Raw genomic sequence first — 47,228 nt, 5'->3', positions numbered from 1 at the left:
TCGGGAAATTCCGCGGCGCGCTCGATGATGAACTCGCCCTTGCCCGAGCCGATCTCGACTTCGACCGGCGCGCGCCGGCCGAACATCGCCGGCGGATCGATCGTGAAAACGGAGTCGTCAGGCGTGAACAGTACGCGCTCGCCTATCTCGCGCGCCTTGGGATTCCCCCAGATGCGCGCCGCCTTTCGAAGTCTCGCCATGAATGAGCATGACGATACCGCTCGCCGCCCTACTCCGCCATCAGTCGGGGCGCTTCAGGAAGGCGCGCACTCGATCGGACAGCGGCTTCAGGTCGGTGTTGTCGACCAGCGCGCTCGCCATCCGGACCGGATCGCCGAAGAAGAAGCGCTCGTAGAGAACCTGCCGGCCGCCGAATGCGCTGCACGCGACCTCCCACGCCAATCGATAAAGCGCGACGCGCTCTTTCGCGCCAGCATCGGCGGCGCCGAAGTAGCGCTCGATATCGGGCAGCTCGGCGGGATTTGCGAAGTCGGCGGCGGACGGTGTCGCCATCAGCGAGCTCGAACTGTTGAGCTGGATAATCTCGACCATGCGCGGATACAGCCGCGGGAAGAGATTGCGCGCGGTGTCGAGCGGCGCTCGCGCCGGCGTGAACACGCCCCACTTGTCGGGCGCGGCGTCAGCTTCCGCCGCGCGCAGGCACGCGCGCATCGTCTCGGTGGTCATGATCATCTCGGCTAATCGCTCGCGAACGTGCGGCAACGGCATCGCGTCACTGGCCTCGGCGATTCGCGCCGCCAATCCGAGTATGAACTCGCTCTTAGCGACATTCTTCACCGCCACCTGGTGCATCATGTGGACGACCGCGCCGGTTCCCGCGTACAGCGCGTTGCATCGCGCAACATCGCCGCACAGGAACACGCGCTCCCACGGGATGAGCACGTTGTCAAACACGACCACCGCGTCCATTTCGTCGAAGCGCGACGCGAGCGGATTGTCGAAGCGCGAACGGCCCACGTCATACGTGTCGCGGCACAGGAACTTGAGGCCCTTCGCGTTGCACTGGATCGCGAACGACAGAGCGAACGGCTCTGCCGCCGGCTCGGCCTTCAACACAGTCGAAGGGAACACGAGCAACTCTTCCGACAGCGGAGCCAGCGTCGCGAGCATCCTGCATCCGCTCACGATTATGCCTTCTTTTGTTTTCTCGACGAGCTTTAGCGCGAGATCGGCGTCGGTGTGTCCTGCCCATCCGGCGGCGCGGCTCGCGCGCGGGTTGACGAGAGTATGCGTCGCGCACCAATCGTGATGGCGCGCCTCCATATAGTAGTTCCAGATATTGTCACCGTGGCGCGGATCGCTCTCGGCAAAAAACTCGCGCGCGGCGGCCATCGCCGCGAGACTCACATTGAGGTAATCCGGCGTGCGCCCGAGCATCCCGCAGCCGAAGTCCGCCCACGTCTTCATCATCCGGGTGCGCTTGCGCAGGTCGTCGGCGCTTTTCGGGATTATGAACGACATCCCCGCGCGACCGCCGTCGTCGGTGCGAAACGTCATCGTCTCGGGATGCTCCATCTGCATGTCGTAGAGCGACGCGACCGAGCGCGCGCAATTCGCAAACGCCGGATGAGCGGTAACGTCGCCGGCGCGCGCGCCGCCGATCCAGATTTCCGCGCCGAGCTTTTTCAGCGACGACAGGTAATTGTTGCCCGAGCGCGCGCCCATCTCAGATGACCTCGTTGAGCAGCGGCAGCCGCTTGCGGATTCGTTCGGCGGCGTCGGCGGGCGCCATGTACGGCGGCCGCGCCGGACCCATTTCGATTCCCGTCGCGACCGACGCGGTGACCTTGGTGGTGCCGAGATGGCCGAGTGTTTCCTCGCCACCGCGCGGGAAGCATCGATTGAGGCGGCGCTGAATTTCCTCGGCGCGCTTGTAGTCGCCGGACTTGTACGCCTTGAGCAGCGCGACCGCTGCGGGCACCGCGAAAATATTGATGAAGCCGCCGGCCGCCCCGAGCATCAACCCCGCCAGCATCGCGCGAAACGTATTGTAGATGTCCGCGCGCCCGTCCACCTCGTCGTACAGCGCCTCAAGATACTGCAAATCCGTCAGCACTTCCTTGAACGCCACGACGCCGGGAATCGTCGCGAGCTTGCCCGCGAACTTCGGCGAGATGTTGAACTTGCTGAGCGCGGGATTGTGGTAGATCACGACGGGCAGGTCGCCGGCCTCTGCGATCATGCGGTAATGGCGCTCGACTTCGGCCTCGCCGCATCGCCAGTAGAACGGCGGGATCACCTGCTGCGCGTCGTAACCGAGGCGCGCCGCGATTTTCGCATAGCGCAGAGTTTCGAGCGTGGTCGCGCCCGAAGTCATCGCAACTGCCGACAGGCCGGCACGTTTGCGCGTTTCTTCGATCACGATTTCGAACACTCGCGTGCGCTCGGCTTCGTCCATGTGCAGAAATTCGCCGATACTCGGCGCGGCGACGACGCCCTGTGCACCCGCGGCAATCGCCCACTGAACTTCGCGCCGCAGCGCGTCCTCGTTGAGCCGGTAGTCGTCGCGAAACGGCGTCACCAGCATCGCCAAAATTCCGTGTGCAAGTTTCAAACGCGCACCTCCGGCTCAAGTCGCGCTAGGCAGCGGCGCGCTCGGCTCCGCTGATAGACGGTTGAAAGAAAAAGATCGCCTGCCCGGTTCCGATCGCGGCCTCGTATTTTCCAAACTGCTCGCCGCGCCAGGTCCACGCGTCGCCGCCCATCGCGCCGGCCATCGTGATGTAATGCGAGAAGCGGCCCTCCGGCGAACAATGCGCGCGGTAATCGTCGGCGGCGGCGAGGACAGCGTCATGCCGCCCGGCTTTGAACCATTCCATGATGCGTTCGTCGTATAGGCGATTGGCGGTTGACGAGATGTCGTCGGGCGACGCTGATGCGCGGTCGAGAATATGATCGTAGTCCCAGAACCTGTGTGACATCCCGCCGGACGCGACGATTACGACGCGGCGATTTGATTTCCAGATAGCCTGTCCGATCGCGGCACCGTAGGCCAAATCGTTTTTGACCGACGCCGTTTGGCACACGCTCACCGACAGCACGCGGCGACGTGCCTCATGATTGAAATAGTGCATCACGTTCAGCGTGGGATAGTGAATTGGCAAGTTGGTATGCACCGACGCGATCGCACGAATCCCCCGCTCCCGCGCCTCTATCTCAACTCCGCGCGCAAGCTCCGGGTCGCCCCGATAGTCATAGTCGAGGTCATGCAGCATCGCCGGCAGCTCTTCCGAGGTATATACACCCGACAAGCGCTCGTGAGCATTGAGTAAGTACTCCAAAGTAGAGAACCAGTGTGTATCGATTAGTAAGAAGGTATCGAAGTCGAGATGGCGGATGCGCTCGCGCTCGAGCTTTGGCATGGCGTCGTAAAATGTCGTCACGCTGCGGCCCATGTAGGCGCGGCGCGCGATCGGATCGGCGATCATCAGCCGCGGTACGTGGGTGGTGAACACGGTCGCAACGACCTTACCCATCGTGCTCCTCCTCGACGGCGGCAATGCGCACGGGGCCGGCGATGAATAATCTGGTTTCCATTTCGCTGTTAGATGAAGTCTCGCGGATTCGCTGAAACATAGCAAAACCGCGCGGCAGTGGTATCTCCGCGCCGCTCTACCTTGACGCCCGATCGTAACGGCCCTAACCTGCGAACAGGCGCCGGCGTGGCTGCATTACCCAGTATCATTCCAATCTTTCCGCTGCCCAACCTTGTGCTGTTTCCGGGCTTGAGCGTGCCGCTGCATATTTTCGAGCCGCGCTATCGCGAGATGATCGCCGACGTCGCCAACGCGCACGGCATGATAGGGATGGCGCTGCTCAAGGGCGACTGGCAGGCCGACTACCACGCGTTCCCCGACATTTTTGAAGTCGGATGCGCGGGTAAAATTGGCGGCCTCGTCCGGCTTGCCGACGGGCGCTACAACCTGGTCCTCGAGGGCGTCGGCGAGTTTCGCATCGTACGCGAGATTCGCGATCGCTCGTATCGCCAGGCGCAAGTGACCTGGTGCCCGGTGCGGCCCGACGCGCTTGATTGCGACGCCGAGACAATGGACGCCCTGCGCGAGATGCTCTTCAGCTATCTCGGCGAAGCGGCGCACGAGGCGTGGCGCACAATAGTCGAGCAGCGCGGACTGCGCGGTACCGCGCTGATCAACTTCCTGTGCTTTCATCTCGACATCACGCCGCTAGAGAAGCAGACGCTGCTCGAGGCACTCGCGGATCGGGTCGATTGCCTGCTCGACGTGCTGACCTTCAAGCTCGAAGAGCGCAAGCGCGGCCCTGCGGGCACCAGCGGTCCCGATACGGTCCAGTAGCGGTATTCCACGGGACCGAATTGCGCGTATCCGCTCGGCGGGTTGCGAATCCACTTTCGATAATCTCGCGTAGCGCCTTAAAATCTGTCATGAAGCGCAGCCTGACTATGGCACCCGAGCGACACATTGCGGACGGTATGTGGCCGAATCGTAACGCGTGTCGCAAATGAGTCAGCGTTCGCACAAGGTTGCGGATTCGCAAATTGCGGAACTATTTGCGAAAGAATGGTCGATATTCAGAATTTCTCAACAGTTCGCGACCCGAGTTGGTATTCATGATGCCTTAACATACTGGCTAAATCGCATTAGGGCAGTTGCCGAAAAATTCGGCACGATCATTGCGTACTTTTGGGTCGAACGACGAAAAGTCGGATTCCCGGCACTGATGGCTTGACCCGGCTTTATCCGGCGCAGGCACGGTGGGGTGAGGACAAAGTACAATGGAATGGGAAAATAGCGCTCTCGGAAATCTCTTCGTACCAGACGTTCTAACACCTGAGCAGTTTTACGACAGTCGGCGCGACGACAGCACCATCCGTCCAGTCAAGAAGCTGATGATGGCTATCCTGGAGGACGCGCTCCGATGCTTCCAGAATAACGCCGACGCCAAGGGCGGCCCGCGCAAGCGCCTGTTCAGCGAGGCCGAGCAGTGGCTGATCGGCGAAGGCGGAGAGGGGCCGTTCTCGTTCGAGGCGGTGTGCGAAACGCTGGGAATCGAGCCGCAATTTCTGCGTAGGGGTCTGCGCGACTGGCGGACTCAGCAGCTTGCGGGCGTTTCCACGCGGCGCTTGGCAAGGCGCTCGCCGGTGGTTCGCAGCGGCCGCATCAGTGCTCCGGCCCGTCGCGATGCAAAACGCGCGGCGACGGCCCACGCTCGCTAGAAATGCCTATTCGGCGCGAATCGCGCCGGAGTGAAATTCAGCACAATACAAAGGCGGCGCGGCATCTCTCACGAGATGCCGCGCCGCCTCAATTTATTACCCTGCCCGCCGATTTAGCCCGGCGCCATTGGTGCGGGCCAGCCCTACGCTCTCAGACTTTTCACTGCGGGGCCGGAGCGGGAGCACCACCTGCCGGAGCCGTCGGACCTTTCGCGGCTACTGTTCCTCCGGGCGGAGGAGGCACATAGCCCTTGGGCTGTGCCTGCACCCATTGCTCGCAAGCGGGAATGTCGTCTGCCTCGAGCGATTCCTGCTGCATAATCTGCTGATCAGACCAACCGTGCGTCTTCTCCCAGTGCACTCCGGGACACTTGACTGCCAGGTTGAAATTTCTGGCAGTTGACGAGACTGCGGCTGGGGGGGCCGCTGCGGGACCACCGCCTCCCGCGCTGCCGCCGCCACCTTGACTCGCGCAACCGGCGACCAACAATGCCAGCCCCGTAGCCAGCGCCAATCCGATCTTCCGTTTCATGGCATCCTCCTTCAATCTAGGAACCCCTCCACTAATCGAGCTAACATAGTCCATCCGCCGTTCGTTTAAGCAGGGCCAAAATACACCGTCTGGAAAAATTAGCAAACCCCCCTGTAACTCCCTCATAACGCCTGGAACACAGTTCGTTCACCCCGCTCCGACCGCCGCGCCCGGCCTTCGAAACAGGCAAGTTCCAGGTGCGCGAGCGTTTCGAAAGTCGCCGCCATCACGTGGAATATCGGCCGTTCTTCGCCGCCAAACACTTGTTGCGCAATTTCGAACGCAGTCTGCGGCGCCTTGCGCGTCAAATCGAGCATTTCCGCCTCTCGATACCGATGATGCTCGATTAACTGATTCGCGCGATGACGATGGTCGTGATACACACCACCGTGCGCCGGCAAAACCAGCTCAACGTCGAACTTCTGCACCTTCAACTGCGAATTGATGAAGTCGCCGAGCGGGTTGGTTCCCTCGGCGTCGGGATAAATTCCCACGTGTGGCGTAATTTTGGGCAGCAGGTGATCGCCGACGATCATCACTTTTTCCTTGCGCAGGTAAATCACGTTGTGACCCGGTGAATGCCCCGGCGTCCAGATAACTTCGAGCTCGCGGTCGCCGATTTTGATCACGTCGCGATCGTCGATGTATTTGTCGGGCCGCGTGACGGGGCCGTACATCGACGTCCCCATCCACGCCGGGCGCATCCCGGTCGTCGAGAATTGTTCGATCGGAAATCCGTGCTTGGCGAAAAACGCGCGCGACTCGGGCCGGTCGTGCGGCGCCATTTTTCCGAACTCGATCATCCTGCCTGCGCGCTCGGCTTCGAGGCGATGAATGTGCGTCGTCGCATGACTTCTGCGTCGAATCTCGCCCGATGCGCCAAAGTGATCGATGTGATGATGCGTCGCGACGATCGCGTGGAGATCTTCGATCTTGATTCCGACTTCCGCCAACGCTTCCTCGAGCGCCGCGATGCTCTCGGGCGAGTTCATTCCCGTGTCAACGAGCGTCCATGCGCCGTGACAATCGAGCAGATAAACGTTGATGATGGTCGGCCGCATCGGCAGCGGGAGAAAAATCTCGTAGATGCCGGGATGGACCTCAACTATTTTCGCCATCGATTGCTCTCAGTGGCTGGTTTCGCATGACTTGGAAGTCCTTGCGCTCCGCCGCCTTCCGGATCCTCGCTCGCGATCACTCGTGCAGCTCGTCTTTCACCTGGAAGGTCACCTTGACCCGCACCTTCCATCGCGCGACCTTGTTCGCCTCGACCAGCGCCGTGATGTCCTCGACATGAGCGGTGTGGATGCCGTTGATCGTGACGCCGGCGCGCGAGATTGCCAATTGCACGGCGTCTTCGACCGAGTTGGCCGAGATGCCCGTGAGCTCGATCGTTTTTTCAACCATGACGCTCAAACGCTCCTGGGGACGCAATGCGCTCGCGATTGTTTGACGCTCGCACTCACGCGGCGCTACGCTCGCCCCTGCACAGTGGTTAGCGCACGGCGAGAGCCGAAACAAGGTGACATCGCGCAAGCCCGCTCTGCGGCAGCCTGAATAGAAGCGCGCGATTAGTCAGCGCGTGCGGGAGAATCTGTAGTTGTCAGTCAAAATCGAATCGCCCGCGGGCGAAGAAGCGCTCACCAAGTTCGTACTTTTTCAACATCGGGTCTACGAATACCGCAGCGCGCGATGGGCCGCGATGGTTGCGGTGCAGTTGCCGATCCTGATGGGCGAAGGACCGTTCGCGGCGGGCCGCATGACTCGGCCGTTCGCGGCGCGCGTCGACGGCAACCTCGTCGCGCGCGCCGTCGCGATAATCGACGGCCATTATCAGCGTCACTGGAAGGAAACGCTCGGGCATGTCGTGATGTTCGAGGCGATGCCAGGGACGCGCGACGCCGTGATTCAGATGATGGACGCGGCGTCGGACTGGATGAAAGCGAATGGCGCGACGGCGGCGCGCGCCGGTTACGGCTTGCTCGAATTTCCGTTCGTCATCGACGACTACGAAACTCTGCCGCCCGACATCGCGCGCCAGAATCCCGCGTACTATCACGCGCTGCTCAAGGACGCCGGATTCGAAACCGAGCGCGGATGGGTTGACTACAAGATTGAGGTGACGCCGGAACTGATCGCGCGCTACGAAAGCGCACTCGAAGCAAGCCGCCGCGCTGGTTTCCAAATCGTTGCGCTGAAGGACATACCCGTCGCGCGCCGCATCCGCGATTTCGAGCACACCTGGAATACCGCGTTCGCGCGTCATTGGGGCGCGACTCCCTTCACTATCGACGAACTCTCATTCCTGTTCGACTTCTTCGCGATGTCCGGCGCGCTCGACACCTCGGTGCTCGCCTATTACGACGGCAAGCCGGTCGGCGCGCTGATGGTTACGCCGGCAAATCCCGACGGCACAATTCTCAAGCCCGGCCGCAAACTGGCCGACAACGAAAAATTAAACTTTCTAGGCATCGGAGTGCTCGAAGAAGCGCGTGGCCGCGGCGTCAACCTCGCGATGGCCTCGTATTCGTACTTGCACCTGATCCGCAATGGCTCGAAGTATCTGAGCTACACGCTGGTGCTCGACGACAACTGGCCGTCGCGCCGCACCGCGGAAAAACTCGGCGCCAAAGTCTGCGCGAACTACGTCACGTACCGCCGCAACTTCTGAGCGATTCGTCTCGTTTGCCCAGACGGCCCGCGATGCTGTAAGACGAAACCAGCAGCGCGACCGCTCGCCAACCTTGTCTTCGAAGGAGGGATCTTTCGATGGCCGATTTCGATCTTCACATCAAAGGTGGAACCGTTGTTGACGGAACTCGCGTGCCGCGATACCGCGCCGACGTCTGGATCAAGGACGGCAAAATCGGGCAGGTTGGCGGCCGCGCCCCCGGCTTCGCGAAAAAAACCATCGACGCCGATGGCATGATCGTCGCCCCCGGCTTCGTCGATTTGCACACTCACTACGACGCGCAAATTCGATGGGACCCCTATTGCACCATCTCGGGATGGCACGGTGTCACGTCGGTCGTGCTCGGCAACTGTGGCTTCGGCTTCGTGCCCGTCAAGCCGGAATTCCGCGAGCGCTCGATGCTCACGATGACGCGCACTGAGGCGATTCCTTACGAGTCGATGAAGGCCGGGATGAAGTGGGATTGGGAGACGATTCCGCAGTACCTCGACTCGCTCGATCGCGCGCCGAAAGGCGTCAACGCGATTCAGTACCTGCCGACCTCGTCGCTGCTGACCTACGTGATGGGACTCGAGGCCGCGAAGACCCGCGCCGCGACGGAAGACGAACGCGCCGAGATGCGCCGCCTGCTCGCCGAAGGAATGGACGCCGGCCTCGGCGGCTTCTCGGTGCAGCGGCTCGGGCCCGATTCCACGCAGGCCGACTTCGACGGTTCGCCGATGGTCACCGACACGATGTGCGACGAAGACATCCTGAATCTCGCGCGCGTTCTCCGCGAGCGCGACGAGGGCTTCATCCAGATCACGCAAGCGACCGGCCACATCAAGGAGGACCTCGCGTTCCTCGAGCGCCTCGCAGCCGAGGCGAATCGCCCGATCCTTCACAACGCGATAGCGCCCGCGCGCCGCAATCCCCAAGTTCATCAGCGCAGCCTCGCATGGCTCAAGCGATGCCGCGAGAAGGGCCTGCCGATCTTCGGGCAGACCGCCACTCTGCGCACCGGCTTCGCGTTCACGCTCGAGCATTGGAACCTTTACGACGCGAGCCCCGCGTGGCGCACCGTCACCACCGGCAGCAACGCCGAGAAAATTTCCAAGATGAAAGATCCTGCGCTGCGCGAAGCGATCAAGCGCGAGCACGACCAGGCCAATCGCAAGCTCGAGGCAATCCAGGCCGGCGTCGGCGGTCCGATTCGTGATCTGATCGTGACGTGGGCGGCCGGCAAGCCTGAACTCGAGAAGTACGTCGGCAAATCGGTAGGCCTTATCGCCGCCGAGGAAAACAAGCATGAGATCGACGCGATGCTCGATCTCTCGATCGCCGGCGATCTCAAGGTCGAGTTCCTTGGCCCCAACCGCGGCTTCAACGCAGAGTTCTACGCCGAGATGATCAACGACTCGCCCTACACGATTCCCGGCGTGTCGGACGGGGGTGCGCACACCAAGTTCTTCACCGGCGGCGCGTACACGACCGACTTTCTCGGCTGGCTCGTTCGCGACGAACAGCGCATCACGCTCGAGGAGGCGCACTACCGCCTGTCCGCGCTACCCGCGCACGCGGCCGGCTTCCGCGATCGCGGCGTAATCCGCGAAGGGCTGGCGGCGGACGTCGTCGTCTACGATCTCGATCGGCTCGGCGTCGAGCCGGATTGGGTCGGCGATATCGCGCACGACTTTCCCGGCGGCGAATGGCGTCGCGTGCAGCATGCGCGCGGCTACCGCGCGATCATCGTCAACGGCGAGATGACGTGGGATGATGGGCGCTGCACCGGCGCGACGCCCGGCAAGCTGCTGCGCGGCGGCCGCGGCTAAATCCGCCGATGGCCGTCCAAATCTACAGCATGACATCGGTGCCCGACGCCATCGCGACTGCCGAAGCCGGCGCCGATCTGATAGGCCTCGTCATTGCCGAGCCCGGCGTAGTGCCCGAAGCAATCGGCCCGGACCTGGCACGCGAGATTCTCGCAGCGATTCGCCCGCGCTCGCGCGGTGTCGCGTTGTCGTTGTCCGACGATCGCGACGAGATTTGTGCGATGGTCGACGCGGTGCGCCCCGACGTCCTGCACGTGGCCGCGCGCGAGATCGAACCCGAAGACTGCGCCTGGATTCGCAAGCGCATCGCGCCCGTCATGCTTCTACGCGCGATTGCCGTGCGCGCCGGCGAAACCCTCACCGAAGCCGACGCGCATCAGGAATGCGTCGACTACCTGATGCTCGATTCAGGCGCCAAGGGCCGCCCGTTTGCCGGCGCGACCGGCGAGACTCACGATTGGACTATCAGCCGCACCGTGGTCGAGCGCTCGCGCATCCCGGTAATCCTCGCGGGCGGACTTTCCGCCGACAACGTGGCAGACGCGATCGCCACCGTCAGGCCCTGGGGCGTCGATTCCTTCACGCACACCGACGTTCCCGGCCATCGCGGGAAAAAAGATCCGGTGCGCGTGCGCTCATTCATCGCCGCGGCAAAACGCGCGTTCGCGCAAACTTCGAAAGGCTGAATCCGGAGGACGCGATGAATCGCAAGCAGTTCGTACTGTCCGCGGTCATGATCGCCTTCCTCGCGCAGGAGTCTTACGCCATCGTTCTCTACGGCTATATCGGCTTCTTCCGCATGATGTTCGCGAACTTCGCTAGCTTCACTGCGCTGGTCGATCTCATCATCGCGCTGGTTCTCATCCTGGCCTGGATGCGCGACGACGCGCAGCAACGCAAAGTCTCCGCCATCCCTTATCTCATCCTCACCCTCGCGCTAGGCAGTGTTGGCCCGCTGCTCTACCTGATTCGCCGTTTCGCCGAGCCAGCCCAGAGCACCGCAACTGTGACGCCGCACGCAGTCGGCAACTAAACGCTCTTACGCGCCAGCAGCGCGGCGGCTTCCTGCTCGACGCGCGTGCCTTTGAAAAAATTCGGGTTCGCCTCGCCCCAGAAGCGCACCGGGTTGACGAACATGAAATCGCGGAAGTCATCCGCCGTGATCAGCTCGTGCTCAACCAACTCGTACGCCTCGGGCACGACGTCCTTCATATCCGGCACGTCGAAATGCCCGATGTCCGAGCCGAACAGCACATTCATCTTGGCGCCGTACGGATTCGCCTTGCGGTTGAACGCGTAAGCATTGATCGGGTCGTCGGCTTCGCATCCGAAATAAAAATTCTCGACGAACAAATCGCGGATGTCCTCGGCCCGCTTGATCTTGCACGCGGCGAAATCGTCGAGCTCGCGAATCCCGCCAGTGGCGCCGCTTTGATCCCGCTCGAGAATCGCCTCGACCCCGCTGCTCTTCGGAGAAATCTTGCCCTCGACCCATTTCCCACCATATTCGCGAATGAGCTGCGTCAGTATCTCACGATTCAGGTTGGCCGGATTCGTATCCTCGAGTGCCTCGCGATTGCGCTTCTTCCAATGACCGATCAGATCGCAGTAAAGCCCGCACGCCCATCCGACCCCGCCTTCCAGGAACCCCATCTTGAGTTGCGGGAACCGGCGCGTCACGCCCCCTAAGAAAATCGCCTTGCAAACCGCCTCGCTCGCGGCGGCGAAGTGCCCGATGTGGTTGTACACGAAATTGGTCGGCGAATTGCGCAGTCCAACCCCGCGCGAACCCGAATGAAACGTCGGCGAGATTCCCAGCTCGACGCATTTCGTCCACACCGGATCGTAGTTGTACTCGCTGTCGAGCCCGAGCATGTCGAACCACGTCGCGAATCGCGCCGCGTCGGGCGTCTTCGCCGCGACCGCCGGTATCTGCCGCCGCACCATGCTCGCCATCATCACGACCTTCAGTCCGAGTTCCTTAGTCACGTAGTCGAGTTCCGCACACGCCTCCTCGGGAGTATGCATTGGGATCACCGCTGCGGGCGTCATGCGGTCGGAAAACTCCCCGAAAAATTCTGCGATGAACTGGTTGAACTCGCGGCACGTAACGCGCCGCGTTTCTTGGTCGGGATGAAATGGAACGCCGAGCCCGGCCGTCGGATACAGCACGGTGAAATCCATTCCGAATTCGTCGAGCCGTTCGTAAAGCAGGCGCGGCAAAATCTCCGTCGCGCGATCGCGAGTGTTCTTCGTCGGCAGCGCCCAGAATGCTTCCTGCGCGCGACGCTTGCGCTTGCGTTCTTCCTCGGACGCCGTCAGTTGCTTCGACACCCGTCCGTTGAACGCGCGAAATCCCTCGACCGCGCGGCTGCCGCCGAATTTTTCCAACTGCTCGACTATGATCGGCCCGAACTCCAGCCAATGCCCGTCGGCGTCGATCACCGGATGCTTGAGACTCGCGCGAATCCGCTGCGCCTCTGACTTGCTCCCGCTGGACATCGCTTCGCCTCCAAAGTTTTATTCTCGGAGCTTAGTATTGAAGCCGCGCCGCCGCCAACCATGACGCGACGACCTCCAGGAGCGGTTGCGGCGACAGTTGAGCCTGGCGCGCCAATTGAAATCCGCGCAGGCTGCTGCTATCGGTCTGCGTATCTCAAGTCAGGAGAGTTTCCGATGCGGGGGGCACATTCTCGCGATAGCATTTCTCGCAGCCGCGCTAACGCCGGCGATTGTCTTGGCCGGACCTCGGGCAAGCGGCGCCCCGCAGGTTTCGGTTCCGGACAAGAAGAGCAATGCGGGTGCAAAGTGGACCGTCAACATCACCACGCAGGAACCGAACGGTTCTAGCACTTCAGGTCCCTGCACCGGCGGCGCCGGACTGGCCGACTTTTGTCCTGTCGGCCCCTGTGACTGCTACACATCGAGCGGCTCGGCATCGGGCTCTGTCGGACACGGCTCCGCCACGGTCTACGAAACCATCGATTTTGGCCAGGAATTCGGCGTCGAGGGCGATTGCACTACGGCTTATCTCGACATCGAGATCACCGGCGCGACCAAGGACAACGAAAGCATCGGTGCCGACGCGGGTGACTGTTACAATGAAAACGTCACGTCGACTGAGTATGTGAGCGGCGGCTGCGAGCTCGGAACCTCCTCGACCCTGTTTTCGGACGCCGAGGGTCAATGCTCCGGCTCTTATGGCGCGCTCAAGCACGCCGGTTTCCCCTGAAAATTTCGATCAGGGGCAGGGCGATCAAGAACTAGTAAGCAAGCGACGGACTACGAGCCCACGCCGGCGACATCGGCGGCATTGTCGCAACGGGTTTGCGCTCTCCCCGCGACGCTTGGCGCGGGGACCCGCAATTCCTCCTGCGGCCCCCTAGGATCGCGGGCGCCGACAGTCTACAATCGCTGCCTTTCCACGTAGCGCAAACGCCCGATCCGCCCCGGCGCGATTTCCCGGGAGGCAAAGTGATCCCGATTCGCTACAACTTGCGCAGCATCATGGTTCGCCGCGCCACCGCCGCGATGACCGCGTCGGTCGTCGCTCTGGTCGTGATGCTGCTGTTCATCTTGTCGGGCTTCGTCGCTGGTCTGCGCGCGACCGTGATGCAAAACGCGCTGCCCGACAACTGGATCGTGCTCAGCCGCGGCACCACCGACGAAGGCGGCAGCTTCATCACGCACGAGCAATACGAGATCATCAAAAGCCGCCCGCAAATCAGTACGACTCCCGACGGCAATGCGCTCGTCTCGCCCGAGGTGATCACCGGATTCAATCCTGACCCCGCCGCACCGGTAACCTCCGGTGTGATGTTCACGCTCCTTCGCGGCGTCTATCCGATCGCCTACCAGGTTCATCGCGGGATGCGTATTGAGAGCGGTCGCTGGCCAAATAGCAGCGCGTCCGAGATGGTCGTCGGCCGCAAGCTCGCCGCGCGTTATCCCAACCTCGCTGTCGGAAGCGATTTCAAATTCGGACCGCGCACTTTCAAAATTGTCGGCGTCTTTTCCGATCAGGACAGCGCGCGCGAGTCTGAAATGCTGACCGATCTCGGCGTCCTGATCCAGGATATCCACGTCAACAATGGCTTCCAGGTGCTTCACGTCGTGCTCAAACCCGGCACGCACGACGACTTTGCCAAATCGCTAACGACCGATTCGCGCGTCAAGCTCGATGCGATATCGGAGCAGGACTTTTACGCGAAGCAAACCGGCTTCGTCGATCAGCTGCGCGCACTCGGCCTGATCGTCGCTCTTATTCTCGCCGTCGGCTCAGTCTTCGGCGCGATGAACACGATGTATTCCGCAGTCGCGCGACGCACCAGCGAAATCGGCGTGCTACGAGTGCTCGGCTTCACGCGCTTCAACGTGCTCGCGAGTTTCGTCATCGAAAGCATCGTGCTCGCGCTCGCGGGCGGCGTGCTTGGCGAAATACTCGGCGTGCTGGTCGCGTATTCGACCGGGCTCAGCAGCCAGCTCATGAATGTCGGCGAATTCATCTTCAGGTTTCGCCTGACTCTCGGCGCGTTCGTGTCGGGAATCGTCGCCGCAATCCTAATCGGCGCGCTCGGCGGTTTCCTGCCCGCATGGCGCGCCTCGCGCATTCGTCTCGTCGAATCGCTGCGCTCGGTCTGAACGGAAGCCGACGTGTTTAACTGGATTAAATTGATCGAACGCAACATGCGCCGGAATTTGCGCCGCACGATTCTGACCATCCTCACCATCGCGCTCGCCACCTTCATCTACACCGTCTTGGTCTCCGTGCCGGCCTCGATGGATCGCGTGGTCAAGGATGCGTCCAGTACGCTCCGCCTGATCATCGTCAACAAGACCGCGCCGTGGGAGGATCTGCCTGCGCGTTACTGCGACGACATCAACAAAATGCCCGGCGTCGCCGCGTGCGTCGCTATCACGGGATGGCCCGCGACGTGGCGCGACATCAGCGACCCCGTCTTCGCCGTCGGCGCCGGCCCGGAAATAGCCGACGTGTTCCCCGACTACGCCCTGACCGGCCAGCAGCGCGCCGCGGCCGCGAAAGATAAGCGCGCCGCCGTCGTCGGCGAAATTCTCATGCGCAAATACGGCTGGAAACTCGGCGACACCATCACGCTGCGCAGCACCGACGCCGACCACATGGAAATGACCTTCGTCATCGTCGGCCAGATGACATCCAAGCACTATCCCAACATCTTTCTCATTCGCCGCGACTATATGATGGCGGCGCGCAAAGCGCACGGGCTGCCCGACGAAGACATTGCCTGGAACATAATTGTGCGCGCCACCAGCAACGACGCGATGGGCTCGCTCGCCAAGATGATCGACGAGCACTTCGCCAACTCCGACGCCGAAACGCGCACCATGACCGAAAGCGATGCGCTATCCTCCGGCCTCTCCGCCATCGGCAACATCCGGGCAATCGTGTTCGCGCTATGCCTCGTAGTGTTGCTGACAGTCCTGCTCATAGCAGCCAATTCCACAGTCATGATGGTCCGCGAACAAATCAGCGACGTCGCGGTGATGCGCGCTCTAGGCTTCAGCCGCAGCGCAGTAGCCTTCCTGCTGTTCGGCGAATGCAGCGCTATAGGACTGTTAGGCGGAATCATAGGAGCGGGCGCCGCCCTATGGATGTTCTCCGGCGGCATAACTCTGGGCGCCGCTCTAGGAGGCAACGGCGCCCTATGGGTAACTCCCGCCCAAACCCTTAACGCACTAATCGCGGCGCTAGCCGTAAGTCTTATAAGCGGCATAGTTCCAATCCTGGAAGCAGTCCGCCTTCCCCCAGCCCTGGCCTTCCACAAAGTCGTCTAGAAGATCGGAGCCGGACTATAGTTCAGAGATCGGCATGACGCGCTCGGCACGGCGAGTCCAGGCTGGCATGGCTAAGAGCAAGGCGGGAGAGTCAGATGGCGACGCAGACCTTCCGATTCGTACTCATCTTCATAGTGGTCGGTGTTCAGGTGGGCCTAGCCGTCCTCGGTATGGGCGGGCTTGCCTTCTTCTTCTCTCACCCGCCGCTTGAGGCGCTTGCGATCGTTGGCTGTGTGCTGCTGGTCGCGTCGATGTTCTCCGAGGGAAATCTAAACCCCGGTGAGCGCGAGGATCGCGCCAATCGATGGGTCCTCGTGGCCTTTGGCTCGATCTTGCTGCTGATCTCCTATCTTCCTCCTTACACGGACCGGATGGAGTTCTGGACGATTGACGGCGAAATCACTCGATGGATTGGCGTCACGCTCTTCGCCATCGGCGGCGCGCTGCGCTTGTGGCCGGTCTTCGTGCTCGGCCGCCGATTCAGCGGCCTAGTCGCGATCCAGCCCAATCACAAACTCGTCACCAGCGGAATCTACAGCGTCGTTCGCAATCCGAGCTATCTCGGGTTGCTCATTACAACGCTGGGATGGGTACTGGCCTTTCGCTCGTCGGTAGGAGTGCTCATCACCGCCTGCCTCATACCACCGCTTCTCGCACGCATCCACGCGGAAGAGGCGATGCTGCGCTCGCAGTTCGGCAGCGAATTCGATTCGTACTGTGCCCACACCTCGCGCCTGATCCCGGGCCTCTACTAAAACCAGTCGTACGCCGAGCTGGTTCGGATCAAATCGTGTCGGACACGCCAGGGATGAACAGGGGTTCCATCGCGTACCGCTCGACGTCGGCATCCATCTCCGCGCGCGCCGGCGCGGTAGCCTTCACGCTCGCCGCGTCGAGGACATCGCGCAGAAGCGTCGCGTCGCTCGACGTATTCAGGAACAGTCCCGGCCGGCTCAGCACGAAATGCACACCGCGGCGGATCGCCTCGCGATCGCGCAATGGCTCGTACCAGCTGAATTTTCGGCTGTCGCCATTCTGCCATCGCCGCCGCGCGACCGACTTGATCGTCTGTGTCGCCACGCCGCGGTTGCGGCAGACTTTCAGCAGCGCCTCGACATCTTCCTCATACGACTTGATATCCAGCATCGTGAAATTGTACGGAAACAGCACCGTGTCGAACGCGAACCGCTCCAGGCTTCTGCGATGCATCGCGGCGACCTGCGAGCCGTGCCCGGTGACTCCGATAAACCGCACCAGCCCCTGGGTCCGCGCCTCGATGAGAGCCTCCAGCGCACCGCCCGCTCCGAGAGCCGTCGTCCATTCATTCTCGGCGACGAGGTTGTGCATCTGGATCAGATCGATCTGATCGACCCGCAGCCGCTCCAGCGAACGATGGAGACTGTCGCGCGCGCCTTGATATGTGCGGTCGCCGGTCTTGCTGGCGAGGAAAAACCGTTTGCGATGCTCCCGCATCCACGGCCCGATCCGCAATTCCGACTCGCCGTACGATGCCGCCGTGTCGATATGATTGATGCCGTATTCGAGCAGCACCTCGAGCACGCCGTCGGCCTTGTCCTGTTTCATCCCGCCCAGCGCGGCGGCGCCGAAAAGAATGCGCGTGCTCTGATGCCCGGTTTTCCCAAACGGACTCGTCTCGATCACGATGTCACCTCGCCAAATTTCTTTGAGCCGCTATCTTACCGCGTCGCCGAGCATTATTCACGAACCGATAATCGGCGCGTAACCTCACAAAACTCTTGCGCTTGCTCTATGTAAATGACGAGATCGAGTCGAGGAATAAAAAATAGATGGGGCCAACAGGCAAAGGCATTTTTCTGACCAAGGGCGTCGGCAGGCATCGCGAGAAGCTCACCTCGTTCGAGCTCGCGCTGCGCGACGCGCGAATCGCAGAGTTCAATCTCGTTCGAGTCAGTTCGATTTTCCCTCCCGGCTGCAAAGTCGTCTCGATCCAGGACGGACTGAAGACATTGACTCCCGGCCAGATCGTTTACACCGTCATGTACGACAACTCGACCGACGAGCCGCATCGCCTGATCGCGGCGTCGGTCGGCCTCGCGATTCCCGCCGACAAGGATCAGTACGGCTATCTCTCCGAGCACAAGAGTTTCGGGCAGACCGACGAGAAGGCCGGAGACTACGCGGAAGATCTCGCTGCGACGATGCTCGCGACGGCGCTCGGCGTGGACTTCGACCCCAATGTCAGCTACGACGAACGCAAGGACGTGTGGAAGCTGTCGGATAAAATCGTGCAGACGCGAAACATCACGCAATCCGCAATCGGCGATCGCGACGGTCTGTGGACAACGGTCGTTACCGCCGCGGTATTCGTGAATCTACCAACGGACAAACAGCCGGGATGAATCTCAGCGATCTCGAAAAGCGCATCGCGGTCCTCGAAGATATCGAGGCGATCAAGAAGCTCAAGGCCCGCTACTGCGCGATCTGCGACGAGGATCACAATCCGGCGAAAATCACCGCGCTGTTCGCCCCCGACGGCATCTGGGAGGGCGCCGGCGTCGGGCGGCATCAAGGGCACGACGCGATTCGCAAACTCTTCCAGGGCTTCCAGGAACGGATCAGCTTCTCGCAGCACAACGTCATGAATCCGATCATCGACGTCGACGGCGACCGCGCCACCGGCATCTGGGTACTTCATCGGCCCGTTCACGATGCGCAGTGGAAATCGCGCGATGTGGCTCGGCGCACGCTACGAAGACGACTACGTCAAGCTAAACGGCGAGTGGAAGTTCATGCACCTGCGCGCGATCGGCCGGATGTCGGCGCCGTACGAAAAAGGCTGGGCCAAGTAGGCCGCTATCTCGAACTGAACAGCTCGAGCCTCGATCTGACCACGTCTTTCACCGCCTCGACCGCGGGTTTCAGGATCTTGTAGGGCGCCACTTCGTTAGGGTCCGCGGCCAGCCCCGCTTCGACTCCGCGTCGCCATGCGATCCGGATTTCGGTGTTGACGTGGACGATCGTCATGCCGGCCTTGATCGCGCGCCTGAAATCGTCATCGTTGGTGCCCGACCCGCCATGCAACGTCATGAGGATCTTCGCTGCCGCTTTGATCTCGGCGATCCGCTCGATATTCAGCCGCTTCTGAACGTCGCCGTGAACCATGCTCGCGAGCATTCCGTGCATGTTGCCCACCGCCGGCGCCAGCACGTCGACTTTGGTGGCCTCGACGAATTGTTTCGCCTCGTCCGGAGTCGTCAAGACTCCGACACCTTCCGGAACCTTGTCGATCACGGCCGACGACGCGCCGATCCAGCCGATCTCGCCCTCGACAAGAACCGCAGGGTTGATCGATTTGATCGCCTCAATCGCTTTCTTCGTCTGCTTGATGTTTTCCTCGAAGGAGAGCGCAGAGCCGTCGAAGATGATTTCGTCGAAGCCGGCCTTCGCCGCCGCCTCGGCTTTGGCAATCGAGTGAGTGTGGTCGGCATTCAAAAAAATCGGGTAGTCGTACTCGTCGCGAACCGCCTTCACCAGCGCTGCCGCCTGGCGCACGCCGGTGAACTCGCGCTCGCCCTCGGACACGCCAACCATCACGGGCAGTTTCTTGTCGCGCGCGGCGGCAATGATCGCGTTGAAGCCCACCAAATCCGAAAAATTAAAATGACCGACGGCGACTTTTTCCGCCTCCGCCCGCTTCAACACTTCACGCAGCGATATCATGCTCAGATGTCTCTCCATTTGCGGCCGTCACGTTTGAGCAGCTCGGCGGCGGCGCGCGGTCCCGATGAACCGGCTGCGTAGTTGGGAAAATCGGCCGCCGGCGTCGCTTTCCATGCGTCCAGAATCGGATCGACGACACGCCATCCCGCGTCCACCGTGTCGGCGCGCTGGAATAGCGCCGGGTCGCCGAGCATGCAATCCAGCAGCAGCGTCTCGTAGCCCGTGCTCGGCGGCGAGCCGAAGTAGTCGGCGTATTTGAAGTTCATATCGACGTCGCCGAGCTTCACCACGGGCCCGGGAATCTTGGCACTGAAGCTCAGCGAGATACCCTCCTCGGGTTGAATGCGCAAGATCAGCTCGTTCTGCTCGAGCATCTTCACGCCGGTCTGCTGGAACAGCAGCGCGGGTGGCGCTTTGAACTTGATTGCGATTTCGGTGACGCGTTTCGCCATTCGCTTTCCCGTGCGCAGATAGAAGGGCACGCCCGACCATCGCCAGTTGTCGATCGCGAGTTTCAGCGCGACGTAAGTCTCGGTGCCGGATTTGGGACCTACTTGCGGCTCCGCGCGATAGCCAGGCACCGGCTTACCCTCCATCGTGCCGGGTCCGTACTGGCCGCGCACCGCCCAGCTCGCGACCTCGTCGGGCTTGAGCGGACGGATCGCGCGCAGCACCTTGGTCTTCTCGTCGCGCACCGGCTCGGAGTCGAACGAATTCGGCGGCTCCATCGCGGTAAGAGAGACGAGCGCCATAATATGATTCGGCACCATGTCTCGCAGCGCTCCGGTCGCTTCATAGAATGCGCCGCGATGCTCGACGCCGACCGTTTCCGCGTCCGTGATTTGCACGTGGTCGATGTAACTGTTGTTCCACAGCGGTTCGAAGAAGCCGTTGCCGAAGCGAAACGCCATGATGTTCTGGACCGTCTCTTTGCCGAGATAGTGATCGATGCGAAACGTCTGATTCTCGTCGATGCATGCGCCGATTTCGCGATTGAGCGCGTTTGCGGATTCCAAATCGTGGCCGAAAGGCTTCTCGATTATCACTCTTCGCCAATGGCCGTCGGTTTCTTTGGTGAGTCCCGCGCCGGCCAGTTGCTTGACGATCTCGCCGAAAAAACTTGGCGACACCGCGGTGTAGAACAGGTAGTTTCCCGGCGTGCTGTGGAGCTTGTCGGCAGCGTCGAGCTCCGACTTGAGGCGCTGGTACGTCGCCGGATCCTTGAAATCGCCCGACATATAAGAGATGCGCTGGTCGAACCATTTCCACAGCTCGGGGACGACCTCGGTCGTCGCGAATTGACTGATCTCGTCGCCGAGCTGTTTGCGGAAATCCGCGGAGCTCATCTCGACGTTGCTGACGCCAACGATCGCGAACTTGTCGGCCAGCAGTTTGTTGGCGAGCAGATTGTACATCGCCGGCATCAACAGCCGCTTGGTCAAGTCTCCGGTCGCGCCGAAGATAACGAACACGCACGGATCGCCGGGCCGTCCGCGTACCGATGCGTTCTCTGGTTCTGGACTCGGCATCGCAAACGCTTGTTAGGCTTTCTTCTCGACGTGCCCGCCGAATTCGTAACGCATCGCGGACAGCAGCTTGTCGGCAAAGTCGGCCGCGCCGCGCGAGCCGAAGCGCTCATAGAGCGCGGCGGTGAGGACATGCGCGGGGACGCCCTCGTCGATCGCCGCGTCGATCGTCCATCGACCCTCGCCGGAATCCGATACGCGCCCGGCAAAATTCTTCAGCTCCGGATCACCGAGGAGCGCGTTGGCGGTCAGGTCCAGCAGCCACGACGCGATCACACTGCCGCGCCTCCATACCTCGGCCACGTCCGTTAGATTGAAGTCGTACTGGTAGAGCTTGGGATTGCGCAGCGGCGTCGTCTCCGCGTCGACCGCGTGCGTCTGCATCCCGACGTTGGCGTTTTTCAGAATGTTCATGCCCTCGGCATACGCCGCCATGATGCCGTACTCGATTCCGTTGTGAACCATTTTCACGAAGTGCCCGGCGCCATTCGGTCCGCAATGCAGGTAACCGTGCTCGGCGGTGCCGCCCTTGACCTTCTCGCGGCCCGGGGTGCGCGGGGCGGAATCGATCGGCGGGGCGAGCGTCGAAAAAATCGAATCGAGATGCTTCACGACTTGCGGTTCGCCGCCGATCATCTGGCAAAAGCCGCGCTCGAGTCCCCAGACGCCGCCGCTGGTGCCCGAATCGACATAGTGAATGCCCTCGGCCGCGAGCGATTCGGCGCGCCGGATGTCATCGATGTAATACGAGTTGCCGCCGTCAACGATGATGTCGTCGCGCTGGAAACGGCTCGACAAGTCCGCGACCGTCTGCTCGACGATGGCGGCCGGCACCATCATCCAAGCGACGCGCGGCAACTTGAGCTTGGCGGCGAAGTCGTCGAGCGACGACGCACCGATCGCGCCCTCCTTTACCAGTTCCTTGACCGCCGCGGCGCTCACGTCGAACACCACGCACTCGTGACCGCCGCGGATCAGGCGGCGCACCATATTCGCACCCATGCGGCCGAGGCCGACCATTCCCATTTGCATTTTAGTTCGCTCCTTGTTGAACGGGACCCGTATTGAAACACTCTATCGCATCGCGGATGTTATGGCTTCCGCGAGCGTCGCGCGAAAAGGAGCCGGGTTTTGAGCGCCAGGAGTTTGATGGTGATGGGCACGGCGTCGGACGCCGGCAAGAGCGTAGTCGTCACCGCGCTGTGCCGTGCGTTCGCGCGCGCCGGCGTCCGCGTGGCGCCATTCAAATCGCAGAACATGTCGAACAACTCGGCGGTTTGTCGCGGCGGCGGTGAAATAGGACGTGCACAAGCCGTGCAGGCCGAGGCGTGCGGACTCGAACCGAGCCTCGACATGAATCCGGTGCTTTTGAAAACTCAGTCCGACATGAGTTGCCAGGTAGTCATTCGCGGCCGCGCGCGCTTTCAGATGGGCGTGAATGACTACGAGCGATATCGAACTGAGGCATGGCCTGAGATAGTCAGTAGCTATAGCAATCTAGCGCGGAATTTCGAGTTGATAGTCATCGAAGGCGCAGGCAGTGCGGCTGAGATCAATCTGCGGCACCGCGACATCGTCAACTGGAAAGTTGCCGAACTGGCCGACGCGCCCGTGCTGTTGGTCGCCGATATCGACAAGGGCGGAGTGTTTGCCTCGGTCGTCGGCACGATCGAGCTGCTCGCGCCGGAGGAACGGCGCCGCGTCAAGGGAGTGCTGATCAACAAGTTCCGGGGCGATCTGAAGCTGCTGGAGACGGGCCTTCGTGTTCTCGAGCGGCGCACGGGTATCCCGATAATCGGGGTGCTGCCGTGGCAGCAGAACCTGGGCTTGCCGCAAGAAGATGCCGCGATGCTGGCCGGGATCGCAAAGCCTGCCACCAACAAGCCACTTACTATTGGAGTGATACACCTGCCGTGCATCTCTAACTATACGGATTTCGAGGCGCTCGAAGACGAACCGGACGTCGTTCGTTCACTACTTGAGCGATCCGGGCATGGCGCCGCGCCTCGACGTTCTGATCATTCCGGGGACCAAGAGCACGGTCGCCGACTTGAAATGGCTGCGCGCAACCGGCGGGGAGAGTCTCCTCGTGCGGCACCGTCGCGCCGGCGGATGGGTGCTGGGAATCTGCGGCGGCTACCAGATGCTTGGACGGCGCATCATCGACATCGGCGGAGTCGAGAGCGATGCAACTGAAACGATTGGACTCGGCCTGCTCGAAATTGAAACCACCTTTCAGGCAGAAAAAATCACCGATCGACTTCGTGCGATTCATCTGACGACGAACCTGCTGGTGTCCGGCTACGAGATTCACTGCGGGCGAATTACTGGCATCCCGGAATCCCGCGCGTTGTTCAGATTGACTCACAGGGACTTGAGCGCGGTGAACGAATTGGAGGGCGTCCGCTCGGCCGATGGACGAGTGATCGGCACTTCGATTCACGGCTTGTTCGATTCGCCCCGCTTTCGACGAAACTTTCTCGACGAAGTGCGGAATTCGATAGGGCTCGCGCCGCTCGAATCGGCCGGACTGGTTGACACCGACGCCAATCGCCGCACCGCCTTCGATCGAATCGCCGACGCGCTGGGAGCGTGCGTCGATATGTCGCAGATCGCGGCGTTCGCGGGCGTTTCGCTCCGGTCTCGTTAACGGAATCACTTGCGCGGTGGGCGCCAAGGGTGACTCCTTGGAACCCGGTGTTTTGAATACTAGGTGCAGGGGTCACCCCTGCCGCCCGCCGCGTAGGCGTCTGCTCCCAATCGTGTGATAGCTTTCGTGTAACCGACTGGGAGGAAAGCTCACCATGCCCGACAAGAAAGCGTGGAGCGCCGATGACATACCGGATCTTTCCGGCAAGATGATCGTCGTAACCGGCGGCAATAGCGGTATCGGCTACGAAGCGGCGCTCGCGTTCGCGCGCAAGCGAGCCGAGGTCATCCTGGCCTGCCGCGACCTCGGCAAGGCGCGCACCGCGGCCGCGCAGATCACTGCGTCGGCGCCGGGAGCCACGGTCGAGGTGATGGAGCTTGATCTCTCGAACCTCGCGTCGGTGCGCGGCTTCTCAGACGCGTTCCATCTGCGGCATCAGGCGCTGCACGTATTGTGCAACAACGCCGGCGTGATGGCGATCCCGTATCGTCAAACGGCGGACGGCTTCGAGATGCAATTCGGCACCAATCACCTGGGGCACTTCGCGCTGACCGGCCTGCTGCTCGATCGCCTGCTCGCCACTGAGGGCGCGCGAGTCGTCAACGTCAGCAGCGGCGCGCATCGCATGGGCAAAATTCGTTTCGACGATCTGCAATGGCACAATGGCTACCGCAAATGGATGGCTTACGGGCAGAGCAAGCTCGCCAACCTGCTGTTCACTCTGGAGTTGCAGCGCAAAGTGGATGCGGCCGGCAAGAAATTGTTAAGCGTCGCATGCCATCCCGGATATGCGGCGACCAATCTGCAAGCTGCGGGACCGAGGATGTCGGGATCGTCGATGCTCGAATCTATTTTCTCAGTCGCCAACAGCCTGTTCGCGCAGAGCGCCGCGATGGGCGCGCTGCCGACCGAGTATGCGGCCGTGGCGCCCGACGTCCACGGCGGCGACTATTTCGGGCCCGACGGCGTCGCCGAGCTGTGGGGGAATCCGGTGCGTGTCGGCCGTAGTGCTGCTGCGCAGGACGCCGTGGCAGCGTCGCGGCTGTGGGAAGTGTCCGAGCAACTCACGAACGTGCACTACAATCTGTGAGCAGATGACCTCGGGCTGGTTCTCCTACGAGGTGCGCGCGATCACAAATCTCCCGATCTTGTCGATCGCGTGCTGGCCTTCCGGCAGCAGCTTCGCAAACACGTGCCAGACATGGGGCATCTCGTCCCAGACCTCCAGCTCGACTTGCACGCCGGCGGCTTTAGCACGCGCAGCGACCCGCGTCGCGTCGTCGAGCAGAATTTCCGCATCGCCAACGTGAATCAGCATCGGCGGCAGGCCTCGAAAATTGGCGTGCACCGGAGACACGAGCGGATCCTTGGGATCATGCGCGCCGTAATACTGCTTCGCCGACGATGCGAGGTTGTCCTGCGTCACCATCACGTCTTTCGCGGCTCGTGTACGCACCGATTCTCCGCTGCCTTCGAGGTCCGTCCACGGCGATATGGGAACTGCGCCGGCGGGCATCGGCAACCCCGCGTCGCGAATCGCGAGCAACGCCGAAATCGTGAGTCCTCCGCCCGCTGAATCGCCGGCGATAACAATCCTGCCGGGCTTGTAGCCTTGCGCGAGCAGCCAGCGGTATGCGGCGGTCGCGTCCTCGACGGCGGCGGGAAACGGATGCTCGGGCGCCAGCCGATAATCAATCGCCAGCGCCCGCGCATTGGACGCTCGCGCGATTCTGGAGATCATTGCGCGATGCGTGTTGATCGAGCCGAGCACGTAGCCGCCGCCATGCAGATAGAGGATAACTCGATCGGCAGTCGCGCCGGGCGCCGCAATCCATTCCGCGTTGACACCGCCCGCGTTGATCTTCTCGCAAATCACGTCGGCGGGGACACGCTCGCTGATGCGCTCCATCCCCGCGCGCCGTTGCTCGAGCGACGCGTTCGGATTCTGCGGCTGCGACTTGATCCGCTCGATTACCTTGCCCAGTTGTTCGCTCGCCATATTCCCTCCATATTCATGCGCTTCGCTACAGCGACGGCTATATCACGAAACGGGAAAGAATGGTCTGAGCTCGGATCGTTGCGCGCTCGCGAGTGGACGGCGCGGATCTCGATCTTCAGAACAAAAGAGCGGGCGCCGCCTCGTGCGACGCCCGCGCCGGTGCAATCAAACTTACGGGATGATGTCGAAGCAGCCGGAATTGTTCAGTGGCAGGTCGAACGTTCCACTCGTATTGATGAAATCATCCTTTTTCACTGTGCAGCCAGTATACTCATAGGTTCCGACGATGTCGTCTGAGCTCCCCAGGTGTCCGATGAATTTCACTTTGCACTTGCCTTTGAGCGTGCCCATCGTCGTGAATCCGCTTGCACTCGCCTTCCCTTTGAAGGGCCCATACGCCCAGTCATTGCCACTGTCCCAAACAAACTCGTAGAAGCTGCCGTGGGCTCCGCTCTTGATGTTCTTGCCGTTCTGGATGATCCCAATCCAGCCGTATCCGGACCCGAAGCTATTATCCTCCAGGGTGCCGACTGTGCTTGAACCGTCCCAGCATCCCGCGACATCAATCGGTGGCGCCTTGTCCGGTTGCGTCGCGACAGATGCTGCCGAGTGCCCGCCACCGTCACCGGCCGAACCCTGGTCCTGGGCGCGCGCGAAACTCGCGGAGCCGAAAAGGCTTGCGGACAACAAGCCCGCACACGCGACAACTACAAGTGTCTTTGCTACCTTCATCGTGAACTCTCCCCTCATAGATGCTTATAACGCAGCATCAATTGAGAGAAATAACTAACCGTTATGCCTAGTTAAATCAAGTTTTGAAGGATTTGAGACTGTTTTTGCCAGCAAATGCTCGTAATTTTAGGCGAACGCCGGGTTACGTCGCGCGTGGAGGGAGGCCCGCTGCCCGGTAGACGTCGTCGATCACGCGCATGTTGATGATCCCCTCGGCGCCGTCGGTAGGAAATTTGGCTTCGCCGCGCACGGCCTTTGCGAACGCGCGTAACTGGTACGTGAACGTCGTGTCGCCCGGCACCGTTTCGGTCCTTTCGCCCGCTCCCGTCTTCACGCTGAGCTGATGCCCGCGATGGGGTGCGATCGGATTCGTCACGCGCAGCTCCCCGCGTTCCCCGCGTGCCATGAACGAAGCCATCAGCGGCGAATCCTTCTTCATCGCGCAGTTCATCTTCGCCGTCACGCGGCCTGCGAGCTCGAGATCCACGTCCATCGCGATATCGATATTCTTCGGCCCGGTCTCCGCGTTCGCGCGAATCACGCGGAGCGTCAGGCCGGAAAAATAGCGAATCATGTGGAGCGGGTAGCATCCCAAATCCATCGTGGCGCCGCCGGCGAGGGTCCAATCGAAGCGGATGTTCGTTTCCGGAATCGGCACCGAAAACTGTCCCTCGACGTGGACCAGGCGGCCGAGCGTCCCGTCGCTCATAAGCGCGCGCACGCGATCCGCGAGCGGATGATAGCGGTAATGGAACGCCTCACCGAGAAGCTTCCCGCTTTCGTCCGCCGCCCGCGCCATTCGCTCAGCCTCGGCGGCGTTGGAAGCAAGCGGCTTTTCGCATAGCACGTGCTTTCCGGCGCGCAGCGCCGCGATCGTCCACTCGCAATGAAGCGAGTTCGGCAGCGGATTGTAGATCACATCGAGCTCGGGGTCGTTGACGACGTCGTCATAGGTCGCGAGCACGCGCGGGATACCGTGGGCGTCGGCGAACTCGCGCGCCCGCTTCGGATCGCGGGCCGCGACCGCGACGACTTCGGCGTCCGGCACATTCTGCGCCGCCTTGATCAAAGCGTCCGGTGCGATTCGCGCCGCGCCGAGTATTCCAAACCGGAGTGGGCGTTGTTCTGCCATGGTTTTCGCTACCTCTATCGGTCTGATGCCCGGCTGACTGCCGTGGGCGATGCTTTCGCCATCTTGTAACTGTTAGCCGCTTCCATTCGTGCGAGCGCGTAGCGGTATGGCTCATTCGAGATTGTGACGACACCCTGGTAAGGATGCGCCAGTTCCAGAATCGCGAGGATCGTCATGCCAAGCAGGATCGAGAAGAACCCGCACATCAGCACCTGCGCGCGAAAGACGTTACTGCCGAAGAAGTAGCTGAAACCAATCGTCATCAAGCATCCAAGATAGATTACGGTCCACACCACGGATGGGAGGTCTTGTTCATAGTAGTTAAACCGCTCGCTGCGCGAACGGCTGATGAGACTAAGCTGATCGATCGACTTGTCCATCAACATTTGCTCGCGGTTGTCCGTAGGGTGATATGCGAGCACGGTGGCCCAGAGTTCGTGCGCGCCCACTTTCCCACCTTGAAAGGTGTTGTCGGCCATCTGCGGCCATTCTTTTTCTATGACCCGATGCGAGTATTCGAGGACAGCCGAATCGAGCTGGGAGCGCATCGGTTCGGAGAAAGCCGCCCCGAGTTTGTAGAGGCTCTCCAGCGCCGTCGCTTCCTCGATCGCATCGGCATTGGCCTCATTGAACCGCTCCCAGGCCGCCACAATCACGAAGGCGAGGACCAGGCCGTAAAATGCGCCCAGCACTCCGAACGTCACGCCCGCCACCTCGTGGTTCTTCTGCAGCCGGTCCAGAGGAACCAGCCATCTCACGAGGCACAGACCGGCTATACTGCCGCCGCCGAACACCACGATGACGAATACGATCTGAGTGGCGGCTCCACAGTAGAGTAGGAAATTCATTTCTCGAAATCCCTCCCGACCAGCGCAATCGAGGCGCGAATCGCTCCAGCCAGAGTAGCGGTTCAAAGGCGACCCGCGCTATTGGCCCCGCCCCATTTGGCGGCGGCGGCGTTTGTGAAACCAGCGCGAATTCTGCGAGAATCGCGGCAATTCACCGTACCGAGGTTCATCCACATGGGCGCGACTGTCTCCATCCATCAAGGCAAACTCGAAGGCGACGAGCAGGGCGGACTATTCGTTTTCAGAGGAATCCCGTTTGCGGCGCCTCCCGTCGGTGCGCGCCGATGGCTCGCGCCCGAAAAGCCCGCGTCGTGGACGGGCGTCCGCGACGCGCGTCGGTTTGGCGCGGTGGCTCATCAGAACCAGGTGATGCTCAGCGCGCTCTCCGCGATGGTGGTTGACGGTGAACAGTCGGAAGACTGCCTCACGCTCAACGTCTGGACGCCCGCGCTCGACGGCAAGCCCCGGCCCGTGATGGTCTGGATTCACGGCGGCGCCTTTACGATCGGTTCCGGCTCGCAGGCGCTCTACGACGGCTCCCTTCTCGCTCGGCGCGGCGATGTTGTACTCGTCACGGTTAACTATCGCCTCGGACCGCTGGGCTTCCTGCGCCTCGCCGACGTGACTGGCGGCAAGATCCCGTCAACGGGCAGCGAAGGAATGCTCGATCAGGTCGCGGCTCTCGAATGGGTGCGCGACAATATCGCCGAGTTCGGCGGCGACCCCGGCAACGTCACGATCTTCGGCGAGTCGGCCGGCGGCATGAGCGTCGGAACCCTGCTCGCGATGCCCGCGGCGCGCGGCCTGTTCCACAAAGCGATACCGCAAAGCGGCGCATCCCACACCGGCGCTCCCGTCGCGCGCGCGAATCGCACGGCGGAGCGAGTCTTGTCGAAGCTCGGCGTGAATCCCGGAGACGCCGCTGCTATCCGCGCGCTGACTCCCGCGCAATTGCTCACCGGCACGCTGCTCCCCGACGGCAAGACGCCCGACCCCGAACTCGGAATGGCGTATCAACCGTGCATCGACGGTACTCACGTGCCGCGCGCCGCGATCGAGATGGTGGCTGACGGCTCGGCGTCGAGCGTGGCGGTGATGGTCGGCTCGACGCTCGAAGAATGGAAGCTGTTCTCGCTGATGGATCCATCGTTGCACAAGCTCGACCGCGCCGGCCTCGGCGCGCGCATCAGCAGGCGCTTGACGGCTCCGGCAGCCGACGCGCTCATCGACAGTTACGACAAGGCGCGCGCGCAGCGTGGCGAGCCTGCCACGCCCGCTGATCTGTTCACCGCTATCGAGACCGACCGCATTTTCCGCATCCCCGGCGTACGCCTCGCGCAAGTCCAGCGCCGCCACGACGCCCGCGTTTACAGCTATCTCTTCACCTGGCCGTCGCCCGCGATGGGCGGTGTGCTCGGCTCGTGCCACGCACTCGAGCTCGGCTTCGTCTTCGGCACCAATCACTTGCCGGGGATGACCGCATTCGCAGGCACAGGGCCAGGGGCGGAAACCCTCGCAACGCAGATGCAGGACGCGTGGCTCGCGTTCGCGCGCTCAGGCGATCCGAGCAACGAAAGTACCGGCGACTGGGCGGCCTACACGGAGTCGCGCCGTCCAACGATGGTTTTCGGCGCGAATACAAAGCTCGAAGATGCGCCGCGCGACGAAGAGCGCCGCGCCTGGGACGCGGTCCCCGATCGCATCTTCGGCTCGCTCTAGCTGAGGGATCACTCCAGCGATAGATCGACGCGCGTGGTCTTGCCCTGATCCTTGATTCCGGTGGCGTCCAGCTTCGGCGCGATTATGAACATCCGCGCCGCGTCGACCTGTTTCGTGCTCAGGTACGCGCGCACCACATTGGCGCGCGCTTCCGCCAGATGTTGCAAATCCTGATCGGTCACGGGAGTGTTCTCGAAAATTAGTTTCTTCATCACGTCCGGCGGCTGCGTGGTCGCGAATCCGATCGCGTTGCGCGGCTTCTTGAAATCCCCGGCGCTGTAAACCTTCGCCAGGTACTTGTTGTAGTCCTCCGTCGACAGCGGCGCACTCTTCGCATTCGACTCCGCGCTATCCCCCTCGGCCTTGTGCCGGAGCTCCTGGATACTGTGGTCCAGCGCCGCCTGGCGGTAGCCGTCCTTGTCGAATTGCGGATCGACTCGCCCCGAAATGTTGAGCTTCAACCCGGTTCGATCCGCCAACGCCTTCGCGACCGTATCCAGCTTCTGCTGGCTCTCCGTCGTCAGCGTCGCGTAGCCGGGCGCGAATTCGATGTACGCGAGATCCTGTTGCGCCCCGCCGCCGGTGACGCTGCCGAACGCGGCGGCTAGCAGCGAGAATGGCGCCGTTGCGGCCTTGACGATCAGGTTCAGGAACGCGCCCAGGATGACGCTGCCGATGCTGAATTGCGGATCCGACAGCGAGCCCGATATCGGCACTCGCACGTCGATTTCTCCCTTCGAATTTTTGAGCAGCGACACCGCGAGCCGTATCGGCAGATTGGTCGCGTCGGGGCTTTCCACGTGATCGCCGAAAGTCAGTTGATCGATGAAAATGTGGTTCTCTGCGGTCAGCTTGCCGGTGTCCAACAGATAGTGAACATCGACGGTCAGCGTGCCTTTGACGATCGGATAGCCGGTGTACTTCGTCGTATATGGCGAGAGCCCAGTCAGTTCGATCCCGTCCGCCTTCGCCTTGATATCGACGAACGCAGTGGGCGCGAGCGGGTTTATTGATCCGTCGATATTGATCGGCGCGCTGCCGTTGATTTTTCCATCGAGCGAAACGTCCGCCGGCGATGTGGATTTCGTCCCGAACGCCCCGACCTTGCCCTCCATGTCGCTCAGGTTCGCGGTGTAGTTGGGCTTGATGAAGTTGTCGGTGTAATTGACTTTGCCGCCCTTGAGCGTGATCTTGCTCAGCTCGATGTCGGCGTTCATCGGCTGCCCCGCGTAAGGCTGCGCAGGACTCGCCTCCGCCGCCGGACTGGCTCCAGGAGCAGTCTCGGCAGCTGCGCTCGGGGCGGCAGCCGGTGTAGGCGTCGAGGTCGGCGCGACTGGAACCGCGCCCTTCGAACCCGGTTCTCCCGCCGCGCGCGTCAGCGATGTGGGCGCTTCCTGTGGGTTCGCCGTGATGTCCTTCAGGTTCAACTTGCCGTCTTTGTTAAGAATGACCCGCGAATAAAAGTTGTTCAGCGCGATCAACTCCACATGTACTTTCGGCGGACCTTTGCCGATCGCGAAATCGATCTTGTTCACATTGAGCGCGGCCATTCTGAAAAACAGATCGTTGGTCAGCTTGTCGAGCATCCGCACGCTGCCGAGCGACGCGTCGCCTTTGTAGCTGACGAGAAAATCCTTGCGCACCTGCTGCAGCCCGACCGCGCCATCCATTGTCAGGTTCGCGCTCGTTATGGTCGCGTTCAGCCTGCTGCTCACGTATGGATCCGCAAATGTCAGGTCCAGCCGTTTCGTCGCGACGCGCAGATCGGCCTCGAGCGGCGCAATCGCGGCCTTACCGGTGACTTTGAAAGTACCTTTGCGATTGAGCGTGCCGTCGATGTCGATGTCAAAAGGTTTGGTGAAGTCACTCGACACATCTTTCAGATGCAGATTCAGGGGCGCGACGGCCACGGTTACCGGCTTCGGCGCAGTCTCGTCTACGAAGGTGGCGTCGGTCTGATCCAGCGAGACGGAAGCGACCTGGAATTGAAAACTCGGCGACGCTGGCGCCGACGGCGCTGCGAGCTGCACGGGTTTGCGCGCCGCTTGCCTCCGCTCACGAGGCGCTCGCCTCTCGTGCTCGGCTGCTCGCGTGTTGCGTTCCAGCGGAGCTGCGGGACCGCGCATCAGCGACTCGAGGCTCAACTTCCCGTCGCGCCCGCGCCGCACAAACAGATGCATCCCGTCGCTCTTCACCTCGGTGACCGTGGCCTGGCGCGACGCCAGATCGAACTGTCCGATCGCGACGCTGAAATTTTTCCACTGCACCGGCTTTTCTTTTTCGTGCGGCGCATCCACTTCGAAATTCGCAATCGTGACGTTTGCCGGCTCCGCGTGCACGTTGAAGTGATCGCTCGCGAAATTCGTCTGCACGTTGGCCTTCGCGCTGAACTTGCCCGACGCCACCGTCGCCGCAAGAAATTTCTGCGCGAACGGTTGCAGCGCCGGCAGATCGACCTGATCGATCGACACGTCGCTAGTAACATGCGATTGCGAGAGATCCAGCGCGCCCTGGACCGCGAGCGCGCCGCCGCCGTGAATGTTGCTGTTAACGTAGAACGTCGCCGGCGACTTCCCGAGCGTCCGCAGATTCTTTACTCCGACCTCCAGCGCCTCGAGCGTCGCCGTCGCGGGAGTCGCACCGCTGTTGTCCTGCACGTCCATTCCACTCTTCGTGAGAACGAACGACTCCAGCTGAAAATCCATTGGCGCTTTCGCCGTAGATGGACCCGCCACGGGCGCCGCCTGTTGCGCCACGTTGCCCGCCGGCGTTGGCGCGGGCGTTGGAGTGCTCGCCGCGGCGACTTGCGCGGCAGGACCAGGCGGCGCGGCAGCCTTACCGCTCGCCAGCGACGAGAGATTATTGGTGCCGTCGGGATTCAGCCTCACATTCGCGAGCAGTCCATCGATCCAGATCGATCGCAGATAGAACACCGCACCGAGCGGCTCGACGTCAGTCAGCTTCACCTCCGCGTGCTTGAGCGCGACGATCGGTGCATCGGCGTTGTCGCGAACGTCGAACTGATCGAGCGCCACGATCCCGTTTAGTCGAATCAGTGGCTGCGCTTCCGACTGCACGAAGTGCACGTACACATCCGCCGACAGCGCTCCGCTCGGAATCTTCACCGGCAACTTCATCGGCGCGTAGCTGACGTAGCGCGGCAGGTCGAGTCGATGCAGCTTCAAATCAACCACCGAGTCGCGCGTCGCGGTGAACGGCTTGGCCATTCCGGCAATCCGTAACGGGCTGCCGTCGATCACCATCTGCACCAGCGGCTCCACGAACACGTCCAACTTGGACGGCAGGTTCGCGATAAACGGCACGTCGATCTGAATCTTCTCGATCTTATGCCGCTTGCCGAGCAGTTGATCGTCTATCGTTATTTCGCCATCGCGCAGTTGAATGTTCGACACCGCGAATTTCATCGGCGCGCTCGGCGCCGCAGGTTTCGGTTTTTCCGGCGCCGGCGCGCTCTCGAGCAAATCGGAAAAGTTAAATTTCTGCTGTGACTCGCGCACGACGTGTATCTGCGGCTTGTCGATGACGACCTCGCCGACGATCGGCGCAAATCTGAACAGCGATGTCCACGAAACCTTCACCGTCAAGTGCCCGAGATCGACGAACGGTTTCTGCGGATCGTCGCGCTCGCCAATGTGCAGTTGGTCAAGGTCGAGTTTCAGCCTGTAGAGATTGAAGCGAATTTTGCCGACGCTCACCTGGCGATGGATGCTGGCGGCGACCGGGCCGGTCAGCACGTGGCGCAGCACTGGCGGAACCGCGAGGTAAAACGCCGGGCCAAGAAAAAGCAGGACCGCGACGACGATCACGCCGATTTTGCGCACGCGCCGCGAACGGCCCAACTCCTGCGCGCGTGCAACCCAAGGCTTCGAGGGATGAAACGCCGCCTTCAAATGTCCGAGCGCTTTCTCCAGGTACTCGAGCGCTCGATTTAGGAAGTTCGCCATGAGCCTAAGTCGCCTGACGCCGCCAGCGTGAGCCGTCGCCAGACAATAGTCAATTCACCCCAAACACATTAGATGTGGCTATCGATTGTGGATACCCAGCCAGCGCCGCCGATCCTCGATAATCGGGCGCCGGCTCTTCAGCAGCGCGTACGCTTCGTCAATCGTCTTGCCGCGCTTCGTCTTCAGGAACCACGCCACCACCAGCGGCGCGCGCTCGCATCCCTCCTCGCAATGCACCAGCACGCGATGCCCCAGCGCGAGTTCTTCGTCGATCAGCACGGCCGTCCGGTCGAGCGTCACGACCCCTTCCGCAAGGAACGGCATGTGAATAGTGTGCGGCGGTTCACCCTCGGGCACGTCGGGCAGCACGCTGATGATCGTGCCGTCGAATTTCTGCGCGTCCTGCAGATCGCCGACGAACAGACCCGCGATTATCTCGCTCTCCTGCCAACTCACGGCCATATCATTGCGCAGCTTGACGGGCGAACGGACATTGCGTCAACCTCGCGCCATGAATCTGCCACGGCTGCACATCGAAGGACGATGGTTCGTCGACGAACACAGGCGCCGCGTTATCTTGCGCGGCGTCAACCTGGGCGGCGATTGCAAGGTACCCTACCCCGACGGCGGCACAAATTTTCCCTCTGACTTTTCCAACCATCGAGAGGTCTCTTTCATCGGTCGTCCGTTTCCCATGGCCGAATCCGGCGAGCACTTCTCGCGACTGCGCGCGTGGGGCTTCAACTGCCTGCGCCTGCTGACTACGTGGGAAGCCGTCGAGCATCGCGGCCCGAATGACTACGACGTCGCATACCTCGACTACTTCGCCGAGTTGTGCCGGCTCGCCGGTGACTATGGCTTCTATGTATTCGTGGACTTTCACCAGGACGTATGGAGTCGAATGACCGGCGGCGACGGCGCGCCCTGCTGGCTATTCGAAAAAGTTGGAATTGACTATCGGCGAATCGCCGAATCGGGCTCCGCACATGTAATGCAACATCTATATGACTATGCGCGCGGCGGCCGCCAGGAGGATCGCTACCCGACGATGAGCTGGTCGGCGAATTCGCGCCGTCCCGCCAACGGTATCATGTGGACCCTGTTCTTCGCCGGCCGCGACTTCGCTCCCGGACTGACTATCGACGGCGTCAACGTGCAGGACTACATGCTCGAGCACTACCTAGGCGCGATGCGCGAGATCGCGCGCCGCATTCGCGACTTGCCCAACGTCATGGGCTTCGACTCGCTCAACGAACCCACTCCCGGATGGATCGGACAGTCGCTCAGCTATCGTCATCTCGCTCCGAGCGACGCCAACGCCGAACGTGCGATGCCGGGTCTCGCCTGGTCGCCGCCCGACGGCCTGCTGGTGTCGCATGGTATCTCGCGCTCGATACCAGTGCTCGACTTCGATCCTGCGGCAAAGGCGGCCGTCCATAAACGGGACCAGACGATCAATCCCAACCGTATCTCGATCTGGGCCGAAGGTCGTACCGATCCCTTCGAGCAGGCGGGCGCGTGGAAACTCAATAAAGACGGCACTTTCGAGGTTTTTCGCGACGACTTTTTCCAGCGCGTCGGCGATCGCAAGGTCAACGTTGTCGAAGACTACATGGGACCATTTTTCGCGAGCGTCGCCGAAAATATTCGCGCGATTAATCCCGACTGGCTCCTGTTCGCCGAGCTCGATCCGCTCTCGGGCTTCTTCGGACCGGGATTCCCGACACTCCGCCCAACAGCGTCAACGCCGGCCATTGGTACGACGTGACCACACTCGCGACCAAGATGTTCAGTCCGAACTTCAGCCTTGACGTCCTGACCGGCGAAATCGCGACTGCCGCTGAACAGATCCAGGAGCGCTACGAACGTCAGCTTGGTAAACTCGCGAAAATGTCTGAGACAGTGAACGACGGCGCGCCCACCCTAGTCGGCGAATGCGGAATCCCGTTCGATTTAAATGGCGCCGAAGCATACCGCGCCTTTCAGGCCGGCGATCGCAGCGATACACCGTGGACTCCTCACATCATCGCACTCGATCTAATGTATAATGCACTGGATACTCTGCTCATCAATAGTACGCAATGGAATTATACTGCATCGAATCGCAATGATCTGGCTATTGGCGACGGTTGGAACCAGGAGGATCTGAGTATCTTCTCGCGCGACCAACAGACTAATCCCGCGGACATCAACAGCGGTGGCCGCGCGCTCGCCGGCTTTGTCAGGCCATACGCAATGGCTACTCAGGGTATTCCGCAGAAAGTGAAATTCGATCGCATCACAGGCTTGTTCGATTTCACTTTCGAGTTCGATCCATCCGCGCGCCGCGCAACCGAGGTATTCATTCCGCGCCTTCAGTATCCGGGCGGATGCGAGATCGAAGTGATCGGCGGCGTCGCCGAACTGGATCTCAACAACCAGCGCGCCATCGTCAAGGCCGAGCGCGCCGGCGAAGTTCGCGTTGTCATTTGCCGCAAGCCCTGAACGGGAGGTGTTCGATATGACCAGGGGAAGCTGCCTATGCGGCCGCGTGGCCTTCGAGGCCAGCGCTCAACTCGAACTGCGCAACTGTCATTGCTCGCGATGCCGCAAGTCGCGCGGCGCGGCATACGCCACCAACCTGTTCGTGCCGGCAGGGGCATTCCGATGGCTTCGCGGCGATGATCTCGTGATCACCTATCGGCTGCCGAACACGCAAAGATTTGGAAATTCGTTCTGCCGTATCTGCGGGAGTCCGATGCCGCGTGCGGTGCCGACTCGCGACGTCGTGCTGATTCCGGCGGGCGCGCTCGACGACGACCCCAAGATTCGGACGAGCTGTCACATCTACGTCGGCTCGAAGGCTCCCTGGCACGAGATCACCGACGATCTCCCGCAATATCCCGAGGGCCCCCCGCCCGCGTGAGGGAGACCGTCATCATGGTTGTCAGCTAGCTGTATTTCCGCTCCTGCCACCACGGAAAGTACACCGGCATGTCCTTCGAGACCTTGTCGGGAAATTTTGCCGGACGTTTCTCCAGGAAAGACGCGACGCCCTCTTTCACATCCGCCGAAGAGCCGCGCGCGAAAATTCCGCGGCTGTCCACCTTGTGTGCTTCCATCGGATGATCCGCGCCCGCCATCTTCCACAACATCTGTCGAATCAGCGCAACCGCGACCTGCGATGTATTGTCGGCGATTTCGCGCGCGAGTGCTCGCGCCGCCGGAATGAGTTGATCCGGTTTGTAGATCCTTTTGACCAGCCCGCCTTCGAGCGCCTCTTCGGCCGCAAAGACGCGCCCCGTGAAGGTCCACTCAAGCGCCTGCGAGATGCCGACGATCTTCGGCAGGAACCAGCTCGAGCAAGCTTCCGGCACGATCCCGCGCCGCGCGAACACGAAACCGAAGCGCGCGTTCTCCGACGCCAGCCGCACGTCCATCGCGAGTTGCATCGTCACGCCGACGCCCACCGCCGGTCCGTTGACCGCCGCGATCACCGGCTTCAGACACTCGAAGATGCGCAGCGTCAGCCGCCCGCCGCCGTCGCGAACGGCATCGTTGCTCCAATCAACCGTGCCGTCGGCCCTGATCGCGGCGCGACGGTCCGCACGATCCTCGCGCGTCGAATCGAACGTCCTCGGACCCGCTGACAGGTCCGCGCCAGCGCAGAACGCGCGCCCCGCGCCCGTCACGATTATCGCGCGCACGTTGTCGTCCGCGTCGGCCTTGTCGAGCGCGTCGATCATCTCGTTCATCATGATGCCGGTGAAAGCGTTGAGCTTCTCCGGCCGATTGAGCGTGATCGTCGCGATATTTTCCGCGACCTCGTAAATGATCTGTTCGTACGCCATCGACTAATCTCCGCCTACTTCACGAACAGCATCAGAGCTTCGTACACGACCGCCGGCTTTTGCGAACCAACGACCTGGATTTCCGTCTCGCGCGTGAGCATCGTGCCCATCGGCCGTGGCTCGACCGCGATCAGGCGCGAGCGCGCATGCACGCTGGCGCCCGCCGGCACGGGCGCCACGAAGCGCAGCTTGTTCGCGCCGTAATTCACGACGTTACGAAATCCCGTGATCGTGTATTCGTCGGTATTCTTGAACGCGGGCAGCAGGCTCAGCGTCAGAAATCCGTGCGCCACCGGCCCGCCGAACGGACTTTCCTTCTTGCACCGCTCGATATCGATATGAATCCACTGATGGTCGCCGGTGACGTCGGCGAACTGGTTGATTTTTTCCTGCGTCACGTGAATCGGCTCGCTCCACGGACCGAACTCCTTGCCGATCTTCGCCGTGAGCGCCGGTATATCGTCAAACTTGATCGTCTGCATCGTCGTTCCTCTCTTCTGTTTTCGATTGCACTGCAATCCATGAAATTCTTCCTCGGTTCTAGCCGAGTCGGGTTTCATAATGCAACTGAAGAGAGGTCTGAGCAGGCGTTGCGTTCGGCGATCGGAACTTCATATACCGTGGACGATCGCGCCGAACAGGTAGCCAAGCCCGATAAACAGCAGAATCGTCATCCAGAATCCCAGGGAGAAAAACATCTTCGCCATGGCCGTCATCCTCCGCGGAATCGTACGAGCACTTTCCATGCCCGCACGAACCGGCGAAGAATTCGAGACGGTCCGCGCCGCGAGACCTGTAGAATTTACAGCTTGCCGAAAAAAAACGAGAACTGTAACTCTTACCGCTTACTGATTCGCCACCTCCAGCTCGATCCTGTCCGCGTATTTCTTGATCGCCGCCTCGCGCAGCTTTGGAATTTGCTGCGTCGGGAACAAGCCGTCGGTCGCCTTGTAATCGCGCAACACCTGCCGCGCGAGCGTTGTCTTGTGGACCTCGGTCGGCCCGTCGGCCAGTCCCATGTGGAAGCTCTGGATCACCTGCTCGACGAACGGCATCTCACCCGTCGCGCCGAGCGATCCGTGCAGATGCAGCGCGCGCGCCGCCACGTCGTGGAACACCTTGGGCATCAGCGCTTTCACCGCCGCAATATCCTTGCGCACTTTCAGGTAGTCCTTGTAGCGATCGATCTTCCACGCGGTGCGCAACACCAGCAGTCTGAACTGCTCGATCTCCATCCACGAGTCCGCGATCTTCTCCTGCACCATCTGCTTGTCCGCCAGCCGCGATCCCTGCGTCGTGCGCGACAGCACCCGCTCGCACATCATGTCGAATGCCTTGCGCACCTGCCCGATCGTCCGCATCGCATGATGTATGCGTCCGCCTCCGAGCCGCGTCTGTGCCACCACGAACGCGCCGCCGCGCGGCCCGAGCATGTGATCCTTCGGCACGTGAACGTCTTCGTGGCGGATGTACGCGTGACTGCCGCCGCGCTCATGCGTGCCAACACCGAGGTTCTTCAGAATGTTCACGCCGGGAGTTTCCTTCGGCACGATCAACATGCGGTTGTATTCCTTCGCGTCGGGATCCGTCACAACCATCACGATCCGGATCGGCGCCGCCCTGAGGCTCGGTCATCGAGAACGCGGACACGATTTCGTTGTCGAGCAGCGGCTGCAGGTATTTTTTCTTCTGCTCAGGCGTCCCGTAATTCGCGAGAATCTCGGCGTAGCCCGAATCAGGCGCCTGGCATCCGAATACGATCGGCGCATAGGTCGCGCGTCCCAAAATTTCGTTCATGAGTCCTAGCTTAACCTGCCCGTAGCCTTGCCCGCCGAGCTCCGGCCCGAGATGGCAGGCCCACAGCTTGCGCTTCTTGACCTCGGCCTGCAGCGGCCGCACCAGCGCGTTGCGTTTCGGATTGCGCACGTCATACGGATGGCAGTCGAGCACGAACTCGAGCGGCTCGACCTCCTCGCGCACGAATTTTTCGATCCAGTCGAGCTCCTTCTGGAACTCGGGCTCGGTTTCAAAATCCCAACTCATGATGATTCCTCCTCCGTGTAGAGTGTTGTCCCGCCGACGCGCTCGAACTGGAACTCACACGCCGGATTCTCCCAATGCGAGCCTCTTTTACCAGCGCACGGACGGTTGTGGCGTTCTTGTCATTGGGTGCGGGGGTCACCCCTGCCCAAGGAAGCGTGAAACCCACGGTGGGTTTCACATTCAATCACGTGATTTGCCCTTCCCGCACTCTTCAGTGCGGGGGCTTCTTGGCGTTCTGCTTGTCTTGCTCTTCCTTGTAGACCTCGTCCATCTTCGGCTCGAGCGCTTCATAGAATTGCTTGATGTGCCCGACGTTGGCGCCCAGGTCGCCGGGGAAGTAGCGCAGGATCGAGGTAGTGCCGGGGCGCGCCAGCCCGGAGCGCGAGCACACTTCGATGTCGCCTGACGGGTCCATCGTGATCCTCACGTCGTCCTCAAATTTGAAGAAGCGCGACGTGTAGATGCAATCCAGGGTGAAGTTGCTCGGACTGGACTTGACGATCCTCCATCCGCCAAGCGAGTTGACAGTATCCTGTGAGAGTTTGAACAGCTTGTCGCGCGAGATTCCCGGGTATCCGCGGCGAATCAATTCAGGAAATACATCGTCGAGCGGCGCCGGCGACGCATTCGACACATCGTTTCGGGTCGTCTGAGGTCCCGCGGCGCCTTCTCTTTTGGCGGCCTTCTTGTGCGGCGCGGTAGCGGCCGCAGTTGGCGCCGCCGGCGGTGGATTTTCCATCACGCAAGTCACCGAGCCGGAACCTGTCGCGCTGGCGGCCGCGGAGTTCATCGTGACGAAACGGACTACGCGCTGGCTGAAACCGGGTCTTTCAAAGATTGTTTCGTTGTTCAGGATCATCGTGACTCCCGCCGCTACCACCGCCACGGCCGCGAAAAAAATCGCAAGGCGGATAATCAGCCCGAGCAAGCGGCGTAGAACTGGAATGAAGATCATTGCGGTGAGGACGACGGCGGCGATGACGAGTTCGGGCGGCGTGAACATAGATGATGAATTCCCCGGAGGAATGCCTAGCCGTTTAGATGGCGTTGGCGCAAGCGGGACGCGGATAGTTCCGCGCCGATGCGGCTGCTAGGGCCGGATCGCACCCAAAAAGCGCACCGGCGCGACCCTGATTCGGATCGCGCCGGTATTCGGTAAGTTTGTAAAATTTCGTTTTTCGTGGCTTACGCCGGAGCCGCGGCGAATCCCTCGCCACCGTCGCCGCGCAATATCGCGTCGAAGCGCTTCCCGCCAAGGTAAAAGCGACGCGCCTCGTCGTCGGTGACGGCCGCGCGGCGGACGTCGCGCCGGCGAATCGGCCAAATCCCGCCGACCATCGGATGCCGTCCCTGGCGATAGCTGAAAAAATAGTACGTGAACTGGCGGAGCACGCCCTTGCGCGCTTCCGCACCGAGTCCGTGTCCCGCGCATACGGTGAACATCGTGTGCAGGAAGCGGGGGACCGTGTAGAAGCCCTTGTAAGCGTCGCGATACGCCCCCAGCCAGCTCTCTTTATCCAGCTTGTCGTGCTTGAGCGTGACGTGCTGCGAGTCGAGCTGGTTGAAGTCCCAATCGATGATGGCGCCTTCCTTGGTGAAGCGCACCTGGTCTTCGGTACCCGGCAGGGGAGTCATGATGAAGAACGACACGATGTCGAAACCGATCTTCTTGAGCGTCGCCGCCGCGACGCGCCCGCAATCGGGACCGTCGAACGGGAACCCCAGCATGTAGCCCGCGTGCACCGACACGCCGACCTTGTGCCAGTTCTCGACGACGCGCCGATACTTGTCGATCACATGCGCGCGCACCGCTTCCAGTTTGCCTTTGTGCTGGCGGTCGTCGGTGTTCTGGTACTTGGTCGCAAAGTTCAGGTTGTCGGGATTCAGCGACTCGATTCCGACGAACGCCTGGTAGCATCCAGCGGCCGCGGCCAGCTCCGTGAAACGCTTGCTGCGCCGATGCTTGGCCGTCTCAGTCTCGCCCTCGGCGACATTCGCGTAACACGACGCATCAACGTCCACCTGCATCATGAAGGAGAGCTTGGGATACTCCTTCTTCACCTCGACGAGGCCTGTGAGAATCTCCTCCCATCGTGGCGATCGAAAAAAATCGTCATCGACCAGGAACAGCGACTCGATACCGTGATGCTGGCATGCGTCGCGTACCCAGCTCACGACCGCGTCCGGCTCGCGCGAGCGCATCGTGCGCCCCATCACGTTTTTCACGCTGCAGTACGAGCAGGTGAACGGGCATCCGCGCGAAGTGTCGAGCGTGGTCATCGTGTCGTTGAAAAATCGCGTCAGGTAACGATCGTCGAGTACCGGCAGCAGCGACTCGGTGATTAGCGGCACGATGATGTCGTCCTGGCCGGTCTTCGCGCGAATTCCCTGCGTGACCGAATAACTGAGGCGCAGCCCGCCGCGCAGAAAATCCTCAACGATATCGCCCCAAATATTCTCAGCCTCGCCAACTACAGTCGTGACGCCGCATTGGTTGAGGAACTTGCACGAGTCCGGAAACCCGCTGACGTGGAAGCCGCCCATCATCGTGGGGACGCCTTCCGCGACGAACTGCAGCGCGAGGTCGCGCCCGCGCGGATACTGATTCGATTGCACGCCTGCCAGTCCGATCAGCAACTCGACGCCATCTTCGCGCGCCTTTTCTTTAATCGCCTTGATTGTCTCGGGGCTGACGATGCCGTCGCAGTTTTCGTCCCAAATTACCGTTTCGAGGCGGACGTTGCGCTCGACCGCGTAGCGCTTGTTGAACGCCTCGTTGAGCGCGGTCATCACGGTCAAAGTGTTGTTCGGCTGGACGCCGTAGCGGAAATATTGGACGAAGCCGTCCTCGTCGTAACGCGAGGGCTTGATGAAATAGACGCGAATAGTGCGGCAAGGCTCAGGCTTGACGGCGGCATCTGCCGTCGCACCCTCGCGGGCAGTCAACTGGAGCGCAGCCGGCCGGTCACCGCCGTAGCGATTGGTTCCCAAGAGCCAATAGAGAATAGAAGCCGCGAAAACGAAGAATGCGCCAAGAAAAACGAGAAATCCCATGAATAGATCCTCTAGATCCTCTGCCTTTGCAGCCTACCCCGCAACCCACGCTGCCCAAGGTATCCGAATGCGAGATCGAACGGTATCTAACCGGTCGGTCAGAAATCAGTAAACAAATCCCGACCGGAGTTGTCAACCATTCGATTGAACCACGTTAATGGCGCCAAAGTCGAGGAATTAGCCGGGTAATCCGCGCGGAGCGTACCTAGCGGTACATTTCGACCAGATTGATTAGGCCCAGGTCGCGGTAGCGCTCGATCAGGTAGCCTTTGATTTCCTGCACGCTGGCCATCTGCAAAGTCTCGCGCGCGATCAGCCGGGCGGTCTGATAGTCGACCTCCCGAATGACTTTGCGCACCACCGGAATGAACAGCGGGCTCAGGCTCAGTTCGTCGAGACCCATCCCGACCAGTAGGAGCGCCGCCAGCGGATCGCTGGCCATCTCGCCGCACAGGCAGACCTCCTTGTCGGCCGCGCGCGCAACGTTGACGACTTCGCCGATGGCGGAGATGACGGCGGGATGCAACGCCTCGTACAGGTGCGCAACCTTGGGATTGTTGCGATCGGCGGCGAGCAGATACTGGATGAGATCGTTGGTGCCGATCGAGAAAAAATCGACCTCGCGCGCAAGCCGCGGCGCCAGCCACACCGCCGACGGCACTTCGACCATGATTCCGACTTCGATATTGGGATTGTGCTCGAGCCCTTCCTTGTACAGCTCGGCCTGCGACTCGGCCAGCAGCTCCTTGGCGCGGCGCAATTCCTCGAGGCTCGAAATCATCGGGAACATGATGCGGACGTTGTGCTTGGCGGCGGCGCGGAGAATCGCGCGGAGCTGAACCTTGAACAGCCCCGACATCTCCAGCGAGATGCGAATCGAACGCCAGCCCAGGAACGGGTTGTCCTCGCGCGGCACCCGCATATACGGCGGATACTTGTCGGCGCCGATATCGAGTGTGCGAATCGTGACCGGGCGCTTGCCCAGCGCCTCGAGCATCTTGCTGTATAGCGCGAGCTGCTGAGTCTCGTCGGGAAAATCCTCGTAAGTCAGGAACGAGAATTCCGAACGCAGCAGCCCTACGCCCTCGGCGCCATAGCGCAGCGCCAGGTGGATGTCGGCGAGCAGCGCGATGTTGGCGAGCATCAGGACGCGATGGCCGTCGCGCGTCGCGGTGGGCGCGTTGCCCTCCTCAATCAGCTCTTTCTTGAAGGCCTCATAGCGCTTCGACAGGCTCACGTAGTCGCGCTCGATCTCGGTACCGGGATTGACGTAGACGACGCCGGCGTTGCCGTCGAGCACGAGCTGATCGCCCTCGACGACCGATTCCATCAGATGTTCGACCCCAACGACGGTCGGGATTTCGAACGCGCGCGCCAGGATCGCCGCGTGCGAGGTGACCCCGCCGGATTGCAGCGCGATGCCCGCGAGCTTCTCATGGCTGACCATCGTCAACTGCGAGAGCGTAAGCTCCTCGGCGACGATAATCGTCGGCTTGGTAAAGGGCGCGCGCTTTTCCTCCTGCCGCAGATGACGCAGCACGCGATGGCCAACGTCGCGGAAGTCGGTCGCGCGCTCACGCAGGTAGTTGTCCGCGACCGCCAGCATCGAGGTGCTGAGTTCCTCGATCACGCGAAACAGCGCGCTCTCCGCCGTGTAGCCGTTGGCAATCGTGTCACGGATGCGCCCGACGAACTCCTCGTCTTCGAGAATCATGCGATGGGCGTCGAAGATCTTCAGGTCTGACTCGGGCATCATCGGCTCCATCCGCACCCGCAGCGTCGCCAGCTCGGCCAGCGAACGGGCCAGGGCCTCCTCGAAGCGCTTGGCCTCGACCTTGGGGTCGCGCGACTTCTGATGGCGATCGACGCTGCTCAGAAATGTGCCGACGACGTGCGCGTTGCCCTGCGCAAATCCGGGCGACGCGGACAGCCCCGCCAGGCGCGGGCGGCGAATCTTGGCCGGCGCGGCGTGACGCGTCTTGCCGCCGACTTTTTCGTAGTCCTTGAGCTGGCGGTTGGCCTCGATCATCCGGCGCTTGTATTCGAGCCGCTCTTTTTCCTTGGTCGCGAGCGATTCGCGCAGCCTGAAATGAGACAGGATTTGCGCGACCTGGTTGGCCGCGGTGCTGAGCAGCCGAATTTCGTTCTTGTTAAACTTGCGCCGCTCGAGCGTCTGCGCGACCAGCACTCCGAGCGGCTTCTTGCGGCCGTCGCGAACCGGCACGCCGAGAAAAGTATGGAAGCGCTCCTCGCCGGTCTCGGGAAAATACTTGTAGCGCGGATGGCTGATCGCGTCGGGTACGTAAACCGGCTCGTCCTGCTCGAGCACCAGTCCGACCAGTCCCTCGCTGAGCCGCATCGAGACTTTGCCGACCGACTCGCGATCGAGCCCGACCGTGGCGCGCAGCACGATTCGTTCGCGCTGCGGATCGAACAGGTACAGCGAACAGACCTCGGCCTCCATCCCGCCCGCGATCGCGAAGGCCACGCGATCGAGCGTCTCGCGCAAATCGTCGGAATGCTCGCCGCCAATCGAGGACAGATGCTCGATCAGAGCGAGGCGATCCTTGTTGGCACTCATTTATAAAGTCTCAGGTGAAGTCTCAGCAGCGGCGCAAAAAATTTTATCGGATCGATCGCGTCGCGGACAATGCCGCCGCGAGATTTAATCCTCGTCATAGTCATCTTCACGACTCTCGAAGCCCGGCGGAAGCGCAGCTTGTCCACTTTGCGTGTTTGAACGTCGGTCGTTGATTCGCTCGACGAGGCCCGGAATCATCGACGTAAGCTCGGAAGGAAGCGCTTTGACCGCCGGATCGTCGAACCTCAAATTGAAGTAGTCCAGTGCGAGTTGCACGATCGCCTCTGCCTGACGGAGATCGCGTTTGCGCTTGATCGGATCTCGCGTCGGCTGCAGCGAGACCCACAGCTTGTGCAATGCGAACACGCGCGGCTCGGGTACCACGAATCGAACCGGGAAGCCGTTGTCGGCGATCACAATCTGGGTCTTCGGCGGCAACGCAGTCAGCCATTCGAGCCCGCGCAACTGTTCCGCGACAAGATCATGGCCGCTGCCGATGCTGGTGAACGCGAGTCCGCCGGAATCGATTGGCGCCCGAATCAAATCGACCATGAAGCCCTTCGCGTTGACGGCGCGAAACGATCTCTTGCGCTGCGGTTTGAACGTCGCGTCCACGTCCTGAAGGATTCCGAGCAGTCCTGGACTCCGTATCGAGCCGGCCAGTTCGATTTCAGCTTTAGTGTTCAGGAGAGTGTCGAGATCCTCAGTCTGAAGAAGTCCCGCTTTGAGCTGCACCCCCGCCGCCATTTCGTAGGCATACATCGCATGGCTGCCGAGAATAATCAGATGGCTGCCGAGCAGCCCGCTCGCGTCGAGCGATCTTACGATGTCAGCGGCAAGCCGCGGAACGCGATTCACTCCCGCAGCGACGCAAAATTTAGCCTGGCGGGCGACCTCTTCATTGATTGATTTGATCCGCACATCGAGGTCGCGCTTGGTCTCGGTAAATTCCCGGTAAACTCGCTCGGTCTGCGGCGAGCGTGGGCCGAGCGAGCGATTTCCGCCCGTGCGGTCGGTGATACGCACGAGGTAGTCGTGGTCAGCGACTTTCTTCCAGTACAGTCCGCCGCGAAGTGTCCGACGCTCTACTTGCAGGTCGATCGAATGTTCGTAGAGCTGTGCAGTATCGACCGCAATTCTGCGCTGCTGGGCAGTGAGTTCCTTTGGCTTCAATGAGACGTTTTCCTTTCAAATTTCTGGAATGATGATTTGAGAGGAAATAATAGCATAATCAGGTCTATATCGATAGAAATGACGATATCCGCAGCTGAGTTTTTCCTTTCAAATTTACCTAAAGAGTCAAATGAAAGGAAAATGCTTGTGTTTCAGGACTTTTTCGATGCGCTAGCTGGCAGGCGGCGACGGCTCGAACGGTGCCAGCAC

Annotated in this window: 41 protein-coding genes and 3 pseudogenes; 19 read left to right on the top strand and 25 right to left on the bottom strand. The window is 61.4% G+C overall.

Going from position 1 to position 47,228, the window contains the following annotated elements:
- The 4 genes and pseudogenes from VJX68_RS14025 to VJX68_RS14010 all read right to left on the bottom strand — a co-directional run.
- Positions 1 to 200, bottom strand: a pseudogene (locus VJX68_RS14025) (tRNA (guanosine(46)-N7)-methyltransferase TrmB); the annotation flags it as partial.
- A 40-nt stretch (positions 201 to 240) separates the two neighbouring features.
- On the bottom strand, positions 241 to 1,686 hold the full coding sequence (gene hpaB / locus VJX68_RS14020; protein ID WP_324096329.1) for a 4-hydroxyphenylacetate 3-monooxygenase, oxygenase component: 1,446 nt from the start codon (positions 1,684 to 1,686) through the stop codon (positions 241 to 243).
- 1 nt (position 1,687) lies between these two features.
- Positions 1,688 to 2,575 carry a dihydrodipicolinate synthase family protein gene (locus VJX68_RS14015; protein WP_324096328.1) on the bottom strand — a complete coding sequence of 296 codons (888 nt, stop codon included), beginning with the start codon at positions 2,573 to 2,575 and terminating at the stop codon, positions 1,688 to 1,690.
- A 25-nt stretch (positions 2,576 to 2,600) separates the two neighbouring features.
- Positions 2,601 to 3,497 (bottom strand): DODA-type extradiol aromatic ring-opening family dioxygenase, encoded by an 897-nt coding sequence (locus VJX68_RS14010; protein ID WP_324096327.1) that lies wholly within the window; start codon positions 3,495 to 3,497, stop codon positions 2,601 to 2,603.
- A gap of 186 nt (positions 3,498 to 3,683) precedes the next feature.
- Between VJX68_RS14010 and VJX68_RS14005 the strand changes: the two genes are divergently transcribed.
- Together VJX68_RS14005 and VJX68_RS14000 are read left to right on the top strand one after the other, a co-directional pair.
- The gene (locus VJX68_RS14005) at positions 3,684 to 4,334 is read left to right on the top strand and encodes an LON peptidase substrate-binding domain-containing protein (RefSeq protein ID WP_324096326.1); all 651 of its coding nucleotides are present in this window, start codon (positions 3,684 to 3,686) and stop codon (positions 4,332 to 4,334) included.
- Positions 4,335 to 4,774: 440 nt separating this feature from the next.
- Entirely contained in the window at positions 4,775 to 5,215 is a 441-nt protein-coding gene (locus tag VJX68_RS14000; protein WP_324096325.1) for a hypothetical protein, read from the top strand.
- Between the two features lie 160 nt (positions 5,216 to 5,375).
- On the opposite strand, the gene VJX68_RS13995 is transcribed toward VJX68_RS14000, so the two are convergent.
- The 3 genes from VJX68_RS13995 to VJX68_RS13985 form a co-directional block, all read right to left on the bottom strand.
- Entirely contained in the window at positions 5,376 to 5,747 is a 372-nt protein-coding gene (locus VJX68_RS13995) for a hypothetical protein (RefSeq protein WP_324096324.1), read from the bottom strand.
- 122 nt (positions 5,748 to 5,869) lie between these two features.
- Entirely contained in the window at positions 5,870 to 6,865 is a 996-nt protein-coding gene (locus tag VJX68_RS13990) for an MBL fold metallo-hydrolase (protein ID WP_324096323.1), read from the bottom strand.
- A 76-nt stretch (positions 6,866 to 6,941) separates the two neighbouring features.
- On the bottom strand, positions 6,942 to 7,154 hold the full coding sequence (locus VJX68_RS13985) for a dodecin family protein (protein WP_324096322.1): 213 nt from the start codon (positions 7,152 to 7,154) through the stop codon (positions 6,942 to 6,944).
- Positions 7,155 to 7,347: 193 nt separating this feature from the next.
- Between VJX68_RS13985 and VJX68_RS13980 the strand changes: the two genes are divergently transcribed.
- From VJX68_RS13980 to VJX68_RS13965, 4 genes are all read left to right on the top strand, one after another.
- A complete protein-coding gene (locus VJX68_RS13980) occupies positions 7,348 to 8,418 on the top strand; it encodes a GNAT family N-acetyltransferase (protein WP_324096321.1) in 1,071 nt (356 codons plus the stop codon).
- 98 nt (positions 8,419 to 8,516) lie between these two features.
- Entirely contained in the window at positions 8,517 to 10,250 is a 1,734-nt protein-coding gene (locus VJX68_RS13975) for an N-acyl-D-amino-acid deacylase family protein (protein WP_324096320.1), read from the top strand.
- Positions 10,251 to 10,258: 8 nt separating this feature from the next.
- Positions 10,259 to 10,936, top strand: a complete 678-nt coding sequence (locus tag VJX68_RS13970; RefSeq protein ID WP_324096319.1) for a phosphoribosylanthranilate isomerase — start codon at positions 10,259 to 10,261, stop codon at positions 10,934 to 10,936.
- A 14-nt stretch (positions 10,937 to 10,950) separates the two neighbouring features.
- Entirely contained in the window at positions 10,951 to 11,283 is a 333-nt protein-coding gene (locus VJX68_RS13965; RefSeq protein ID WP_324096318.1) for a hypothetical protein, read from the top strand.
- On the opposite strand, the gene VJX68_RS13960 is transcribed toward VJX68_RS13965, so the two are convergent.
- Complete coding sequence (locus VJX68_RS13960) at positions 11,280 to 12,752, bottom strand: amidohydrolase family protein (protein WP_324096317.1); 1,473 nt, start codon at positions 12,750 to 12,752, stop codon at positions 11,280 to 11,282. The two genes, VJX68_RS13965 and VJX68_RS13960, sit on opposite strands and share 4 nt — an antisense overlap.
- 235 nt (positions 12,753 to 12,987) lie before the next feature.
- On the opposite strand from VJX68_RS13960, the gene VJX68_RS13955 reads away from it, so the two are divergent.
- From VJX68_RS13955 to VJX68_RS13940, 4 genes are all read left to right on the top strand, one after another.
- Positions 12,988 to 13,482: a hypothetical protein gene (locus tag VJX68_RS13955; protein WP_324096316.1), complete on the top strand. Its 495-nt coding sequence runs from the start codon at positions 12,988 to 12,990 to the stop codon at positions 13,480 to 13,482.
- Between the two features lie 242 nt (positions 13,483 to 13,724).
- Positions 13,725 to 14,891, top strand: coding sequence for an ABC transporter permease (locus tag VJX68_RS13950; protein WP_324096315.1), 1,167 nt, complete (start codon positions 13,725 to 13,727; stop codon positions 14,889 to 14,891).
- Between the two features lie 30 nt (positions 14,892 to 14,921).
- Positions 14,922 to 16,064, top strand: coding sequence for an ABC transporter permease (locus VJX68_RS13945; protein ID WP_324096314.1), 1,143 nt, complete (start codon positions 14,922 to 14,924; stop codon positions 16,062 to 16,064).
- A 95-nt stretch (positions 16,065 to 16,159) separates the two neighbouring features.
- Positions 16,160 to 16,819, top strand: a complete 660-nt coding sequence (locus tag VJX68_RS13940; protein WP_324096313.1) for a methyltransferase family protein — start codon at positions 16,160 to 16,162, stop codon at positions 16,817 to 16,819.
- A gap of 28 nt (positions 16,820 to 16,847) precedes the next feature.
- Here VJX68_RS13940 and VJX68_RS13935 read toward each other — a convergent pair whose 3' ends face one another.
- Positions 16,848 to 17,726 carry an aldo/keto reductase gene (locus VJX68_RS13935; protein WP_324096312.1) on the bottom strand — a complete coding sequence of 293 codons (879 nt, stop codon included), beginning with the start codon at positions 17,724 to 17,726 and terminating at the stop codon, positions 16,848 to 16,850.
- A gap of 146 nt (positions 17,727 to 17,872) precedes the next feature.
- Between VJX68_RS13935 and VJX68_RS13930 the strand changes: the two genes are divergently transcribed.
- Both VJX68_RS13930 and VJX68_RS19430 read left to right on the top strand, forming a co-directional pair.
- A complete protein-coding gene (locus VJX68_RS13930; protein ID WP_324096311.1) occupies positions 17,873 to 18,445 on the top strand; it encodes a pyruvoyl-dependent arginine decarboxylase in 573 nt (190 codons plus the stop codon).
- Positions 18,442 to 18,978: a nuclear transport factor 2 family protein gene (locus tag VJX68_RS19430; RefSeq protein ID WP_324096310.1), complete on the top strand. Its 537-nt coding sequence runs from the start codon at positions 18,442 to 18,444 to the stop codon at positions 18,976 to 18,978. The genes VJX68_RS13930 and VJX68_RS19430 overlap by 4 nt, the downstream gene beginning before the upstream one ends.
- Here the strand turns inward: VJX68_RS19430 and VJX68_RS13920 are convergent.
- From VJX68_RS13920 to gnd, 3 genes are read right to left on the bottom strand one after another with little or no spacing between them, the layout of a single operon-like run.
- Entirely contained in the window at positions 18,900 to 19,766 is an 867-nt protein-coding gene (locus VJX68_RS13920) for a class II fructose-bisphosphate aldolase (RefSeq protein ID WP_324096309.1), read from the bottom strand. The two genes, VJX68_RS19430 and VJX68_RS13920, sit on opposite strands and share 79 nt — an antisense overlap.
- Positions 19,767 to 19,768: 2 nt before the next feature.
- Positions 19,769 to 21,295 carry a glucose-6-phosphate dehydrogenase gene (gene zwf, locus VJX68_RS13915; RefSeq protein ID WP_324096308.1) on the bottom strand — a complete coding sequence of 509 codons (1,527 nt, stop codon included), beginning with the start codon at positions 21,293 to 21,295 and terminating at the stop codon, positions 19,769 to 19,771.
- A gap of 12 nt (positions 21,296 to 21,307) precedes the next feature.
- Entirely contained in the window at positions 21,308 to 22,324 is a 1,017-nt protein-coding gene (gene gnd, locus VJX68_RS13910; protein ID WP_324096307.1) for a phosphogluconate dehydrogenase (NAD(+)-dependent, decarboxylating), read from the bottom strand.
- 117 nt (positions 22,325 to 22,441) lie between these two features.
- Here gnd and VJX68_RS13905 point away from each other — a divergent pair.
- From VJX68_RS13905 to VJX68_RS13895, 3 genes and pseudogenes are all read left to right on the top strand, one after another.
- Positions 22,442 to 23,212: pseudogene (locus VJX68_RS13905) on the top strand (cobyric acid synthase); the annotation flags it as partial.
- 73 nt (positions 23,213 to 23,285) lie between these two features.
- The gene (locus VJX68_RS13900) at positions 23,286 to 23,942 is read left to right on the top strand and encodes a hypothetical protein (RefSeq protein ID WP_324096306.1); all 657 of its coding nucleotides are present in this window, start codon (positions 23,286 to 23,288) and stop codon (positions 23,940 to 23,942) included.
- A gap of 154 nt (positions 23,943 to 24,096) precedes the next feature.
- Positions 24,097 to 25,032, top strand: a complete 936-nt coding sequence (locus tag VJX68_RS13895) for an oxidoreductase (RefSeq protein ID WP_324096305.1) — start codon at positions 24,097 to 24,099, stop codon at positions 25,030 to 25,032.
- A 24-nt stretch (positions 25,033 to 25,056) separates the two neighbouring features.
- On the opposite strand, the gene VJX68_RS13890 is transcribed toward VJX68_RS13895, so the two are convergent.
- The 4 genes from VJX68_RS13890 to VJX68_RS13875 form a co-directional block, all read right to left on the bottom strand.
- A complete protein-coding gene (locus tag VJX68_RS13890; RefSeq protein WP_324096304.1) occupies positions 25,057 to 25,941 on the bottom strand; it encodes an alpha/beta hydrolase in 885 nt (294 codons plus the stop codon).
- Between the two features lie 171 nt (positions 25,942 to 26,112).
- A complete protein-coding gene (locus tag VJX68_RS13885) occupies positions 26,113 to 26,673 on the bottom strand; it encodes a hypothetical protein (protein ID WP_324096303.1) in 561 nt (186 codons plus the stop codon).
- Positions 26,674 to 26,815: 142 nt separating this feature from the next.
- Complete coding sequence (locus VJX68_RS13880) at positions 26,816 to 27,805, bottom strand: Gfo/Idh/MocA family protein (protein WP_324096302.1); 990 nt, start codon at positions 27,803 to 27,805, stop codon at positions 26,816 to 26,818.
- A 14-nt stretch (positions 27,806 to 27,819) separates the two neighbouring features.
- Positions 27,820 to 28,653 (bottom strand): bestrophin-like domain, encoded by an 834-nt coding sequence (locus VJX68_RS13875; protein WP_324096301.1) that lies wholly within the window; start codon positions 28,651 to 28,653, stop codon positions 27,820 to 27,822.
- Between the two features lie 174 nt (positions 28,654 to 28,827).
- On the opposite strand from VJX68_RS13875, the gene VJX68_RS13870 reads away from it, so the two are divergent.
- The gene (locus tag VJX68_RS13870; protein ID WP_324096300.1) at positions 28,828 to 30,372 is read left to right on the top strand and encodes a carboxylesterase/lipase family protein; all 1,545 of its coding nucleotides are present in this window, start codon (positions 28,828 to 28,830) and stop codon (positions 30,370 to 30,372) included.
- An 8-nt stretch (positions 30,373 to 30,380) separates the two neighbouring features.
- On the opposite strand, the gene VJX68_RS13865 is transcribed toward VJX68_RS13870, so the two are convergent.
- Both VJX68_RS13865 and VJX68_RS13860 read right to left on the bottom strand, forming a co-directional pair.
- Entirely contained in the window at positions 30,381 to 34,337 is a 3,957-nt protein-coding gene (locus VJX68_RS13865; RefSeq protein WP_324096299.1) for a DUF748 domain-containing protein, read from the bottom strand.
- A 78-nt stretch (positions 34,338 to 34,415) separates the two neighbouring features.
- Positions 34,416 to 34,799, bottom strand: a complete 384-nt coding sequence (locus VJX68_RS13860) for a dual specificity protein phosphatase family protein (protein ID WP_324096298.1) — start codon at positions 34,797 to 34,799, stop codon at positions 34,416 to 34,418.
- Positions 34,800 to 34,848: 49 nt separating this feature from the next.
- On the opposite strand from VJX68_RS13860, the gene VJX68_RS13855 reads away from it, so the two are divergent.
- From VJX68_RS13855 to VJX68_RS13845, 3 genes are read left to right on the top strand one after another with little or no spacing between them, the layout of a single operon-like run.
- Positions 34,849 to 36,105, top strand: coding sequence for a cellulase family glycosylhydrolase (locus VJX68_RS13855; protein ID WP_324096297.1), 1,257 nt, complete (start codon positions 34,849 to 34,851; stop codon positions 36,103 to 36,105).
- Positions 36,102 to 36,821, top strand: coding sequence for a hypothetical protein (locus tag VJX68_RS13850; RefSeq protein WP_324096296.1), 720 nt, complete (start codon positions 36,102 to 36,104; stop codon positions 36,819 to 36,821). Before VJX68_RS13855 ends, VJX68_RS13850 begins: the two co-directional genes overlap by 4 nt.
- Positions 36,822 to 36,837: 16 nt before the next feature.
- Positions 36,838 to 37,242: a GFA family protein gene (locus VJX68_RS13845; RefSeq protein ID WP_324096295.1), complete on the top strand. Its 405-nt coding sequence runs from the start codon at positions 36,838 to 36,840 to the stop codon at positions 37,240 to 37,242.
- Between the two features lie 25 nt (positions 37,243 to 37,267).
- Here the strand turns inward: VJX68_RS13845 and VJX68_RS13840 are convergent, their stop codons facing one another.
- The 7 genes and pseudogenes from VJX68_RS13840 to VJX68_RS13805 form a co-directional block, all read right to left on the bottom strand.
- Entirely contained in the window at positions 37,268 to 38,167 is a 900-nt protein-coding gene (locus VJX68_RS13840) for a crotonase/enoyl-CoA hydratase family protein (RefSeq protein WP_324096294.1), read from the bottom strand.
- 14 nt (positions 38,168 to 38,181) lie between these two features.
- A complete protein-coding gene (locus VJX68_RS13835) occupies positions 38,182 to 38,649 on the bottom strand; it encodes a MaoC family dehydratase (RefSeq protein ID WP_324096293.1) in 468 nt (155 codons plus the stop codon).
- Between the two features lie 363 nt (positions 38,650 to 39,012).
- Positions 39,013 to 40,210: pseudogene (locus VJX68_RS19155) on the bottom strand (acyl-CoA dehydrogenase family protein).
- A 211-nt stretch (positions 40,211 to 40,421) separates the two neighbouring features.
- Positions 40,422 to 41,213, bottom strand: a complete 792-nt coding sequence (locus tag VJX68_RS13820; protein ID WP_324096290.1) for a DUF1499 domain-containing protein — start codon at positions 41,211 to 41,213, stop codon at positions 40,422 to 40,424.
- Positions 41,214 to 41,395: 182 nt separating this feature from the next.
- Positions 41,396 to 43,264, bottom strand: coding sequence for a B12-binding domain-containing radical SAM protein (locus tag VJX68_RS13815; protein ID WP_324096289.1), 1,869 nt, complete (start codon positions 43,262 to 43,264; stop codon positions 41,396 to 41,398).
- Between the two features lie 205 nt (positions 43,265 to 43,469).
- Positions 43,470 to 45,845 carry a phosphoenolpyruvate--protein phosphotransferase gene (ptsP, locus tag VJX68_RS13810; RefSeq protein ID WP_324096288.1) on the bottom strand — a complete coding sequence of 792 codons (2,376 nt, stop codon included), beginning with the start codon at positions 45,843 to 45,845 and terminating at the stop codon, positions 43,470 to 43,472.
- 84 nt (positions 45,846 to 45,929) lie between these two features.
- Positions 45,930 to 47,018 carry a nucleotidyltransferase domain-containing protein gene (locus tag VJX68_RS13805; protein WP_324096287.1) on the bottom strand — a complete coding sequence of 363 codons (1,089 nt, stop codon included), beginning with the start codon at positions 47,016 to 47,018 and terminating at the stop codon, positions 45,930 to 45,932.
- Between the last annotated feature and the right edge of the window lie 210 nt (positions 47,019 to 47,228).

It is taken from the genome of Binatus sp. (SeqCode) (genome assembly GCF_035272065.1).
GTDB lineage: Bacteria > Desulfobacterota > Binatia > Binatales > Binataceae > Binatus.
The sequence above is the reverse complement of the archived record's forward strand: the minus strand, read 5'-3'. Positions and strand labels throughout refer to the sequence as shown.

Excerpts from the sequence above, each read along its gene's own strand:
- hpaB (WP_324096329.1), bottom strand. The coding sequence starts at position 1,686 with ATGGGCGCGCGCTCGGGCAACAATTACCTGTCGTCGCTGAAAAAGCTC.
- VJX68_RS14010 (WP_324096327.1), bottom strand. The coding sequence starts at position 3,497 with ATGGGTAAGGTCGTTGCGACCGTGTTCACCACCCACGTACCGCGGCTG.
- VJX68_RS14000 (WP_324096325.1), top strand. The coding sequence starts at position 4,775 with ATGGAATGGGAAAATAGCGCTCTCGGAAATCTCTTCGTACCAGACGTT.
- VJX68_RS13995 (WP_324096324.1), bottom strand. The coding sequence starts at position 5,747 with ATGAAACGGAAGATCGGATTGGCGCTGGCTACGGGGCTGGCATTGTTG.
- VJX68_RS13990 (WP_324096323.1), bottom strand. The coding sequence starts at position 6,865 with ATGGCGAAAATAGTTGAGGTCCATCCCGGCATCTACGAGATTTTTCTC.
- VJX68_RS13985 (WP_324096322.1), bottom strand. The coding sequence starts at position 7,154 with ATGGTTGAAAAAACGATCGAGCTCACGGGCATCTCGGCCAACTCGGTC.
- VJX68_RS13975 (WP_324096320.1), top strand. The coding sequence starts at position 8,517 with ATGGCCGATTTCGATCTTCACATCAAAGGTGGAACCGTTGTTGACGGA.
- VJX68_RS13970 (WP_324096319.1), top strand. The coding sequence starts at position 10,259 with ATGGCCGTCCAAATCTACAGCATGACATCGGTGCCCGACGCCATCGCG.
- VJX68_RS13965 (WP_324096318.1), top strand. The coding sequence starts at position 10,951 with ATGAATCGCAAGCAGTTCGTACTGTCCGCGGTCATGATCGCCTTCCTC.
- VJX68_RS13960 (WP_324096317.1), bottom strand. The coding sequence starts at position 12,752 with ATGTCCAGCGGGAGCAAGTCAGAGGCGCAGCGGATTCGCGCGAGTCTC.
- VJX68_RS13940 (WP_324096313.1), top strand. The coding sequence starts at position 16,160 with ATGGCGACGCAGACCTTCCGATTCGTACTCATCTTCATAGTGGTCGGT.
- VJX68_RS13930 (WP_324096311.1), top strand. The coding sequence starts at position 17,873 with ATGGGGCCAACAGGCAAAGGCATTTTTCTGACCAAGGGCGTCGGCAGG.
- VJX68_RS19430 (WP_324096310.1), top strand. The coding sequence starts at position 18,442 with ATGAATCTCAGCGATCTCGAAAAGCGCATCGCGGTCCTCGAAGATATC.
- VJX68_RS13920 (WP_324096309.1), bottom strand. The coding sequence starts at position 19,766 with ATGATATCGCTGCGTGAAGTGTTGAAGCGGGCGGAGGCGGAAAAAGTC.
- zwf (WP_324096308.1), bottom strand. The coding sequence starts at position 21,295 with ATGCCGAGTCCAGAACCAGAGAACGCATCGGTACGCGGACGGCCCGGC.
- gnd (WP_324096307.1), bottom strand. The coding sequence starts at position 22,324 with ATGCAAATGGGAATGGTCGGCCTCGGCCGCATGGGTGCGAATATGGTG.
- VJX68_RS13900 (WP_324096306.1), top strand. The coding sequence starts at position 23,286 with ATGGCGCCGCGCCTCGACGTTCTGATCATTCCGGGGACCAAGAGCACG.
- VJX68_RS13895 (WP_324096305.1), top strand. The coding sequence starts at position 24,097 with ATGCCCGACAAGAAAGCGTGGAGCGCCGATGACATACCGGATCTTTCC.
- VJX68_RS13890 (WP_324096304.1), bottom strand. The coding sequence starts at position 25,941 with ATGGCGAGCGAACAACTGGGCAAGGTAATCGAGCGGATCAAGTCGCAG.
- VJX68_RS13885 (WP_324096303.1), bottom strand. The coding sequence starts at position 26,673 with ATGAAGGTAGCAAAGACACTTGTAGTTGTCGCGTGTGCGGGCTTGTTG.
- VJX68_RS13880 (WP_324096302.1), bottom strand. The coding sequence starts at position 27,805 with ATGGCAGAACAACGCCCACTCCGGTTTGGAATACTCGGCGCGGCGCGA.
- VJX68_RS13875 (WP_324096301.1), bottom strand. The coding sequence starts at position 28,653 with ATGAATTTCCTACTCTACTGTGGAGCCGCCACTCAGATCGTATTCGTC.
- VJX68_RS13870 (WP_324096300.1), top strand. The coding sequence starts at position 28,828 with ATGGGCGCGACTGTCTCCATCCATCAAGGCAAACTCGAAGGCGACGAG.
- VJX68_RS13865 (WP_324096299.1), bottom strand. The coding sequence starts at position 34,337 with ATGGCGAACTTCCTAAATCGAGCGCTCGAGTACCTGGAGAAAGCGCTC.
- VJX68_RS13860 (WP_324096298.1), bottom strand. The coding sequence starts at position 34,799 with ATGGCCGTGAGTTGGCAGGAGAGCGAGATAATCGCGGGTCTGTTCGTC.
- VJX68_RS13855 (WP_324096297.1), top strand. The coding sequence starts at position 34,849 with ATGAATCTGCCACGGCTGCACATCGAAGGACGATGGTTCGTCGACGAA.
- VJX68_RS13845 (WP_324096295.1), top strand. The coding sequence starts at position 36,838 with ATGACCAGGGGAAGCTGCCTATGCGGCCGCGTGGCCTTCGAGGCCAGC.
- VJX68_RS13840 (WP_324096294.1), bottom strand. The coding sequence starts at position 38,167 with ATGGCGTACGAACAGATCATTTACGAGGTCGCGGAAAATATCGCGACG.
- VJX68_RS13835 (WP_324096293.1), bottom strand. The coding sequence starts at position 38,649 with ATGCAGACGATCAAGTTTGACGATATACCGGCGCTCACGGCGAAGATC.
- VJX68_RS13820 (WP_324096290.1), bottom strand. The coding sequence starts at position 41,213 with ATGTTCACGCCGCCCGAACTCGTCATCGCCGCCGTCGTCCTCACCGCA.
- VJX68_RS13815 (WP_324096289.1), bottom strand. The coding sequence starts at position 43,264 with ATGGGATTTCTCGTTTTTCTTGGCGCATTCTTCGTTTTCGCGGCTTCT.
- ptsP (WP_324096288.1), bottom strand. The coding sequence starts at position 45,845 with ATGAGTGCCAACAAGGATCGCCTCGCTCTGATCGAGCATCTGTCCTCG.